Below are 57,671 nucleotides of genomic sequence, written 5' to 3'. Positions count from 1 at the left end.
GGCCCATGGGGTGGGCCCGGTGGGGGGCTCGGTGGTGCTTGGTGGTGCTCGCCGGGGAGGGTCCCTTACGGGCGGTCCCCGAAGATCGTGCGGTGCCAGTCCTTGCGCGCGACCGCGGTGTTGTCGTACATGACGTGCTTGACCTGGGTGTACTCGTCGAAGGAGTACGCCGACATGTCCTTGCCGTAGCCGGATGCCTTGGCGCCGCCGTGCGGCATCTCGCTGAGGATCGGGATGTGGTCGTTGACCCAGACACAGCCCGCGTTGATCTCGCGGGTGGCGCGGCCGGTGCGGTAGACGTCCCGGCTCCAGGCGGAGGCGGCCAGCCCGTAGGGGGTGTCGTTGGCCAGCGCGATGCCCTCGTCGTCGCTGTCGAAGGGCAGCACGACCAGCACCGGACCGAAGATCTCGGACTGCACGACCTCGCTGTCCTGCGCGGCCCCGGCGATCAGCGTCGGTCGGTAGTAGGCGCCCTTGGCCAGCTCGCCGCCGGGCGCCTCACCGCCCGTGACGACGGTGGCGTAGCCGCGCGCCCGGTCGACGAAACCGGCCACCCGGTCGCGCTGGGCGTGCGAGATCAGCGGGCCCAGGTCGGTCGACGGGTCGAAGGGGTCGCCGAGCCGTACGGTCGCCATCAGGTCGGCGACGCCGCTGACGAAGGCGTCGTAGAGCGGGCGCTGGACGTAGGCGCGGGTGGCGGCGGTGCAGTCCTGGCCGGTGTTGATCAGCGCTCCGGCGACCGCTCCATGGACGGCGGCCTCCAGATCCGCGTCGTCGAAGACGACGAAGGGGGCCTTGCCGCCGAGTTCGAGGTGCAGCCGCTTGACCGTGCCGGTGGCGATCTCGGCGACGCGCTTGCCGACGGCGGTCGAGCCGGTGAAGGACGTCATCGCGACGGAGGGGTGGCCGACGAGGCGCTCACCGGCGTCCCGGCCCGCGCCGGAGACGATGTTGAGCACCCCGTCGGGCAGCCCGGCGCGCTGCGCGGCCTGGGCGAACAGCAGCGAGGTGAACGGGGTGATCTCGGCCGGCTTCAGGACGATGGTGTTGCCCGCGGCGATGGCCGGGAGCACCTTCCAGGCGGCCATCTGGAGCGGGTAGTTCCAGGGGGCGATGGAGCCGACCACACCGATCGGTTCGCGGCGGATGACGGAGGTGTGGTCGGCGCTGTATTCGCCGGCCGCCTTGCCTTCCAGATGACGGGCGGCGCCCGCGAAGAAGGCCGCGTTGTCGATCGAGCCCGGTACGTCGAACTCGTTGCTGAGCTTGATCGGCTTTCCGCAGTTCAGCGATTCCGCGTAGGCGAGATCGGCGGCGTCCTCGGTGAGCGCGGCGGCGAACCGGTGCAGGGTGTCGGAGCGCTCCCCCGGGGTGGCACCGCCCCACTCCGGGAACGCCTGCCGGGCGGCGTCCACGGCCGCGTCAACATCCGCCGTCCCCGCGAGCTCGTAGGAGTACACCGTCTCGCCGGTCGCCGGGTCCACGACCTCCTGGGTGCGGCCGGAACTGCCGGCGCGGAGACTGCCCGCGATGAATTGCGCGCCCTCGGCGAACCGCTCGGTGACATCGAATCGGTGATCCATGGTGCTCTCCTCCGCCGGGCGCCGGAGCCGCTCAGCGGCACTGTCTGGCGTAGCTATTTCCGGAATCGATGGCCGATCTTGACAGAGGAGAGCGACCTCAACAAGGGATTCCGTTGTTGCCTTTTGGTTACGCGACGGATTCTGCGATTTCACCCTCGGGGACCCCGACACGTTGTCAGTGCCCGCTGACAGAATCCCGGCATGATGCACGACAGCACGGGGATCACCACGGGGGACGCGGCCGGGCCGGTCGCGGACGGGCCCCGCTCGGTCGAGGAGCTGTGCCGGCAGACCGCCACCGGCAAGCGTCTTAAATACGTCCATTTCTGGGGCCACAGCCCCCGGCGCGACGGCAGCCTGGGCGTGAGCTGCTTCAGCCAGTGGTGGCCCGCCCCCTTCAGCGTTGAGGGCGTCCGCTACGCCACCGCGGAGCACTGGATGATGGCCGGCAAGGCCCGGCTGTTCGGCGATGCGGAGGCGGAGCGCCGCGCGCTCGCGGCCCGCCACCCCAAGCAGGCCAAGGACGCCGGGCGCACGGTCCGCGGCTTCGACGAGGAGACCTGGCAGCCGCACCGCTTCGACCTGGTCGTCGAGGGCAGCGTCCACAAGTTCGGCCAGGACGCCGCCCTGCGGGAGTATCTGCTCGGCACGAACTCCCGGGTGCTGGTCGAGGCCAGCCCCGTGGACCGGATATGGGGCATCGGCCTCGCCGCCGACGACGAGCGGGCCGCGGACCCGGCGCGCTGGCGGGGTCTGAATCTGCTGGGCTTCGCGCTGATGGCGGCCCGCCAACGGCTGCGGGAAACGGCCGGCGCGGGGGCGTAGGACAGCCCGCGCGGCCGGCCGGATGCGGGCGAAGTCCGCACACCCGCGCCCCCGGCCGGTCCCGCCCGCTTAGCATGGCCAGGCCGTTCCCTGCACCCCCGCGCACCCTTTGACCAGGAGGAACCGTTGTCCGATCTCGATGCCTTCATCGCGGGCCTGCCCAAGGCGGAGCTGCACGTCCACCACGTCGGATCGGCCTCCCCGCGCATCGTCTCCGAGCTGGCGGCGCGGCACCCCGACTCCGCCGTCCCCACCGATCCCGAAGCGCTGGTCGACTACTTCACCTTCCGCGACTTCGCGCACTTCATCGAGGTCTACCTCTCCGTCGTGGACCTGATCCGCGACGCCGAGGACGTCCGGCTGCTGACCTACGAGGTCGCCCGGGACATGGCGCGGCAGCAGATCCGCTACGCCGAGCTGACCCTCACCCCGTCCAGCTCGACCCGCCGCGGCATCCCCGACGCCGCCTACGTCGAGGCCATCGAGGACGCCCGGAAGGCGGCGGAGTCGGAGCTGGGCGTGGTGCTGCGCTGGTGCTTCGACATCCCCGGCGAGGCGGGCCTGGAAGCCGCGGAGGAGACCGCCAGGATCGCCTGTGATCTTCAGCCCGAGGGCCTGGTCTCGTTCGGCCTCGGCGGCCCGGAAATCGGGGTGCCGCGCCCGCAGTTCAAGCCGTACTTCGACCGCGCCCGCGCGGCCGGTCTGCACTCCGTACCGCACGCCGGGGAGACCACCGGCCCCGGCACGATCTGGGACGCCCTCAACGATCTCGGTGCCGAGCGCATCGGCCATGGCACCAGCGCCACCCAGGACCCCCGACTGCTGGCCCATCTCGCCGAGCACCGCATCCCGTTGGAGGTCTGCCCCACCTCCAACATCGCCACCCGCGCGGTGCGCACCCTGGAGGAGCACCCGGTCAAGGAGATGGTCGACGCCGGCGTGCTGGTCACCATCAACAGCGACGACCCCCCGATGTTCGGCACGGACCTCAACACCGAATACGCCATCGCCGCCCGGCTGCTGGGCCTGGACACCACCGGCCTGGCCGCCCTCGCCAAGAACGCCGTCGATGCCTCCTTCATGGACGCCCCGGCCAAGGCCCGCCTCTCGGCCGAGATCGACGCATACACGACGTCATGGCGCTGAATGGCACTGCCCCACACGCAGCACCGCATCACGCCCACAAAGCACCGCATCACGCACCCACACATCACGCAGCGCCAGGGAACCAACTACTCTCCGTAATCGTTGCCGGAATATAAGGAGGCGCCCCACGGCAGAGACCACCGCACGGACAGCGGCCAACGCACGGGCAGAGAACGCCCCACGGCAGCGAACACCGCACGGAGAGGCCACCCACCCCGGAGAGACCACCCGCACGGGCACAGACCACCGCACGGAGAGAACACCTCACGGCAGCGAACACCGCACGGCCGACAGCCACCACAGCCACCAGGCTCACAACCCCACGATCCCGTTCCACTCCTTGGCGAACTCGGTCCGCTCCTTCGACGTGATGTCGCGGGCGATGGCCAGCCGCTTGCGCATCGCGTCGTCGGGGAAGATCAGCGGGTCCTCGGCGAGTGCGGCGCGTTCCTTGTCTTTGGAGGAGGCGAGGATGTCGCGCGCGGCCGGTACGGGGCAGACATAGTTGACCCAGGCGGCCAGGTCCGCGGCCACCTCCGGGCGGTAGTAGTAGTCGATCAGCCGCTCGGCGCTGCGCTTGTGCTCCGCGAGGTCGGGGATCAGCAGGCTCTCGGCCCAGAGCTCAGCGCCTTCCTCGGGCACCACGAACTCGATGTCCGGGTTGTCCGCCTGGAGCTGGATCACATCGCCCGAGTAGGCCTGCGCGGCGAGCACATCCCCGGAGTCGAGGTCCTTGATGTAGTCGTTGCCGGTGAACCGCCGGATGTGCCCCTTGCTCACCAGGCGGCGGATCCGATCGGTCATCCGGTGGAAGTCATCGGCCGTCCAGCGGGTGATGTCCACCCCGTCGCCCTGCATGAGCAGGGCGAATGATTCGTCGAGCCCGGAGAGCAGGGTGACCCGGCCGCGCAGATCGTCCTTCCACAGATCGGCGGTGTGCTTGATCTCCCGGCCGAGCTTCTTGCGGTTGTAGGCGATGCCGGTGATCCCGGACTGCCAGGGCACCGAGTGCGTGCGGCCCGGGTCGAAGTGCGGGTTCCGCAGCAGCGGATCGAGATGCCGGGCGACATGCGGCTGGGCGGCGCGGTCCATTTCCTGGACCCAGCCCAGCCGGACGAACCGGGCGCACATCCAGTCGCTCATGACGATCAGATCGCGGCCGGTGCTCTGGTGGTTCATCAGCGCCGGGCTGATCTTGCCGAAGAACTCGTCGTTGTCGTTGATCTCCTCGGTGTACGTGACGGAGATCCCGGTGCGCCGCTCGAAGGCGTCCAGGGTGGGGCGGCGCTGTGTGTGGTGGTCGTCGACGTCGATGTAGAGCGGCCAGTTGGCGAAGACGAGCCTGCGGTCCCGTGCCGACCGGTCCGGGCCTCCGCGGTTCGCCGCCCCGACGTAGGCCGGCGGCACCCCGCAGCCGGCCAGGGCGGCCAGCGCCCCCGTCACACCCAGTCCGCCCGTGCCCCGGAGCAGCGCCCGCCGCGAAAGATCTGCCATGGCGAGCACTCTCACGTGAAGCGGGCGGAGGCGGCAAGCGACAGAGCGTCAGTTGCCGGGCCTCCGCCCGCGACGGTGTGCCGGGCGTTCCGTGGCGCCCGGCGGGAAGGCTTCCCCTGGCTCAGCCGTCCAGCGAGGTCATCACGTGCTTGATGCGGGTGTAGTCGTCGAAGCCGTAGGCCGAAAGGTCCTTGCCGTAGCCGGACTTCTTGAATCCGCCGTGCGGCATCTCGGCGACCAGCGGGATGTGGGTGTTGATCCACACACAGCCGAAGTCAAGGCTCCGGGACATCCGCATGGCGCGGGCGTGGTCCTTGGTCCACACCGAGGACGCCAGGGCGTACTCGACGCCGTTGGCCCACTCCACGGCCTGCTTCTCGTCGCTGAAGGACTGGACGGTGATGACCGGGCCGAAGACCTCATGCTGGACGATCTCGTCGTCCTGCTTGAGGCCCGAGACGACGGTCGGGGCGAAGAAGTAGCCCTTCTCGCCGACCTGCTCACCGCCCGCCTCGATCTTGGCGTGCGCGGGCAGCCGCTCGATGAAGCCCTTGACCTGCTTGAGCTGGTTGGCGTTGTTCAGCGGGCCGTAGAGCACGTCCTCGTCGTCGACCGCGCCGGTCTTGGTCTCCGAGGCGGCCTTGGCCAGCGCGGCGACGAACTCGTCGTGGATGGACTCGTGGACGAGCACCCGGGTGGCGGCCGTACAGTCCTGGCCGGCGTTGAAGTAGCCGGCGACCGAGATGTCCTCGACGGCCTTGGGGATGTCGGTGTCCTCGAAGACGACGACCGGGGCCTTGCCGCCGAGCTCCAGGTGGACGCGCTTGAGGTCCTTGGAGGCGGACTCGGCGACCTGCATACCGGCGCGCACCGAGCCGGTGATCGAGGCCATCGCCGGGACCTTGTGCTCGACCATCAGCCGGCCGGTCTCGCGGTCACCGCAGATGACGTTGAACACGCCGCGGGAGTGGCCCAGTTCGTCCAGCACGCTGCCGATGATGTCGGCGATCAGCACCGTGGAGGCCGGGGTGGTGTCGGAGGGCTTGATGACGACGGTGTTGCCCGCGGCCAGCGCCGGGGCGAACTTCCATACGGCCATCATCATCGGGTAGTTCCACGGCGCGACCTGGGCGCAGACGCCGACCGGCTCGCGGCGGATGATGGAGGTGAAGCCGTCCATGTACTCGCCGGCCGAGCGGCCTTCGAGCATCCGGGCGGCGCCCGCGAAGAAGCGGATCTGGTCCACCATCGGCGGGATTTCCTCGGAGCGTACGAGCGCGACCGGCTTGCCGCAGTTCTCGGACTCGGCGGCGATCAGCTCCTCCGCCCGCTCCTCGAAGCGGTCGGCGATCTTCAGCAGGACCTTCTGGCGCTCGGCCGGGATCAGGTCGCGCCAGGCGGGGAAGGCGGCCTCGGCGGCGGCCATCGCCGCGTCCACGTCGGCGGCGGCCGAGAGCGGGGCGGTGGCGTACGCCTCGCCCGTGGCGGGGTTGACCACCTCCGTGGTCCGCCCGTCGGCGGCGTCCCGGAACTCCCCGTCGATGTAGTTGCGCAGACGACGCAGTGCGGTGGTCACTGTGCGCCCCCTTCAGTCAGAAGTCTGGTGGTTTGGACATCCACCCTAGCCATGGAACCCACGTTTTCAACACACCCGCCACCCAGGGACAACGGAATCAGTTAAATTCTGATCGCTACACGACTAATTTCATCGCTTTGGGGTTGCAAGACAGACGAGGCTCGTGCACAGTGAACGGCGTGGCTCCCCGTAACGGTCATGACAGAACCGGCACCCCGTCGATCGACTCCGTCTCCCTGGCGATCATCGAGCAGCTCCAGGAGGACGGGCGCCGTCCGTATGCCGCGATCGGCAAGGCCGTCGGCCTGTCCGAAGCGGCGGTACGCCAGCGCGTACAGAAACTGCTCGACCAAGGCGTGATGCAGATCGTCGCGGTCACCGACCCCCTCACGGTCGGTTTCCGTCGGCAGGCAATGGTCGGCATCAACGTCGAAGGTGACCTCGACCCCGTGGCCGACGCCCTGACGACCATGGAAGAGGTCGAGTACGTCGTCATGACGGCAGGCTCCTTCGATCTCCTCATCGAGATCGTCTGCGAGGACGACGACCACCTTCTGGAAATGATCAACAAGCGGATCCGCACGCTTCCCGGCGTCCGATCCACCGAGAGCTTCGTGTACCTCAAGCTCCGGAAGCAGACCTACACCTGGGGAACGAGATAGCAATGAGCGGCGACCTCTCCAAGACGGCATACGACCACCTGTGGATGCACTTCACCCGCATGTCGTCGTACGAGAATGCCCCTGTGCCCACGATCGTGCGCGGCGAGGGCACCAACATCTACGACGACAAGGGCAAGCGCTACATCGACGGGCTCGCCGGCCTCTTCGTGGTCAACGCCGGCCACGGCCGGGTGGAGCTCGCCGAGACCGCCTTCAAGCAGGCGCAGGAGCTGGCCTTCTTCCCCGTGTGGTCCTACGCCCACCCCAAGGCGGTGGAGCTGGCCGAGCGGCTGGCGAACGAGGCCCCCGGTGACCTCAACAAGGTCTTCTTCACCACCGGTGGCGGCGAGGCCGTCGAGACCGCCTGGAAGCTGGCCAAGCAGTACTTCAAGCTCACCGGCAAGCCGATGAAGCACAAGGTGATATCCCGCGCGGTGGCCTACCACGGCACCCCGCAGGGCGCCCTGTCCATCACCGGCCTGCCGGGTCTGAAGGCCCCCTTCGAGCCGCTGGTCCCCGGCGCGCACAAGGTCCCCAACACCAACATCTACCGGGCGCCGATCCACGGCGACGACCCCGAGGCCTTCGGCCGCTGGGCCGCCGACCAGATCGAGCAGCAGATCCTCTTCGAGGGCCCGGAGACCGTCGCCGCGGTCTTCCTGGAGCCGGTGCAGAACGCCGGCGGCTGCTTCCCGCCGCCCCCCGGCTACTTCCAGCGGGTCCGTGAGATCTGCGACCAGTACGACGTGCTGCTCGTCTCCGACGAGGTCATCTGCGCCTTCGGCCGCCTCGGTACGACGTTCGCCTGTGACAAGTTCGGCTACGTCCCGGACATGATCACCTGCGCCAAGGGCATGACCTCGGGCTACTCCCCGATCGGCGCCTGCATCATCTCCGACCGCCTGGCCGAGCCGTTCTACAAGGGCGACAACACCTTCCTGCACGGCTACACCTTCGGCGGCCACCCGGTCTCCGCGGCCGTCGGCGTCGCCAACCTCGACATCTTCGAGCGCGAGGGCCTCAACCAGCACGTCCTGGACAACGAGGCCAACTTCCTGAACACCCTGGAGAAGCTGCACGACCTGCCGATCGTCGGCGACGTCCGCGGCAACGGCTTCTTCTACGGCATCGAGCTCGTCAAGGACAAGACCACCAAGGAGTCCTTCAACGAGGAGGAGACCGAGCGCGTCCTGTACGGCTTCCTCTCCAAGGCGCTGTACGACAACGGTCTCTACTGCCGCGCCGACGACCGTGGCGACCCGGTCATCCAGCTCGCCCCGCCGCTGGTCGCCGACCAGTCGGTCTTCGACGAGATCGAGCAGATTCTGCGCACGGTCCTCACGGAGGCCTGGACCAAGCTCTGACCTCCGGGGCACCACCCGCCGCGCGCGGGGACAACTGAACATGCACCGGCCCGGATTCGCTCACTTCAAGCCATACGAGTGAATCTGGGCCGTTGTGCTGCCAAGCGGCGAATACCGGGGGTCACCACTCCTTACCGTGCTTGTGACCGATACCCTCCATGGTCGTTCACCCGGTCGGGGGAACGATTCGACGCCTACGACAAGAGGTGCGCAGATGGTGGCCCCGCCTGACAACGACGTTCTCTGGGCCCGCGGCCTGCACCACGCGTACGGCGGCACCTCCGCCCTTGCCGGAGTCTCCGTCGGCGTCCCCGAAGGCGAGATCCTCGCCGTCACCGGCCCGCGCGGCAGCGGCAAGACCACCCTCCTGAAGTGTCTCTCCGGCCAACTCGTCCCGGCCGAAGGGGAGGTGTGGTTCAACAGCTCCCCCGTGCACACCCTCTCCTCCCCCAGCCGCGAACGGCTGCGGCTGGACCGGTTCGGCTGGATCGACACCCAACCGCACCTCGTCGCCGAACTCACCGCCTGGGAGAACGCCGCCCTCCCCCTCCTGCTCCGCGGCACCGGCACCCGCTCCGCCAAGCACACCGCCCTCGAATGGCTGGACCGCCTCGACGTCGGTATGTGCGCGAGCCGCCGCCCCGCGCAGCTCGACCAGTCCCAGCGCCAGCGGATCGCCATCGCCCGCGCGCTCGCCACCACGCCCCAGGTGCTGTTCGCCGACGAGCCGACCGCCCCGCTGCACCGCGCCGACGGCACGCAGGTGCTGCGCACCCTCACCACCGCGGCCCGCTCGCACCAGATCACCGTGGTCCTGGCGACCCATGACCCCGAGGTCGCCACGCTCGCCGACCGGTCCCTCGCGCTCCTCGACGGCCACCAGTCGAACGGTGCGCCCACCACCGACGGCGCCTCCGATGAGGAAAGCAGGGCAGAGTGCTCGCTCTCCGTCTAGCCCGCGGCTCGCGCCCCCTCGTCCTGGTGCGCCGCCTCTCCGTCACCGCCGCGGCGGCCGGCACCGGCTTCCTGCTGCTCTCCACCCTCGGCCATGCCGCCGGTCATCCGTCCGCGGCCGACGAGTCGCTGGTGCGCCTGCTGTGGTGCGCGGCCCCGCTCGCCGCCACCGCCCAGTTCGCGGTGTCCACGGCACGTACGGACCCGGCCGCCCGCCTCCAGCGCGGGATGACCGCCGCCGGCCTGGGACCGCTCCGGCTCACCCTGCTCGCCACCGCCTCCACCGCGCTGACCTGCTTCCTCGGCGTCGCGCTGGCCCTGCTGGCCTTCCTCCGGCTGCGCGGCGACCTCGGCCCGGGGCAGCTCGGCCGCCCGTCCGCCCTCGGTCTGGACTCCGACCTGCTCGGCACCGGCCATCCGGTGCCGCTCGTCGGCGCCCTGTTGCTGCTGGCGACCGTGCCGCTGACCGCCGCGGCCGCGACCGCCGTCTCCCTGCGCCCCCGCGACGAGGCCGGCGCGCCCGAGACCGACAGCCGCCCCAGGACCGCCCAGCCCTCCGGCCTTCCCTGGGGCATCGCGCTGGCCGCGGCCGGCCTGGCGATCGAGGCGTACACCAGCCGCGGCGCCCACGCCCCCGGCGGACTGCTGCCGCTGCCCGGCCGGCTGCTCGGCAGCCCCCCTGGCGTGCTGGCCGGCTGGGCGCTGTCGACCTTCGGCCTGGTGCTGGCCGGTCCCGGTCTGGTGCATCTGTGCGGCCGGCTGCTCTGCGCCGGCCGCCCCGGCGCGCTGCGTCTGCTGTCCGGTCGGGTGCTCCAGGAGGAGTCGCACCGCCTCGGCCGCCCGCTCGGGGTGCTGTGCGCGGTCGCCTCCGCCGCGTATGCCGCCGTGAAGGTCTACGAGGCCTCGCCCGCCAGCCCGTTCGGCCCGCTCACCGCGGTCGGTGCGGCGGTCGTCCTCGCCTGTGTCACCGCCAGCGCGCTCACCGCCGCAGTGGAGTCCCGCTCGACCCGCGCCCACACCACGGCGGCCCTCCGCCGTCTGGGCGCCTCCGCCTCGGTGCTGCACCGCGCCGCGGCCCTGCGCTTCCTGGCGCTGGTCCTCGTCATGGCCCCGCTGACCTGGACCGTCGCGGAGATGGCCACGCTTCCGCTGGTGCGTTGAGGGTGGGGGTGTGGGGCGGCCCGTTCCGCTGATGGGCGCGCCCGACCCACGACAGTGCGCTGCGCGCCGCGCTTGACGCCGCGGCCGCGGACGGGCACCTCGGCCCGCTGGTGGCCACACCGCGGTCCTAACATGACGGACGTGCAGTCGAATTCACAGCCCTCAGTGTCCCGCCGCCCCCACACCCACGACGACCACGACGACCGTGAGATCGAGTCCCTGGAGGAGTTCGACCGGGTGGTCTCCTCGGGGAGTCTCGCCGGACATCGCGTCCAGTCGGTCGACCTGACGGGCCGTACGTTCGCGCTGCTCGGCGCGGACACCACGGAGTCCGTGTTCCTCGGCTGCGCCATGGAGCCGGACGCCGCCGCCAAGGTGCGTGCCGGTGGGGCCCTGGTCTTTCCGCCCGTGCCGGGCCTGCCGTTCGATCCGTACCGGGGCGGTCTGTACGGCCCGGACGAACTCTTCGAGGGGCTGGCCGACGGCGGCTTCGACGCCACCCCGGACGCCCGGACCTACCGCTGGTACCAGGAGACCAAGTCGGACGGCGACATCTTCGCCTCGATGCTGCGCAGCATCCATGACGACGCCGTGTCCGACGCCCTGGACGAACACCTCGCCGGTGCGCAGGTGGTGGGCGTCATGGGCGGCCATGCGCTGGAGCGCGGTTCCGCGGCGTACGCGGGCGCGGCCCGGCTCGGGCGCCGGCTCACCCGCGACGGGCTGACCGTCGCGACCGGCGGCGGCCCCGGCGCGATGGAGGCGGCGAACCTCGGGGCGTACGCCGCGCCCTTCGAGGACGAGATGCTCGACTCGGCGCTGGAACTCCTCGCCAAGACACCGCACTTCACCCCGTCCGTCACGGACTGGGCGCACGCCGCCTTCGAGATACGCCGGAGCCGGCCGGGCGGCGGCGTCTCGGCCGGCATTCCCACCTGGTTCTACGGCCATGAGCCGCCGAATGCCTTCGCGTCCCACATAGCCAAGTACTTCGTCAACGCGGTGCGCGAGGACGGGCTGCTGGCGCGCTCCAATGCCGGTGTCGTGTTCCTGCCGGGCGCGGCCGGGACCGTGCAGGAGATCTTCGACAACGCGACGCCGAACTACTACGAGTCGCGGGGCGAGCCGACCCCGATGGTGCTGGTGAACCGCGCGCACTGGACGGAGCAGCTCCCCACCTGGCCGCTGCTCCAGGCGCTGGCCGCTGACCGGCCCATGGCGGCCCGGATCGCGCTGGTCGACTCGGTGGACGAGGCCCCGGAGGCGCTGGCCCGCCTCCGTACCCAGGCGCTTTCCTGACGCGTCCGTGCGCTCGCCGGCTTCTGGCGTCGAGGGCTCCGCGCGGCTGTGGCGGGCGGCGCACGGGTGTATTTGCCGGCGGAGGCAACTCCCGTCCCCCATTGCACGTCTGCCAGGAAGGTAATGAACGAGTAATGCGGACAGCGGGCGAACGGAGCTCTTGGTGATCATCGGCCTTCTGACGGCCGTGGCGGCGTCGGCCTGCTACGGCACGGGATCGGTCCTCCAGGCGGTGGGCTCCCGCAAATCCGCTCGCCGGGAGGCGGCCGAGTCCTCCACCACCGGCGTCACCCAGCATGGCGGGCCCAGCCTGTCATCGACCGCGAAGGCGGCCGTGACCTGGGAGTTCATGGTGGGCACGGTGCTGGACTTCGTCGGGTTCGGGCTGGGCGCGCTGGCCGCCCGGCTGCTGCCGCTGTTCCTTTCCCAGACCGTGATCAGCGCCAATCTCGTGATCACGGCGGTACTGAGCATCAAGCTTCTCGGTATCCGGCTCAGCCGGGCGGAGTGGTCCTCCATCGGGGTGGTCTGCGCGGCCCTGGTGCTGCTGGCCACGGCCGCGGGGCCGGAGGGCAGCGGTCACACCCCGATCGCCACCCACTGGTGGCTGCTCGTCGCCTCCGTCGTGCTGATCGGCGGCGGCATCCTGATCGTGCGGCTGCTCGGCGGGCGGGCCGCGATCCTGGCGGGTCTGCTCTCCGGTCTGGGGTTCGGTGCGCTCGGGGTCGGCGTACGGGTGCTGAACGGGGTGGACCCCTTCCATCTGCCGTCGCTGCTCGGCGACCCCGCGCTGTACGCGATTCTCGTGGCCGGTATCGGCGGCATGTATCTGCACACCGTCGCCCTCCAGATCGGTTCGGTGAACGGCGCCACGGCGGCGCTGGTGGTGGGCGAGACGGTGGTCCCCGGCATTCTCGGAGTGTTGTGGCTGGGGGACGCGTCCCGTCCGGGCTTCGCCTGGGTCGCCGTCCTCGGCTTCGTGGTGGCGGTGGCCGGTGCCGTCGCGGTCGCCTGGTTCGGCGAGCCGGAGGGTGAGCCCGGCGCAGCCGGGGCCCGAGCCCCGGAGGCCGGCGAGCGGCCCACGGAGGTCGCGGCCCGCTGAGGCGCGCCTCCGTTCCCGGCCGGCGCGACTGCCGGACGCGGGGCGCCGGTGAGCGGCCCACGCCCCCGGCGTCCCACCGGGCCCCGCCCCGGTGATCAGCCCGCCGGAGCGGAGGCGTCCAGCACCACCACGTCCTGCGCCTGGAAGGCGATCCCCACCCGCTCGCCCACTTCGGGCGCGTCCCGCAGCGCGCAGGCCGCCTCCACCTGCGGTCCGGTGGCCGGCTGGAGCAGCAGCGCGACATGGGTGCCGCGGAAGGTACGGGCCGCGACCGTGCACGGCAGGCCCTCCGCGGCGGCCGTGAGCCGTACCCCGGCCGGGCGGACGAGCAGCCGGCACGGCCCGTCCGGGGTGGCCGGCGGAACGGGCACCTTCCCCCAGGGGGTGGCGGCCGCGTCGCCCTGCACCGTCGCCTCGACCACGTTGTCGAAGCCGAGGAAGCGGGCCACGAATTCGCTGGCGGGCCGCTGCCAGACCTCCAGCGGGGTGCCGGACTGCGCGATCCGGCCGTCCTGCATCACCACGACCCGGTCGGCGAGCGCGAAGGCCTCCCCCTGGTCGTGGGTGACGGCCAGCACGGTCGTCCCCAACTCCTGGAAGAGCCGCCGCAGTTCGACGACCAGCCGTTCCCGCAGCCCACGGTCGAGCTGACCGAGCGGTTCGTCCAGCATCAGCAGGCGGGGGCGGGGGGCCAGGGCGCGGGCCAGGGCGACGCGCTGCTGTTCGCCGCCGGACAGGGAGGCCACGGCGCGCCGCTGGGCGCCCGGCAGCCCGACGAGGTCCAGGAGTTCGGCGACCGTACGCTCCTGGTCGGCGCGCGGGGTGCGCCGCATCCGCAGCCCGAAGGCGACATTTCCGGCGACATCGCGCTGCGGGAAGAGCTGGTGGTCCTGGAACATCAGGCCGACCCCGCGCCGGTGGGCGGGCACCCCCGACTGGTCCCGCCCCTCCAGCAACACCTGTCCCGCGTCGGCCTGTTGGAGCCCGGCGACCACCCTCAGCAGCGTGGACTTGCCGCTGCCGCTCGGCCCCAGGACGCACACGATCTCCCGGGCGGCGACCTCCAGACCGACCGCGTCCAGCGCGGGACGCCCGCCCGTGCCGAAGCGGACGGTCACCCCGCCCAGCCGCAGCAGCTCCCGCGCCGTGCTCCCGGCCCGTGCCGTCATCTAGAACTCCCCGGATCGGTCGAGGGGGCGCAGCCGCTCCAGCACCAGCAGGGCGGCGGCGCACACCACCATCAGGATGGTCGACAGGGCCATCGCCTGCCCGTAGTTGAGCTCCCCGGCCCGCCCCAGCAGCCGGGCCACGGCCACCGGCAGCGTCGGCTGGTCCGGCCGGGCGAGGAAGACCGTCGCGCCGAACTCACCGAGCGACACGGCGAAGGCGAAGCCCGCGGCGATCAGCAGCGCCCGGCGCACCATCGGCAGGTCGACCGCGCGCCACACCTGCCAGGGGGAGGCGCCGAGCACGGCGGCCGCCTCCCGCAGCCGGCTGTCGACCGCCCGCAGCACCGGCAGCATCGTCCGGACCACGAACGGCACCCCCACCAGCGCCTGGGCGAGCGGCACCAGCCACCACGAGGCACGCAGATCGAGCGGGGGCTCGTCGAGGGTGATCAGAAAGCCGAAGCCGACGGTCACCGCGGAGACTCCCAGGGGCAGCATCAGCAGCGCGTCGAAGCCGCGGACGAACCGGCTGACCAGGGGCGTCCGCCCGGACGGGCCGCGGCGCAGCCGGGGGAGGGTCAGTGCGGCGGCCGCCAGTCCGCCCACCACCAGCGCGATCACGGTGGCCGCGGCCGCGTAGGCGAGGGAGTTCCACAGGGCGTCGAGGGGGGCGACGGCGAAGGTGCTGTCGGCGCTCGCGGCGGAGCCGAGCGCGGCGTAGAAGGCCACTCCGTAGCCGTCCGGCCCGGCGAACGAGCGCTCCACGAGCACCACCAGCGGTGTGAGGAGCAGGACGGCGATGACCGCGAACGTCCCCCACAGCAGCGCCCACTGGCCCCGGCCGCGCGGGCGGCGGGCCGTCTGCGACGCGTCCACGAGCCGGAGCGCGGATTCCCGGCGGCGCACGGTCCAGGCGTGCAGCGCCAGGACGCCCAGCACCGCGGCGAACTGGATCATGGTGAGGACGGCGGCCGTCGGCAGATCCAGGAAGTCCGCGGTCTGCCGGTAGATCTCCACCTCCAGCGTGGAGAAGGTGGGCCCGCCCAGGATCTGCACCACCCCGAAGGAGGTGAAGGTGAACAGAAAGACCATCAGGGCGGCGGCCGCGACGGCGGGTCCCAGCGCGGGCAGCGTCACCCGCCGCCAGGCCGCGAACCGCCCGGCTCCCAGCACCCGCGCCGCCTCTTCCTGCCGCGGATCGAGCTGCCCCCAGAGCCCGCCGACGGTCCGTACGACCACGGCGTAGTTGAAGAAGACATGCGCCAGCAGGATCGCCCACACCGAGGTGTCCAGGCGCACGCCCCACAGGTCGTCCAGCAGCCCGCCCCGCCCGACCAGCGCCAGGAACGCCGAGCCGACCACCACGGTCGGCAGCACGAACGGCACCGCCACGACCGCCCGCAGCAGCTGCTTGCCGGGGAAGTCGAAGCGCGCGAAGACATAGGCGCCGGGCAGCGCGATCAGCAGCGTCAGCCCGGTGGAGGCGGCCGCCTGCCAGAGGGTGAACCACAGCACCTGCACGACGTCCGGGTCGCTCAGCACGGCACCGAACCGGCTGAGCTGCCACTGCCCGCCGTCCTTGAGCCCCCGTCCGACGATCGCCACGACGGGGTAGGCGAAGAACAGCGCGAAGAAGGCGAGCGGCACCGCCATCAGGCCGAGCCGCACCGCCGTCCCCCGCGCGGGCCTGCCGCGCCGGGCGCCCGTGCCGTCCGAAGGCGTTACTTCAGAACGAGCGAGGACCACTGCTTGATCCACTGTTCGCGGTTCTTGGTGATCGTCCCGGGCGCCAGGGTGGCCGGCTTGTCGATCGTCGTGCCGTACTTGGTGAACAGCTCCGGCACCGCGGCATCCTTACGGGCCGGGTTGACGAACATCGTCAACGGCATGTCCTCCTGGAACCTCTTGCTCAGCAGGAAGTCCAGCAGCGCCTTGCCGCCCTTCTCGTTCTTCGCGCCCTTCAGCAGACCGCCGAACTCGATCTGCCGGAAGCAGGTGCCGGCCGCGACACCGGTCGGGGCCTCCTTGGGCGCGGGCTTCTTGCCGAGCACCTCGGCGGGCGGGCTGGAGGCGTAGGAGACCACCAGCGGCTTGTCGCCCTTGCCCTTGCCCGCGGCGGAGCCGGAGAACCGGTCGTTGTAGGCCTGTTCCCAGCCGTCGACGACCTCGACGCCGTTGGCCTTGAGCTTCTTCCAGTAGCTCTGCCAGCCCTTCTCCCCGTACTTCGCGATGGTGCCGAGCTGGAAGGCCAGCCCCGGGGAGGAGGTGGCGGAGTTCTCCGTGACGAGCAGCCCCTTGTACCGGGGCCGGAGCAGATCGTCGAAGGTCTCCGGCGGCGCGATCTTGTGCCGGGTGAAGTAGCCGCGGTCGTAGTTGACGCAGATGTCGCCGTAGTCGAGCGGGGTGACCCGGTGCTCGCCCTTGTCGAGCTGAAGCCCCGCCGGGACGCTCTCCAGCCCCTTGGCCCGGTAGGGGCTGAAGAGCCCCTCGTCCAGACCGCGTGAGAGCAGCGTGTTGTCGACCCCGAAGAACACATCGCCCTGGGGGTTGTCCTTGGACAGGATCGCCTGGTTCAGGGCCTTGCCGGCGTCCCCGCCCTTGATCATGGTGACCTTGTAGCCGCTCTCCTTCTCGAAGGCGGCCAGCACCGACTTGGAGACGTTGAACGAGTCATGGCTGACGAGCGTGACGGTCTTGGCGTCCGCGCTGCCGCCGCCGGAGTTACCGCAGGCGGCAAGGGCGGTCATCCCGACCGCTGCGGCCACCGTCGTCGCGGTGATTCTGCTGATGGTGCTCACTGATTTCCTCCTGGCTGGCCAGGAAGAGACGCGGCCCTGCCCGGTGTTCACGACTCCCGGCGTCCGGGGACGCGGGGAGGGAACTCCGGGCAGGGCGCAACAGCATGAGTGACGACCGAACTTCCTACCCGGAATGACCCGGGCGAGGTTCAAGGGTCTGCGGGCACCGTAGGACTACGACGCTTCCGCACTCTCAGCGCTGTGGCGCTCCCCTGTCGGAATGTGCATTTGTTCGACCACACCGTATCAGCGGGGCGGTCAGCGCTCCGAGGCCGCGAGCTGCCCGCAGGCGCCGTCGATCTCCTGACCACGAGTGTCGCGGACGGTCACCGGCACCCCGTGCGCCTCGATGGCCTGGACGAACGCCCGCTCGTCCTCGGGCCGCGAAGCGGTCCACTTCGAGCCCGGCGTCGGGTTCAGCGGAATGAGGTTCACATGGACGCGCTTGCCCTTCAGCAGCCGCCCCAGCAGATCACCGCGCCACGCCTGGTCGTTGATGTCCCGGATCAGCGCGTACTCGATCGAGATCCGCCGCCCGGACTTCTCGGCGTACTCCCACGCCGCGTCCAGCACCTCGCGCACCTTCCAGCGGGTGTTGACGGGCACCAGGGTGTCGCGCAGCTCATCGTCCGGGGCGTGCAGCGACACGGCCAGCCGGCACTTGAAGCCCTCGTCGGCGAACCGCAGCATCGCCGGCACCAGTCCGACCGTGGAGACGGTGATCCCCCGCTGCGACAGCCCCAGCCCGTCGGGCTCGGGGTCCGTCAGCCGCCGGATCGCCCCGACCACCCGCTTGTAGTTGGCGAGCGGCTCCCCCATCCCCATGAAGACGATGTTGGACAGCCGCGCCGGCCCGCCCGGCACCTCCCCGTCGCGCAGCGCACGCATCCCGTCGACGATCTGGTGCACGATCTCGGCGGTCGAGAGATTACGGTCCAGCCCCGCCTGCCCCGTGGCGCAGAACGGGCAGTTCATCCCGCACCCGGCCTGCGACGAGATACACATCGTGACCCGGTCCGGGTACCGCATCAGCACCGACTCGACGAGCGTCCCGTCATGCAGCTTCCACAGCGTCTTCCGCGTGGTGTCGTCATCACACGAGATGTGCCGCATGACCGTCATCAGCTCCGGCAGCAGCTCACTCGCCAGCTTCTCGCGCGCCGCGGCCGGAATGTCGGTCCACTGCGCCGGATCATGCGCATATCGGGCAAAGTAGTGCTGCGACAGTTGCTTGGCGCGAAACGGCTTCTCCCCGATCGCCGCCACCGCTTCACGACGCTCGACGGGACTGAGATCAGCAAGGTGCCGCGGGGGCTTCTTGGCCCCGCGCGGCGCGACAAAAGTAAGTTCTCCGGGTGCAGGCATGGTGGGTCCAGTGTGGCAGATCGTCCGGCGCGGCCCAGGTGAGAGCGGAGTGGAAGCCGTCACCCTCGGACGGCGGCTGCGGTTGGCGGCTCTCGCCGAGGCCGAGCGCGTAGGGATCCGGCGGGGCTGCTGGGGTACGGGTGCGCGACGTCGGCCGAGTGCCCAGCGGGCACCGGTAGGCGGCGTATGGCATACCGAAGAGGGCAGGAAGAGGAACCCCTCTCCCTGCCCTCGCCCGTAAGGACCTTGCGCTCAGCCGGCGCCCACGAAGATCACGAACAGCAGCCAGACGACCGGTGCGGTCGGCAGCAGGGAGTCGAGCCGGTCCATGATGCCGCCGTGGCCGGGGAGCAGGGTGCCCATGTCCTTGATGCCGAGGTCGCGCTTGATCATGGATTCGCCGAGGTCGCCGAGGGTCGCACTGGCCGCGACGGCGAGGCCGAGCAGCAGGCCCTGCCACCAGGCGCCGTCCGCGATCAGGAACTCCATGCACAGCGCGCCGGCCGCCATCGCGAAGAGCACCGCGCCGACGAGCCCCTCACGGGTCTTGCCGGGGCTGATACGCGGGGCGAGCTTGTGCTTGCCGAACCGCCAGCCGACCGCGTACGCACCGGTGTCGCTGACGACCGTGAGCAGCAGGAACGTCAGCACCCGCTGCGGCCCGTCGGCCTCGGCCGCGAGCATCAGCGCCACGAACGTCGCGAGGAAGGGCACATAGAACGCCGCGAAGACGCCGGCGGTGACGTCCCGCAGATAGTTCTCGGGCGCCTCGGTCATCCGCCAGACGAGCACGGCGAGCGCGGTGAGGGCCATCGCCACCCATGCCCCCTCGGCGCCGCGGACATAGCCGGCGACCACCATGGCGGTGCCGCCGACCGCGAGCGGTACCAGCGGCACCCTGATGTCCTTGCGCTCCGCCAGCCGCGAGGTCAGCTCCCACAGGCCCACGACCACGGCGATCGCTATCACGCCGATGAAGACGGGCTTGTAGACGAAGAGCGACGCAACGATGATCACGCCGAGGCCGATGCCGACCCCTATGGCGGCGGGCAGGTTGCGGCCCGCGCTCTTCTTCTTCGGCTTCTCTGAGTCCGGCGAGCTGTCGGACCCGGAAAGAGAGGTGGGCATGGGCTCCTGCGGCTTTTCGTCGCGGAACAGGGGGCCGCTCCGTCGAGCAGCCCCCCGGTCGTCCAGATGATCCCGGTTATCCCGGATATCCCGATGTTCCCGGTTGTCATCCTGGTGTCCGCCTTGCCCGGGGACAAAGGGCATGGGCCGAGTCTGCGCCGCATCGCCCCAGTCGTACACCGGACCCGCCGGAGCGGGGGGCGCCGCCCCTCGAAGCGAGGAGGCCGGTCCGTGGTCGGGCGGTCCCCATTGACCGGCGCCGGGCGGGGCCCCCCAGGAAGACTCGTTCATCAGACCTCGAGGAGCTCGGATTCCTTGTGCTTGAGCAGCTCGTCCACCTGCGCGACGTACTTCGCGGTGGTGTCGTCGAGCTCCTTCTCGGCGCGGCGCACCTCGTCCTCGCCGCTCTCCTTGTCCTTGACCAGCTTGTCGAGGGTCTCCTTGGCCTTGCGCCGGACGCTGCGGATCGAGATCTTCGCGTCCTCGCCCTTGTTCTTGGCGACCTTGATGAACTCCTTGCGGCGCTCCTCGGTCAGCTCCGGGAACGTCACTCGGATGATGTTGCCGTCGTTGCTCGGGTTGACGCCGAGGTCGGAGTCGCGGATGGCCTGCTCGATGTTGCGCAGCGCGCTCTTGTCGAACGGGGTCACCACGGCCATCCGCGGCTCGGGCACCGAGAACGACGCCAGCTGGTTGATCGGCGTCATGGCACCGTAGTAGTCCGCCACGATCTTGTTGAACATCGCCGGGTGCGCACGCCCGGTGCGAATCGCGGCGAAGTCCTCCTTGGCGACCACGACGGCCTTCTCCATCTTCTCCTCGGCCTCGAGGAGGATCTCTTCGATCACCACTTGCTCCTGGTCTTTTCGGTAAGAAGCAGAGCCTCGCCCCTGCCGCGCGTCTTCTCCTGCACGGTGTCCGACCGGCAGGCCGTTGTCCATCCCCGTACCGGGGTCCTGCCCCGGTCGGGAGTTGCCGCCCGTACAGGGCGATGCCCGTACGGAATCACGGCAGTTGAGGCCGTCAGGCCCGGGTGTCCTGATCGCTGACGAGCGTGCCGATCTTCTCACCCTTCACCGCACGCGCGATGTTGCCCTCGGCGAGCAGTTCGAACACGAGGATCGGGAGCTTGTTGTCCCGGCACAGCGTGATCGCGGTGGCGTCGGCGACCTTCAGGTCGCGGGTGATCACCTCGCCGTATTCGAGCGCGTCGAACTTCACCGCGTCGGGGTTCTTCTTGGGGTCGGAGTCGTAGACGCCGTCCACCCCGTTCTTCCCCATCAGCATGGCCTCGGCGTCGATCTCCAGGGCACGCTGGGCGGCGGTGGTGTCGGTGGAGAAGTACGGCATACCCATACCGGCGCCGAAGATGACGACCCGGCCCTTCTCCAGGTGGCGCACCGCGCGCAGCGGAATGTACGGCTCCGCGACCTGTCCCATGGTGATGGCTGTCTGGACGCGGGAGTCGATGCCCTCCTTCTCCAGGAAGTCCTGGAGGGCCAGACAGTTCATGACCGTGCCGAGCATGCCCATGTAGTCGGAGCGGGCCCGGTCCATGCCGCGCTGCTGGAGTTCGGCGCCGCGGAAGAAGTTGCCGCCGCCGATCACGATGGCGATCTCGTAGCCGTCGCGCACCACGGCGGCGATCTCGCGGGCCATCGCGTGCACGACGTCGGGGTCGACGCCCAGTCCCCCGCCGCCGGCGAACGCTTCGCCCGACAGCTTCAGCAGGAAGCGTCGCCTGCCGCCGTGACCGGCATGGTCTGTGTGCGCGCCGTCGGCACCGTGAATCATTGAGCTCTCCTCGTGCACATACGAAGAAGGCCATTGCCGTGGGTCTGGTTCAGATCCCTCTGCGGCAATGGCCTCCTCGTCACATCTGCGGCCGGCCGTTGAGCGGCCGACTGCGTACGACCCTAGCGGGGTCGTAGGTCATTCGCTGCCTTCGCGACAGGCTCAGATGCCGACCTTGATGCGCGAGAAGCGCTTCAGGGTGACACCGGCCTCCTGGAGGACCTTCTCAACGGACTTCTTGTTGTCAAGGGCGTACGGCTGACCGAGCAGCGTCGCGTCCTTGAAGAAGCCGTTGATCCGGCCCTCGACGATCTTCGGAAGAGCGGCCTCGGGCTTGCCCTCCGCGCGGGTGGTCTCCTCGGCGACACGCCGCTCGGCCTCGACGACCTCGGCCGGGACGTCGTCCTTGGCGAGGTACTTCGGGGCGAACGCGGCGATGTGCTGCGCGACGCCCTTGGCGACCTCGGCGTTCTCCTTGTCGAGCTCGACGAGGACACCGATCTGCGGGGGCAGGTCGGGCATGGTGCGGTGCATGTACGCCGACACGTAGCCGTCGGAGAACTGCGCGAAGCGGTCCAGGACGATCTTCTCGCCCAGGTTGGCGTTGGCCTCGTCGACGAACGCCTGGACGGTCTTGCCGGCCGCGATCTCGGAGGCGAGCAGGGCCTCGATGTCGGCCGGGGAGGTCTTCGCGATGTGCGCGGCGATCTCGTTGGCGACGGCCTGGAACTTCTCGCCCTTGGCGACGAAGTCCGTCTCGCACTTCAGCTCGACGATGACACCGGAGGTGTTGTCGCCGGCGATCACGGAGACCACCGCGCCGTTCTCGGCGGACCGGCCCTCGCGCTTGGCGACGCCCTTCTGGCCCTTGATACGCAGCGCCTCGACGGCCTTGTCGACGTTGCCCTCGGCCTCGTCCAGGGCCTTCTTGCAGTCCATCATGCCGGCGCCGGTGAGCTCGCGGAGCTTCTTGACGTCAGCGGCGGTGTAGTTCGCCATGGTCTGTGAATCTCTTCTCGAAATCTCGAAGTCGAAAGATCTACGGGTGGACGGCGGGGGCGGCGCCGGTGGCGCCCTCCCCCGCCGTCATCAGCCGGATGCTGCGGGTCAGGCCTGCTCGGCCGGCTTCTCGGCCTCGGCGGCGGGGGCCTCGGCGGGCTTCTCCTCGGCCTTGGGGGCCTCGTCGTCAGCCTTCTTCTCGCCCTCGAGCAGGTCGCGCTCCCACTCGGCCAGCGGCTCGGCGGCAGCGGCCTTCTCGCCGGGCTTCTGGTCGCCGGTGGCGGCACCGGAGCGGGCGATGAGGCCCTCGGCGACGGCGTCGGCGATCACGCGGGTGAGCAGGGTGACGGAGCGGATCGCGTCGTCGTTGCCCGGGATCTTGTAGTCGACCTCGTCCGGGTCGCAGTTGGTGTCGAGGATCGCGACGACCGGGATGTTGAGCTTGCGCGCCTCACCGACGGCAATGTGCTCCTTCTTGGTGTCCACGATCCAGACGGCGCTGGGCACCTTCTGCATCTCGCGGATACCGCCGAGGGTCTTCTCCAGCTTGGCCTTCTCGCGGGAGAGAACCAGGAGCTCCTTCTTGGTGAGGCCGGACGCGGCCACATCCTCGAAGTCGATCTGCTCGAGTTCCTTCAGGCGCTGGAGGCGCTTGTAGACGGTCGAGAAGTTGGTCAGCATGCCGCCGAGCCAGCGCTGGTTCACGTAGGGCATGCCCACGCGGGTCGCCTGCTCGGCAATGGCCTCCTGGGCCTGCTTCTTCGTGCCGACGAACATGACCGAGCCGCCGTGGGCGACGGTCTCCTTGACGAACTCGTAGGCGCGGTCGATGTACGACAGCGACTGGAGCAGGTCGATGATGTAGATGCCGTTGCGCTCGGTGAAGATGAAGCGCTTCATCTTCGGGTTCCAGCGGCGGGTCTGGTGCCCGAAGTGGACGCCGCTCTCCAGCAGCTCCCGCATCGTGACGACGGCCATGGCCGTACTCCTTGTTGTTCTCGGTTCCACTGCGGCCGGTCGGCCGCGGTGCCTGACGCCCCGACGCGCCTGCCGGGGAAGACACCTTGCGGAGCCGTCCGAGGACCGAGGGGCGCGGCCGTCGTGCTGCCCGAACGGGACTGGTGCACTGACGGCGGGGCGTGCGAAGTCGACCCGGTGACCCGGATCGCCACCAGAAGTGTACGGGACTGCCGATGCACCGGGCGACACGCACCATTTCGAGCCCCACCCGAGTGACACCGTTGTCCACAACCGCCCTGTCATCCACAGCTTCAGACCAAGATCCACACACCGCGACGGACTGCGTCACCGTCAACACATGCGACGAAACACGCGACGAGCAGCCGCGCCCGGCCCGCACGACCGGCCCGGCCCGCGCCAAGATCCGCGGCAAAATCTGCGACAGAATCCGCGACGACATTCGGTCCCGACCAGGGGCTTTCGTGCCTCCTTCACCGGCTTCCGGGGGCGCTTCCGACGGCCGGCGAGCGGCGGGCGGCCCAGGCCCCGCACCCGAGCGGGGCGGGGGACCGGGCCCGTTTCGGCCGCCAGGCGCTGGCCTCCATCCTCTTCCTCGCCCTCGCCGTCGTCCTCGCCCTCGCCCTCGCCCTCATCGTCGTCCTCATTCCCACCTCTGCCTTGGTACCGGTCCCGGTCTCACTGCTCGTCTCCGCCCCCGACCCGCTTCCGGTCGCCCGCGCCTCTGCCACCGGGTCCGCGGCGCGGGGGGCCGAAGGGATACGGGCCGAGCTGCTTCTTCCCCGCCCACGCGGCGGGCGTCCTGCTGGCCCCGACCGCGGCCGCGGTCCTCACGCTCTTCACACCCGCCCTTGCGAGCGCTGCCCCTCCGTCGGTGAGCGAGGTGGTGGGGAGAGGGGTGGAGCGTGGGGTGGATCCGGCGGGGATCGCAGGGCGCGGCGAGGGGGTGCGGTGGCGTGCCGACGGGGTGCGGTGGCGTGCCGAGGGGGCTGCGCCATCGGCACCTGCCACGCCGGACGAGGACAGAGCCTGGCCAGTGGGGGGACCTGCGGGCGCACAGCCGACGGTGGTCAGGGGCTGGAAGCCACCTCCTTCCCCGTGGGCAGCCGGGCACCGCGGGGTGGACCTGGCCGCTTCCGCCGACGCCGTGGTGCGAGCCGCGGCCCCCGGCCGGGTGGCCTACGCCGGAACCGTCGCAGGCCGCGGCGTCCTGACCCTTGAGGTGTCCGGCTCGGGCCGCCCTCCATTACGCACCTCGTACGAGCCCGTACGCTCCATGGTTCGGAAGGGTCAGCGCGTCAAGGCCGGCCAGCCAGTCGCTGTCCTCCAGCACGACGGCCCGTTCCACTGCCGGGAGCCCTGCCTCCACTGGGGCCTACGCCGCGGCAAGACCTACCTGGACCCACTGTCCCTGCTGCCCCGAAGCATGCTCCGCGGCGGCCCGTCCCGACTACTGCCGATCTTCGGAATCCCCGTACCGGCGGGCGGCCCCACCACTCTCCGGCATCCGGAACCCCCGGAGCCAACAGCGCACGAGAGGAACTCGGAATCTACGGCAGCTGCCCTCATAGAAGCGGCCGGACTCGCGGCCGTGGCGATCTGGGCGTTCGGCCGGCTTCCAGCGGCCCGGCCCGCGGTAAGCGAGGAGAGCCCGCGAAGGCGGCGGGGCCGGAGGCGGTCGTGGCACGTGGTCGGGCGAGGGGGTGAGTGAGCGCGAGAACGCAGCGATCGCGGCGAAACGGGATCCCAACGCTGCGGTGATCGCGACGGCACAGGTGAGCCCGAAACGTTGAGAGCAGCCCGATCAGCGAGGCGGCGGTGACGTCGCACGGGCAGTGGCCCACGCCAAGCACAGGCACGGGCGCCGGTGGCAGGAGGGGCGCACAGCGGCTTGCCCCCACCCCAGGGGCGCGCCCGGGCTGCGGGCTGCGGGCTGCGGGCTGCGGGCTGCGGGCTGCGGGCTGCGGGCTGCGGGCTGCGGGCTGCGGGCTGCGGGCTGCGGGCTGCGGGGCCAACGAGTGTGGAGGTGGTGGAGGTGGGTGGGCCGGGGCCCGGGGGGAAGCCCCCGAAGTCAGCCGCGAACCCCGCGTAGGGCCATCGCCACCGCCGCCTCCGTGATCTCGCCCGGGTCCTCCGCGGCACCCAGTTCGATGCGGCGGACCGCCGCGTCGACGACACCCTGGAGGAGCATGGCCGCGAGCCGGGGCTGCTCGTGGCCCAGGGCGGCGAGCGCCTCGACGATCATGGCGATGAGTCCGCCGTGCGCCGCGCGGATCTTCTCGCGCGCGCCCGCGTCCAGCTCGCCGGCCGAAATGGCCACCACGGCACGGTGGCGCCGGTCGCCGACCAGCGCGAGTTGCCGGCGCACATACGCCTCGACCTTGCCCTCGGGCGTGTCGACGCGCTGCATCGCCGCTTCGACCTCGGCGGCCCAGACCGGGAAGTCGACGGCACAGAGCTCTTCGACGACGGCGGCGCGCGAGCGGAAGTACTCGTATACGGAGGAGCGCGCGAGGCCCGTGCGCTCGGCGAGGGCGGGGAAGGTCAGCGCTTCCGTTCCGCCTTCGGACAGCAGGGAGCGGGCGGCGTCCAAGAGGGCGCCGCGCTGCATCGACCGGTGCTCGGCCACGGAGGCCGCTCGAATCCTGGGCACGTCACCACTCTACGGATGGCACGCCCGCCGTGGCACTCCGCATGGCGAGACCGCGTGGGAAGACCCGGCGCCGGCAACGTGTGACTCAGCGCCCGACGTCGGCGAGCTTCGCCCTGAGCTGGAGTACGGATTTGGTGTGGATCTGGCTGACTCTGCTCTCCGTGACGCCGAGGACATTGCCGATCTCGGCGAGCGTGAGGCCTTCGTAGTAGTAGAGCGTGACCACGGTCTTCTCACGTTCGGGAAGGGTGTTGATGGCACGCGCGAGCAGGCGCCGCAGCTCACGGTCCTCGGCGATCTCGACCGGGTTCTCAGCGGCCGTGTCCTCGAGGGTGTCCATCAGGCTCAGCCGTTCGCCCCCCTCGCCGCCGACGTGCAGCAGCTCCTCCAGCGCGACGACGTTCGCCAGGGACAGCTGGCTGAACACGCCGTGGAGTTCCTCCAGTGCGATGCCCATCTCCTCGGCAACTTCCGCCTCGGAGGGGGTACGGCGCAGTTGCGCTTCGAGGGTGGCGTAGGCGCGTTCGACGGCGCGGGCCTTTTGCCGTACGGAGCGCGGAATCCAGTCGAGTGCCCGGAGCTCGTCGATCATTGCGCCGCGGATACGGGTGATGGCGTAGGTCTCGAACTTGATGGAGCGTTCGGGCTCGAACTTCTCGATGGCGTCGATCAGTCCGAAGACCCCGGAGGAGACGAAGTCGGCCTGTTCCACGTTGGGGGGCAGGCCGACGCTGACGCGGCCGGCGACGTACTTGACCAGCGGCGAGTAGTGCAGGATCAGCTGCTCCCGCAGCCTGCCGTCGCCTGACGCCTTGTAGGCGCGCCACAGCTCGTCGAGTGAGCTGGGCGGAGCGGGGCGCACGCTGCCGCGTGCGGCGGGTGGTACAGCCGCACGGTCAGACCCGGAGGTGTGCTGGGGCATTCGTCGCCTTGAGCCGTTCTGCCGAGACGCGGGTGGATGGATGCATGAGGGTTGAATTTTCCTGTGAGCGTAGCGTGACCACAGTGTCGCGGTGCGCGAGGAAGGCAGGTTCGTGGGTGCGCAGATACGTTCCGCTGCCCGCACCCCAGAGTTACCTCGTACGGCGTGGCGACATCCGGACACGGTGCCGGGTGCGGGCTTCCGGAGGGCCGTGCGGGCGGACGCGATGACATGACGGGCGGGGCCTCGTGCGTCCCGTGCGCCACATTGCCGTCTCCCCATGGGTCGGGCCCGTGCCACGAAGCACGGCAAACCTGGATTCTGCGGTCATTCCCCTCACCCTTTCACCCGTTCGCCCCAGGTCAAGTACCGCCTCGCCGGGAAGGCCCGGTCGTCTCGGCGCGTCGCGCCAACTCCCAGCGATCACCGCACTTTTGAACGAATCCGAGGGACAGCAGCTCGAAGAGTTTGGCGCGGGTGACATCGCGGGGCACGCCGGCTTCCTGGGCCAGATGGCCGGTGTCCGCGCTGCCGCGCGCTGGCAGCGCCTCCAGTACGAGGGTTGCGACGGGGTCCAGAAGGTCGCGGATGCGGGTTCGGCCTTCCCGTTCGGGGGCGAGGTCGCCGATGCTGCCGACGAGCTCGATGACCTCGTCGGCGTCGGTGACCACCGCGGCCTCGCCACGCAGGAGTTGATGCACACCGGCGGAGAGGCCGCTGGTGACCGGGCCCGGCATGCCCATCGTGAAGCGTCCGAGGGTCTGTGCCCGCCGGGCGGTGACGAGTGAGCCGCTGCGGAGTTCCGCCTCTACGACAACGGTGCCTCTGGTGAGCGCGGCGATCACGCGGTTGCGCTGGATGAAGCGGCTGCGGGTGGGGTGGTCGCCAGGCGGTAACTCGGCTACCAGCAGGCCCTGTTGAGCGATCCTGCCGATCAACTCGGTGTGGCCGCGCGGGTAGGGGTGGTCGACTCCGGAGGCCATGACAGCGGTGGTCGCGCCGTCCGCGGCGAGTGCGCCGCGGTGGGCCGCGCCGTCCACGCCGTAGGCGGCTCCGGAGACGACGGTCCAGCCGCGGTCGGCGAGTCCGGCGCCGAGGGTGGTGGCGAGGTGGGCGCCGTATTCGGTGCAGGCCCGGGCGCCGACGACGGCGACCGAGCGCAGTGCCCACAGTCGGAGGTTGGCCGTCCCGCGCACCCATAGGCCGATGGGGCGGGCGTCGCCGAGGTCGTCGAGCTGGCCGGGCCATTCGTCGTCCCCGGGGCAGATGAACCGGCCGCCGATTGCGGTGACGGCGTCGAGGTCCGCGATGGGGCGTGCGCGGGCGGCTCGCAGCCGCAGTCCCGCGACCTTGGCCCGGCTGGCGCCAGGGGGCGGGGCCGCGTCGTCGTCGGACAGGGTCTGCCACAGGGCCTCCGGACCCCTCTCACGCAGCCAGCGGCCGGCGGTTTCATCGCCCGGTTCGAGGATGCGGGTGAGGGCTGCGCGGGCCGTGCGCTGCGGGTCGGGTGCCTCGCCGGCTGCACACAATGGGCCGCTGGTCGCGGGGCTCGGCTCGGTCGTCGTGGGTACGGCATGGCGGGGTCCGGCCGTGGGGTCGAGGGCGCGGGCCGGGTGCTTGCCCGCTGACTCCGGCTCGTCGGTGGCGAAGCCCCATGCGTCGATGCCGTTCATGGTTGCCCCTGCTTGTGCAGAGACCGGGCGGTCCCGGTCTCTTGGTGCTTTCCGCCGCCATCGGCCGTCGTCAGCGCGCCGCGGCGTACGCCGGTGCGGAGTTCCAGGGCCCAGTTGACGTCCTCCTTGGTGGGGCGGTCACGGCCGGCCAGGTCGGCGGCCGTCCACGCGACACGGAGGACGCGGTCGAGGCCACGGGCGGTGAGGAGGCCGCATTCGAGGTCGCGTTCCGCCTGGGCCAGCGCGCCGGGGTGGACCTGCCAGCGGGTGCGCAGCTCGTGCCCGGGTACCTCGCTGTTGGTGTGCCACGGTGTTCCGGCGAAGCGGGCCGCGGCGCGTTCCCGGGCGGTCCGGACGCGTTCGGCCACGGCGGCGGTGGTTTCCGTGCCGCGGCCGAGTGCGGTCAGTTCGGCGCGGGCGACCGGCTCGACGGCGATCCGCAGGTCCACGCGGTCCATCAGGGGGCCGGAGAGCCGGGCCCGGTAGCGGCGGATGGACGACGGCCGGCATTCGCAGCCGCCGCTGCTGGTGCCGTGCCGTCCGCAGGGGCATGGGTTGGCAGCGAGAGCGAGAAGGATGCGGGCGGGCATGCGCATCATGCCCGCGGCGCGGGCGACGACGACATGACCGGACTCCAGTGGCTGGCGCAGTGCGTCCAGAACACGTGGGCTGCACTCCGCGGCCTCGTCCACGAACAGCACACCGTGGTGGGCGAGGGAGACGGCGCCGGGGCGGGGCAGTCCGGTGCCGCCGCCGACGAGGGACGCCATGGTCGCGGAGTGGTGCGGGGCGCAGTAGGGCGGACGGTGGACGAGCGGCTGACCCGGCGGGAGGGTGCCGGCTACCGAGTGGACGGCGGTGACCTCCAGGGATTCCTTGGGTGACAGGGGCGGCAGCAGTCCGGGGAGGCGTTCGGCGAGCATGGTCTTGCCGGCGCCGGGCGGGCCCTTGAAGAAGATGTGGTGGCGTCCGGCGGCGGCCACTTCCAGGGCGCGGCGGGCACTGTGCTGGCCTGCGACGTCCGCGAGGTCGGGGGTGTGGTCGCCGGGTGGCAGGCCCGCGCCGACGCTGGTTCCGGGCACGACCAGTCCGGCGAGCGAGGTGTCGGGGCGGCCTTCTTGCCGGGGGTCTTCCTCGTCGGGCACCGGTTCGTCGGCGAGGACGGCGATGAGCTGGCGCAGGCTGCGCACGCCGAGGACCGAAATGCCGGGGACGAGGGATGCTTCGGCCACGGTCTGTTCCGGGACGACGACCTGGCGGTATCCGGCGTCGGCGGCGGCTAATACGGCGGGGAGTACTCCGCGTACGGGGCGGACGCGGCCGTCCAGGCCCAGTTCGCCGATCATCATCAAGTCGGTGAGTTCGCGGGGGTCCAGGCGCTCGGCGGCACCGAGGACCGCGCAGGCCACGGCCAGGTCGAAGCCGCTGCCGCCTTTGGGTACGGAGGCCGGACTGAGGCCGACGGTGAGCTTCTTCTGCGGCCATTCGGCGCCGGAATTCACGACGGCGGCGCGCACCCGTTCCCTGGACTCGATGAGGCTCTTGTCGGGGAGTCCGACGAGGGTGAAGGCGGCGACGCCGGGTTCCAGGTCGGCCTGGACTTCGACGACGACACCTTCGACGCCTACCAGGGCGACGGAGCAGGTGCGGGCGAATCCCATCAGGCCACCCCTCGTGCGTGCTGGACGACCGGGGCGCCGCGGGCCGGCAGCAGTACGCCGATGACGTCGATCCGCACGCCTCCGGGCGGCGGGCCGCCGTGTCGCTCCAGCCAGCGTTCCGCCAGCAGTCGCAGCCGGGCGGTCTTCTCGGGGCGTACGGCCGCCATGGGGTGTTCGTACCAGCCGGCGCGGCGGGTTTTCACTTCGCAGACCACCAGGGCGTCGCCGTCGGCCGCGACGATGTCGATCTCTCCGTCGCGGCAGCGCCAGTTCCGGTCCAGGATCCGCATCCCGGCCTCGATGAGCCGCCGGGCTGCCAGGTCCTCGCCGTAGCGGCCGAGGGCGCGGCGCCGGGTGTCGGGCGGTTTGGCCGCCGTGGGGCCGGTGTCTCTCGGGTCGGCGGCGGATGGCTCGGCGGTGGTCCGCGCGGCCGCCGCGGGGGGCTTACGTCCCGGTGGCGGCGCTCCGCCCTTGCGGCCACTGGCCGGCGTTACCGTCGCCGCCCGCCCCGAACCCGTGCTGTGCGCCTCTTCGCCGACCGGCCCCGCGCCGCTGCTCGCCTCGTCCGGTCCGCTCGCCGCAAGCGACCCGAGCTCTTCGCCCTGCCCGCCCGTCGCAAGCGACCCGAGCTGTTCGCCCTGCCCGCCCGTCGGACACGATCCGAGCTCTTCGCCCTGCCCCCTCGTCGAGCGCCCCCGGAGGACCTCTCCCCCGCGGCTCGCCGAGCTCGCCCCCCGTGCCGCGTTCCGGTCCCTCGCGGAGCGCGTGCTCGACGGCGCCTCCGTGATCGGTGCGTTCTTCCCGGCCTGCCGGCCGGCCTGCATGGCGTTCATGCGGTACCACCTCCGGCACCGACTGTGACGCCCCCGACCCGATCTTTTGGATCTTGGTGGACAGTGAGCCGGTTGTGGATAACCCGCTCACCCGTCCGGATGACGGTGGGCCGCCCCGAGCCCCGGCCTCTCCGGCCGGCTCAGCTCCCCGGAAGATCCAGATCGCTCTTGTTGAGCTCCTCGATATTCACGTCCTTGAACGTGAGCACCCTCACCTGCTTGACGAAGCGGGCCGGGCGGTACATGTCCCAGACCCAGGCGTCAGCCATCGACACCTCGAAAAAGACTTCACCCTGGACCGAGTGCACCTGCATCTCGTAATCATTGGTGAGGTAGAAGCGACGCTCGGTCTCGATCACATATTTGAACAGCCCGACGACGTCGCGGTACTCCCGGTAGAGCTTCAGCTCCATCTCGGTCTCGTACTTCTCGAGGTCCTCGGCGCTCATGGCAGATCCCCTTCAGCCGTGCGTCCCCCCATTGTGCGTCAGACCCGCTCGGTCTCCAGGAGCACCGGCGCATCGGGGGGCCCATCGTCGAGCAGCGTGCGCAGCAGCTCGACGAGTCTGGTCGGATACACCGTCTCACGGGATGCGGACAGTTCCTCCCAAGTCCACCACCTCAGTCCCGAGACGCTGCGTCGCTCCAGGTCCGTCTGTCCGCCGGTGTGCGTGGCAGTCCGGTCGGTTCTTCCCAGGTAGTACCACTCATCCTGCTCCCAGCGGCGCCCGTCGAACGGAAAAGCGCAGTGGCGCTTCCACAGGACGGGGCCGAGGACCACGTCGGTGAGGCCGGTCTCCTCGGCGAGCTCGCGGCGGGCGGCCTCTTCGCGGCTCTCCGTGCCTTCGAGGCCACCGCCGGGGGTGAACCACCAGGTGTCGGAGGGGCGGTCCGGTTCGAAGCCGTGGAGCAGCAGGATCCGGTCGTCGGGATCGAGCAGCACCACGCGGGAGACCTGGCGCACAGCGGTCGCCTCCGGTGCGTCCGGGGCCGCACCGGCACGCCCCTCAGCCGCCGCCCGGCGCCCGGCCGACTCGTCACCGCCGGCCGCAGCATCGTCCGCCGCCGCACGCCCCGTAGGCTCCTCGGCGCCCCGTCCCCGACCCTCAGCCACGCTTACGCGCCCCGCGCCGGGCGAGCGGCCCGTAGGCCGCACCGCCGAGGATGAGGACCGCACCGGCGACCACCGCGAGGGTGATGGGCCGCACCGGGCCGGGCTGCGAGATACCGCCGGGAAGGGCGGCGAAGCCGGCCGGGCGCTGCATCACGCCGACACTGCCGAGGGGCCAGGCGCGCGCGTCGACCCGGGCGTTGACGGCGCTGCGCGGCACCGAGCCGTGGTCCCCGTCGGTGAGGTGGACACGGGAGTCGAGGGAGTCGTTGCGATGGTCGCCGAGCAGGAAGAGCTGGCCGGCGGGGACCTTGGCCTTGAAGCCCACGGGAGAGGCGGGCCCGCTGCCCTGGAGATACGGTTCCTCGACGGGCTTTCCGTTGACGGTCAGCCGGCCCTGCTTGGTACAGCAGGCGACCTTGTCTCCGCCGGTGCCGACGACGCGCTTGACCATCGGAAGGTCGCCCCAGACGTCGTCCTTGAAGACGACGATGTCGCCGCGCCGTATCTCGGAGCCGTCCACCCGCTCGGCCAGGACCCGGGCGCCGGCCGCGATCGTGGGCGACATCGAATCGGTCGGCACCGTATAGGGGCGGTAGGTCAGCGCCCCCCAGACGAAGCCGCCCAGGAACAGCACACAGCCGACGGCCACGGCCAGACCGGACAGCACGCTGCCCGTCGTCCGGCCGCGGCCGTCGGTCCTGTGTTCGGTACTGCTGCTCATCCCAGCGCTCCCACCCCGCGGAACCGGCCCGCGTCGAAGATCCGGGACGGCACCTTACCTGGGGTTACGCGCTCCGGTCAGCCTCCGGCGGCGCCACATCACGATCGGCACCGCGCCGGCCAGACCCAGGGCGGCCGGCGCCGCCCCCATTGCCTTGTTGATCCCGGGCTGGTCGAAGGTGTCCGGTACCGGCAGGGTCGACCAGCGGTTGATCGGCCATGCGATGGTGAACGCCCGGCCGACGACCTCCTCCTCCGAGACCGTGCCGTTGCCCTTGAGGTTCTGGTGGTAGCGGGAGTCGAGGGAGTCGTCACGGTGGTCGCCCATCACCCAGATCCGGCCCTTGGGGACGTGGATCGGGCCGAACGCGCGGTCACCGCAGGGGGTGACGCCGGGGAAGATGTACGAGTCTTCCTTGAGGGCCTTGCCGTTGACCTTGACCGGCCCGGTGCCGTGGCACTCGACGGTGTCGCCGCCGACCGCGATGACCCGCTTGATCAGGTCCTTCTCCTCGGCCGAAGGCATCAGCCCGATGAAGCTGAGGACCTTCTGGACGGGGTTCGGCTCGGGGGTCGGCGTCTCGTTCAGCCAGCCGCCCGGATCGTGGAAGACCACGACCTCACCGCGCTGCGGCTTGGAGCCGAACCACGGCGTCAGCTTGTCGACCAGGACCCGGTCCCCCCGCTGGAGGGTGTCCTGCATCGAGTCGGACGGGATCGAGAACGCCTGCACCAGGAAGGTCTTGATCAGCAGTGCCAGGAGCAGAGCGATGCCGATGAGGATCGGCAGCTCCTTCCAGAAGGCGCGCGGCTTCTTGGCCTTCGTCATGCCGCCGCTCACCTCCTCGCCCGACGACCTGTCCAACGTATCGGATGTGTCCGATTCGTCGGCCGGGGCCGAACGCTGCGGCTGCGCCCCTGACTGTGCTGGTGACTGATGCACGGAACTCATCGCCGGTCCCGCGGCCTCACCACGCCCTGCCGGCTCTTCGGGCTCTTCGGTTCCGGACCGCGCGCCGACCGCCAAGTCCCCCACATCTGCTCCTCACTCCACGCACTCGCCCGCCCGTCAACCGGTGCAGGCCCACCACTCCCATAACGAGCGGGAGTTCCGCAGGGGTCGGGAGTACGGACAAACTCTCGGATGACACCTTATGCGGCGTACCTGCCGAGGACGCCTTGGCGCCCGGCGCGTCGCGCACCGTCGCAAAGGTGTCGGGCTCTTCGAGGCGCCGCCAGTGGCTGAACGGCCAGGCGATCACCACGGCCCGGCCCACGACGTTGTCCTCCGAGACCGTGCCACGGTAAGGCTCGTCCAGGTGGAAGCGCGAATCCGCGGAGTCCGAGCGGTGGTCGCCCATCACGAAGATCCGTCCGGTGGGGACGGCCACCGTGAACTTCAGCGTGGAGGGCGGGTTGCCCGGATGGACATACGGTTCGGTCAGCGGTGCGCCGTTGACGGTGACCCGGCCCTGCTTGTCGCAGCATTTGACGGTGTCGCCGCCGACCGCCACGACCCGCTTGATCAGGTCCTGTTCATCAGCCGACGGCAGCAGCCCGATGAAGGTCATGGCGTCTTTCACCGGCTGGAAGGCGCCCCCGTCACTATCGGGTTTGATCTGCTCGCCCTTGAGCCAGCCCCCGGGGTCCTTGAAGACGACGACGTCACCGCGCTCCGGCTTGGAACCGAACCACGGCGTCAGCTTGTCGACCAGCACCCGGTCGCCGATCTTGATCGTCTGCTCCATGGAGCCGGACGGGATGACGAACGCCTGGACCAGGAAGGTCTTCAGGACGAGGGCGATGGCCAGCGCCACGCCGACCAGGATCGGGATTTCCTTCAGGTAGGAGCGCTGTCTGCGGCGCTTGATGCGCTTCGCCTGGCGCCGCCGCGCGGCACGCCCACCGGTCGCGACCCGGGCCGACCGCCGTCCGCCGTGCCCGGCCGTCTCCTGCGGGCCGCCGCCCGCGCCGGGGTCGCCGTACGCCTCCTCGCCCTGCCCCGTTGGGTCGGCCCCCCGCGCCCGGCTCCGCTTCGGTGGGCCGTCGCCCTGGCTCCCGTGGCGGGGGCGTCCGCGCTTACCCATGGGGACCTGCCGCGGCGGGTATCCGGTCGAAGGTCCCTGGGGTCTCGAAGGTGCGCCAGCGGCTCATCGGCCAGGTGATCAGGTCCGCACGGCCGATGACCTTGTCGAGGGGGACCGTGCCGCCGCCCGGCTGACCGAGGTGGTCGCGGGAATCACTGGATCTGGCGCGGTGGTCCCCCATGACCCACAGCCGGCCCTCCGGCACCACGATGTCGAAATCCACCGAGGACGGCGCGTCCCCGGGGTGGAGATACGCCTCGCTCACGGGCTCACCGTTCACTTCGATCCGTCCCCGTTTGTCGCAGCAGGTCACATGGTCGCCGCCGATGCCGATCACACGCTTGACGTAGTCGGTCTCGGCGGGACGGGCCAGGCCCAGCGCCGCGCCGGCTCCGCGCAGCAGCCCCGTGACGGGATTCTCCCCCTGTTCCCTGTGAACGAAGGACCCGGTGCCGTCGAAGACCACCACGTCACCCCGCGCCGGTGCGCTGCCGAAACGGTACGCCAGCTTGTTGACCAGCACGCGGTCCCCGATCCGCAGGGTGTTCTCCATGGAGGAGCTGGGGATCAGAAAGGGCTGCGCGATGAACGTGCTGAGCAGCAGCACGAAGGCCAGACAGAGCGCGAACAGGGTGACCGGCCGGTGGCGCAGACCGGCCGCACGGGCGCGGAAACGCGCGAAGCGCGACCCCTGCTCCGGCCCCTGGTCGGGGGTGGGAGAGGGGTCGCGCTCCGTGAGCTGTGCGTCGGTGTCCATCGGGCCCTGAGCCTATCCGGCCGGATCCGGACACCGTACGCGAGCGCCGGTTTGCGTTGCCCCGGCGCAAAAAATCGTGCTCCGGGGCCAGCCCGGCTCAGTTGTCGCGCTTCTCCTTGATCTTCGCGGCCTTGCCGCGGAGCTCACGCAGGAAGTACAGCTTGGCGCGACGGACGTCACCGCGGGTCACGACCTCGATCTTCTCGACGATCGGGGTGTGCACCGGGAAGGTGCGCTCGACGCCGACGGAGAAGCTGACCTTGCGGACCGTGAAGGTCTCGCGGACGCCGGCGCCCTGACGGCGGATGACAACGCCCTTGAACTGCTGCACACGGGAGCGGTTGCCCTCGATGACGCGGACGTGGACGTTGACGGTGTCACCCGGACGGAAGGCCGGGATGTCGCTGCGCTTCGACGCGGCGTCGACGGAGTCGAGAAGGTGCATGACCTACTGCTTTCTTCGCTGATGCCACAGGTCATCAACGGGATATGGGAAGGATGTTTCGGATGCCGTTCCGTCGGGCGGGCGTCGTTCCCCCTGTGGCAGGGGCGCGCGCCGGACGCACACAGCAGCGGCCTATTCTTCCACGGCCCCGCTCGTCCGCCCAAATCGGCCGTCGTCGCCCTCCGACCAGCCGAGGGCGGCGAGTATCGCGCGGTCGTGTTTGTCGAACGCGGCGGGGTCGGCGCGCTCGATCAGATCGGGGCGGTTGCGGTCGGTCCGGCGGAACGCCTCGTCCCGGCGCCAGCGGGCGATCTTGCCGTGGTGGCCGCTGACCAGGACGTCGGGGATACCGCGGCCGCGCCACTCGGGGGGCTTGGTGTAGACGGGCCCTTCCAGGAGGTCGGCCATCGCGCCGGGGGCGAAGGAGTCGTCCTGGTGGGAGGCGGCGTTGCCGAGGACACCGGGCAGCAGCCGGGCCACCGCCTCGACCATGACCAGCACCGGGGCCTCACCGCCGGCCAGGACGTAGTCGCCGATGGAGACCTCGCGGACGTCGACGCGGTCGCCGTACTCCTCGATGACGCGGCGGTCGATGCCTTCGTAGCGGGCCGGGGTGAACACCAGCCAGGGCTTGGCGGAGAGTTCGACGGCGAGCTGCTGGGTGAAGGGGGCGCCACTGGGGGTGGGGACGACGATCACCGGTTCCCCGTCACCGGACGCGAGGATCTCGTCGAGCGCCTCGCCCCACGGCTCGGGCTTCATGACCATGCCGGGGCCGCCGCCGTAGGGCGTGTCATCGACGGTGTTGTGCTTGTCGTGCGCCCATTCACGCAGGTCGTGGATGCGCACATCGAGCTGTCCGCGGGCCCGGGCCTTGCCGACGAGGGAGACGTTCAGCGGCTCCAGGTACTCGGGGAAGATCGTGACGACGTCGAGCCGCATCAGCTGTCCTCGCGGCTGCTGGCGATCTCGGCCTGGCTGTCGTCGAGGAGGCCGGGCGGCGGGTCGATGACCGCGCGCTGCTCCTCCAGGTCGATCTCCGGGACGATTTCGGCGACGAACGGGATCATGACCTCACTGCCGTCCGGCCGCTGGACGATCAGCAGGTCCTGATAGGGCAGGTGGGAGACCTCGGAGATCCGGCCGACGGCGGTGCCGTCGCGGGTGACGACATCGAGGTCGATCAGCTGGTGGTCGTAGAACTCCTCGGGGTCCTCGGGGACTTCCTCGGGGTCGACCTCCGCGATCAGCAGGGTGTTGCGCAGCGCCTCGGCGGCCGTGCGGTCCGCGACGCCCTCGAAGCGCAGCAGCAGCCGCCCGCTGTGCACCCGGCCGGTCGCGATGGTCAGCGGTCCGACGGAGGAGGGGTCGGTGGCGAGGACGGCGCCCGGGCCGAGCCGCAGCTCGGGCTCGTCGGTACGCACCTCTACCGTGACCTCGCCCTTGATGCCGTGGGCGCGGCCGATCCGCGCCACTACCAACTGCACGCTGTTCTCTCCCGTTGTTGCGGCGGAACCGCCGCCGCTTCCGCGGAGGCGGCGAGGGCCGTCGTGGTTTCTCGATGGGGGGTGACGAGGGTGGATCCACGCTCACCAACGAACTCAGGCCGGGGACGGCCCGAGGGCCCTCCCCGGCCCGAGCCGGTGTTCAACTTGTCAGCGGACCTGGTCCACGTCGACGAGGTCGACGCGGATGCCACGGCCGCCGATGGCGCCCACGACGGTCCGCAGCGCGCGGGCGGTACGGCCATTACGGCCGATCACCTTGCCGAGGTCGTCGGGGTGGACCCGGACCTCGAGCACGCGCCCGCGGCGCAGGGTGCGCGAGGCTACCTGCACATCATCGGGGTTGTCGACGATGCCCTTGACGAGGTGCTCGAGGGCTTCCTCGAGCATGCTCAGGCCTCGGTCGACTCGGAGGTGGACTCGGCCGCAGCCTCGTCCGCCTTCTTGTCAGCCTTCTTCGCCTTCGGGGTGATGGCCTCACCCTTCGGCTCGTCGCCGGAAGCCTTGGCGGCGGCCTCGAAGAGGGCGCGCTTGTCGGCCTTCGGCTCGGCAACCTTCATCGGCGCCGGGGCGGGCAGGCCCTTGAACTTCTGCCAGTCGCCGGTGACCTTGAGGATGGCCATGACGGGCTCGGTCGGCTGCGCGCCGACACCCAGCCAGTACTGGACACGCTCGGAGTCGACCTCGATGCGCGAGGGGTTCTGCACCGGGTGGTACAGGCCGATCTCCTCGATGGCCCGGCCGTCACGGCGGGTACGGGAGTCGGCAACGACGATGCGGTAGTGAGGCGAACGGATCTTGCCCAGACGCTTCAGCTTGATCTTGACTGCCACGGGAGTGGTGTCTCCTGGTCTTGACGTGGTGGGGCACAACGGGATGCCACGTGGGGTTGCGGTACTCGGGGTGCCCGATGGACGCGTCAGCCGGAGGAGAGAGGGGTCCTGTGCGACTGTCGAGTACAGCTAGCCATTGTGCCACATGCCCTCGGGTCAGCCGACCGCGGCCACCTCGGGGATCCGGAAGGGCTTCCCGCAGCCGCCGCAGACGATCGGCGCCTGGGCGAGCACGGACGGCACGACGCGGACATTGCGCCCGCAGTCGCAGACGGCCTTGACGCGGACGCCGCCTCCGGAGGAGCCGTGCCGGGCGGCCGGGCCCCGGAAGCTGCGGGTGGTGTCGGTGGCGGTGGCGGCGGTGTGTGCCTTGAGGGCTCTGCCGAGCCGTTCGATGGTGGAGCGGTAGCGCCTTCTGGCTTCGGGGTTGAGCGTGACCAGGGAGAAGCCGCTGCTGGGGTGCGGCTCGTCGATGTGGTCCAGGCCCAACTCCTCGGCGATCGCCAGGAATCGGCGGTTGTGGTAGCGGCCTGCGCGGGAGGTGTCGCGGACGCCGCGGGCGGCGGCGATGCCATGGACTGCCTCATGGAGCAGCCGTTCGAAGGAGAGTTCCGCGCCACAGGCGGACGAGGACTCCCCGATCAGGGACTCGGGCGCGGCCAGATCCGGCAGCTCGGGGTGGTGCCGTTGAATATCGGCCCAGGCGAGCGCCAGTTCGGCGGCGAGGACAGGCGGTGTCGTGCTCACGTCGTGACAACGAGCCGGGGTCGCCGAGTGTTCCGATTCCGGGGCATCTCAAATAATTTGCACGTACCAGTCAGTTTCCGGTCATGAGTCGTGCCGAGGGCGGGGTGCGCAGATCTGCGCAGAAGGCGCCCAGCAGCCCGCAAGCCGGTACGTATCCCCGCGTACGCCGCATGGCGTAGCCGATCGTATCGGTCGTATGCCGAGGCAACGATCATGGCGGCGATGGTACGGGGCGTACCTGTGCACGGCCGCACCGGCTCGAACCCCACCGTAGGCCCGTCGGGCGCGGGCGTCCGGAGAACCGGGCGGCGGGCGCTGCCGTGGCGGAACGGCGCCGGCCGGGGCACGCTGGAACGGCGCTCCAGGGAGCGGGCCCGGCGCACACGGGGGCGCGCGGGAGACAACCCCGGCGCATCCCCTGGACGCTTGGGCGAATGCGCAGTTGTCTGGATCGCGGGGGCGCACCACGCGCGAACACGGGGGCGATCGGTACGGAACAGCTTCGGGTTCTCGGCGAATAGGGGCGCTATCGATGTCACCGACGCTCGTGCGGCACCAGCTTCCGCACTCCGGATCCACGCGCTGCGACGACCCGCCCGCTCCGGCCCGGTCGCGGGCGCGCACCCGCGACTGGGCCGAGATCCAGGAGCGGATGCTGGTGCCGCTGTACGAAGCCGCGTACGACCGTCTGGGGGTCGGCCCCGGCACCCGCCTGCTCGGACTGGGCTGCGGGTCCGGGCTGGCGCTGCTGCTCGCGGCGGCGCGCGGCGCGCAGGTCAGCGGGGTGGACGCGGACGAGTCCCGGCTGGAGCTGGCGCGTGAGCGGCTCACACCGGACGGCATGCCGGAGCACACCCGCGTGGTCAGCGGCGGTCTGGAGGCCGCGGCGCCCGGGGACGCCGCGTTCAACGTGGTCACGGCGTTCCACCCGGTGGGCTGTGTGAGCACGGTGGAGGGGCTGACGGCGTCGCTCACCGCGGCGGCCGGGCTGGCGGAGCGTGGCAGCGCGGTGGTGCTCGGCGGCTGGGGCCCGGTGGAGCGGTGTGCCACGGCCGGAGTGCTGCGGGTGGCGCAGCGGCTGGCCGATCCCCCCGGCGACCACGTCATCGGCTCCCGTGGGTGGCGCCCCAGCGGGCGGGACGACCTGGAGGACCTGGCGGACCGGGCCGGGCTGCGGCCGGACGGTTCGGGGCGGGTGGCCTGCCCGTTCGGGTACGCGGATCCGGCGAGCGCGGTACGGGGGCTGTTGTCGACGGGGCTGTTCGACGCGGCGCTGGAGGTGACCGAGCAGCGCCAGGTGGAGAAGGAACTCGCGGAGGCGCTGCATCCGTATCAGCGGGCGGACGGGACGGTGTGGATGCCGAATGTCTTCCGCTATCTGATCGCGCGGACGCGGTAGTGGGGCGGTTGGTGGGGCGGGGTTCCGGCTTCCCCTGCGGCCCGGGGGGGAGCCTGGATTTCTCCTGCGCCCCTAAGGCCCTGGACTTTCCCCGCCGCCCGGGGCCCTGGATTTTCCCCGCCGCCCACCCCCCTTCGGGGGGTGGGCGGGTGTAGAGGCTCGGTCTTGGAAGCTGGCGGGTACAGCGGCCCCGTTTCCACAAGCACGAGCCCCCGGCGGCCTCCGTGAGGGCCAGGGGCTCGTGCTGTGGAGAGCTGAGGGGCAGCCCGTGAACCGGGTCAGCCCATGAACTTCTTGAATTCCTCGGGGAGTTCGAAGTTCTGCGGGTCCTGGCCGCCCTGCGGCAGGCCCAGCGGGTTGCCGGCCTGGGCGGCCTCGCGGCGGGCGGCCGCGGCCTCTTCCTCGGCCTTGCGCTTCATCGGGTTGCCGCTCTTGCGCTTGCCCTTGGCCTGCTTGACCTGCTTCTTCTTGCGCGCGCCGCCGCCCATGCCAGGCATCCCCGGCATGCCGGGCATCCCGGGCATGCCGCCGCCCTGGGCCATCTTCGACATCATCTTGCGGGCGTCGAAGAACCGCTCCACCAGGCCCTTGACCGCGCTGACGTCGACACCGGAACCCTTGGCGATACGGGCCCGGCGCGAGCCGTTGATGATCGTCGGCTCCTGGCGCTCGGCCGGGGTCATGGACTTGATGATGGCGGCGGTGCGGTCGACCTCGCGCTCGTCGAGGTTGTTGATCTGGTCCTTCATCTGCCCCATGCCGGGCAGCATGCCGAGCAGCTTGGAGATGGAGCCCATCTTGCGGACCTGCTCCATCTGGGCCAGGAAGTCGTCGAGGGTGAACTCCTTGGGGCCCTTCGCCAGCTTGGCCGCCATCTTCTCGGCCTCGGCCTGGCTGAAGGTCTGCTCGGCCTTCTCGATGAGCGAGAGCATGTCGCCCATGCCGAGGATGCGGGACGCCATGCGGTCCGGGTGGAACGCGTCGAAGTCGTCCAGCTTCTCGCCGTTGGAGGCGAACATGATCTGCTTGCCGGTGACGTGCGCGATGGACAGCGCGGCACCACCACGGGCGTCACCGTCGAGCTTGGAGAGCACCACGCCGTCGAAGCCGACGCCGTCGCGGAACGCCTCGGCGGTGTTGACCGCGTCCTGACCGATCATCGCGTCGACGACGAAGAGGACCTCGTCGGGGCTGACGGCGTCACGGATGTCCGCGGCCTGCTGCATCAGCTCCTGGTCGATGCCCAGCCGGCCGGCGGTGTCGACGATGACGATGTCGTGCTGCTTGCCGCGGGCGTACTCGATCGAGTCCTTCGCGACCTGGACGGGGTCGCCGACGCCGTTGCCCGGCTCGGGCGCGAAGATCGCCACGCCGGCGCGCTCGGCGACGACGGAGAGCTGGTTGACGGCGTTGGGGCGCTGGAGGTCACAGGCGACCAGCATCGGGGCGTGGCCCTGGCCCTTGAGCCAGCGGCCGAGCTTTCCGGCGAGGGTGGTCTTACCGGCACCCTGGAGACCGGCCAGCATGATCACGGTCGGCGCGGTCTTGGCGAGCCGCAGCCGGCGGGTCTCGCCGCCGAGGATGCCGATGAGCTCCTCGTTGACGATCTTGATGACCTGCTGGGCGGGGTTCAGCGCCTGGGAGACCTCGGAGCCGGTGGCCCGCTCCTTGACCTGCTTGATGAAGGCGCGGACGACGGGCAGGGCGACATCGGCCTCGAGCAGCGCGATCCGGATCTCGCGCGCCGTGGCGTCGATGTCCGCCTCGCTCAGGCGGCCCTTGCCCCGGAGGTTTTTGAAAGTACTCGCCAAGCGGTCGGAAAGCGTATCGAACACGGCGGTCGTCGATCCTCGGGGTCGGGGGCGGGGTCCAGTCGGCTTCTAGGGTATCGGCCTCCGCAAGCAAACCGTTCCGGCCCTGTATTCCCGGCCGCTACTGAAGGGCGCGCTCCACGGCCGCCGCCACCTCGTGCGCCGCGGCGTCCGCAAGGGGTGCCCCGTCCGCCCCGGTGACGTAGAACGCATCCACGGCGTTGGCTCCCAGGGTGCTGATGTGGGCGCTGCGGACGGCGACGCCCGCCGCCTCCAGGGCGCGCCCGATGCGGTGCAGCAGGCCGTGGGCGTCCTGGGCCCGGACCTCGATGACGGTCGCGGTGTCGGAACTGCCGGGGGCGACGGTGACCCGGGGTGGCGGGGCGAGCACGGCCCGGGAGCGGCGGGCATAGGCGCGCTCCCGTTCGGCGAGGCGGGCGGGGATGTCGAGGGTGCCGTCCAGGGCGCGAATCAGGTCGGCGCGCAGCCGGTCGGCCTGCGGCAGCGAGCCGTATTCGGCGGCCACCCGCCAGCTCAGTACCAGGACGGGGCCTTCGTCGATGGGGTCGAGGAGGAGCAGGTCGGCGGCGCGGACGGTCAGCCGGTGCAGGGCCAGCACTCCGGCCGCGGCGGACAGCACGCCCATCGGAGGGGCGCCCGCGGGGCTCGTGGAGGGGCGGCGGCCGGGCGAGGGGCGGGCGGGGACGGCGATGAGCAGTTCCACCCCGACCGGTTCCTGGTCGGGTGCCGGGGTTTCCGGGCCGGTGTCGGCCTCGGCGGGGGCCTCGGCGCGCGTGTGCAGGGCCAGGACCGGGCCGCCGGTGCGCCGGGCCTCGATCGCCAGCCGCTCCTGTTCCGCGGTCGGCTCGCCGATGCCGCGCAGTTCGGTGTCGGGCTGCCCGGCGAGCCGTGCGGCGACCCGTTTGACCAGGTCGGCGACGAGTCCGCCGCGCCAGGTACTCCAGGCGGCGGGCCCGGTGGCCAGGGCGTCGGCCTCGGTCAGGGCGTGCAGCAGCTCCAGGGTGCGGGTGCTGCCGACCGCCTCGGCGACCGCGCCGACGGTTGCCGGGTCGTCGAGATCGCGTCGGGTGGCGGTCTCGATGAGCAGCAGATGGTGCCGTACGAGGGTGGCGATCACCGTGGTGTCCCGGGCGTTGAAGCCGAGCCGGGCCGCCACGTCGCGGGCGATGGTCTCGCCGGCCACCGAGTGGTCGCCGGGCCAGCCCTTGCCGATGTCGTGCAGCAGGGCGGCGACCAGCAGCAGGTCGGGACGGTGCACCCGGCGGGTCAGGGCGGCGGCCCGTACGGCGGTCTCGACCAGGTGGCGGTCGACGGTCCAGGTGTGGACGGGGTTGCGCTGGGGGCGGCAGCGGACCCGCTCCCAGTCGGGCAGCAGCCGCGTGATGATGCCTTCGGCTTCCAGGGCCTCCCATACGGGCACGGTGTGCGTACCGGCGCCCAGGAGCGTCACCAGTTGTTCGCGGGCCTCGGCGGGCCAGGGCTCGGGCAGCGGCTTGGCGGCGGTGGCCGTGGCGCAGCGGCGGATCGCGTGGGTGGCCAGCGGCAGTCCGGCCTGGGCGGCGGCGGCCGCGGCGCGCAGCACCAGCACCGGGTCCCGCTCGGGGCGTGCGGTGCGGGCCAGGACCGCCTCGCCGTCGAGTTCGACGACGCCCTCGGCGAGCGGGGAGCGCTCGCCCTTGCCCGCGGTGCGGCCGTGCAGCAGCCCGCGCAGGGTGGGCTTGAGGGAGCGGGCGCGCAGGACCCGGCCGACTTCGCGCCAGGTGACATCGGCCGCGTAGGAGATGGTGCGGGCGGATTCGTAGGTCTGCCGCAGCAGGGCGTCCGCGTCCAGCATGCCGAGGGCGGTGGCGACCTGGTCCTGGTCCTGGAGGGAGAGCCGGTCGGTGGCGCGGCCGGTGGTCAGGTGGAGCGCGTCGCGGGCGTCGAGGAGATGGGTGCGGGCGGCTTCCAGGCCGCCGCGCGGGGCGTCGGCGAGCCAGGAGGCGGCGACGGCCCGGAGCGCGGTGGCGTCCCGCAGCCCGCCCCGGGCCTCCTTGAGGTCGGGTTCGAGGAGGTATTGGAGTTCGCCCTGGCGCTCCGCGCGCTCCTGGCACAGGTCCTGGAGTTCCGGGAGCCGCTTGGGGGCGCTCTCGCGCCAGTCGGCGTAGGCGGCGGTGCGCACCGTGGCGGTCAGGTCGGGGTCGCCGGCCAGGTGGCGGGCGTCGAGCAGGCCCAGCTGCACCTTGAGGTCCTCGCGGGCCGCTTTACGGGCCTGGGCGGGGGTGCGTACGGAGTGGTCGAGGGCGAGGCCGAGGTCCCAGACGGGGTACCAGAGCCGGTCGGCGAGCGCGGCGAGGGCGCCCGCGTCGGCGCGGCCGTCGTGCAGCAGGAGCAGGTCGAGATCGCTGCGCGGGGAGAGCTCGCCGCGGCCGTAGCCGCCGACGGCGACCAGGGCGGTGCCGGACAGGCCGGCGGCGGTGGCGTGCCGGCCCAGCAGGCCGGCCAGCCAGTCGTCGGTGATCCGGGCGAGGGCGGCGCGGCGGTCGGGTCCGGTGGAGGTCTCGTCCTGGAGGAGGCGCAGCCGGGCCGCGGGGTAACCCCCTTCCGGGGCGGTCGCGGGCTGGTGCTCCTGGCTCTGCGCTCCGGCCGGTCCTGCCGTGTCCTCGACGCTGTCGGTCAACGCGCGCGCTCCTTGGTCGTGGTGGTGGTCCCCCGCCGTCCCCGTCGCCCGTGCGGCCGCTCCCGTACCGGGCGGGCCCGCACGATCAGTCTGTGCTGCCGCGGTCCGGTCGGCCACCGGCCGCCCGGGCGGCCGGGCCCGGCCGCGGCCCCCGGCGGCGGAGAGCCGCCCGGGGCCGGAGCCGGAGCCCGGCCGTGGCCTCACAGTGCGTCCGGCCCCCGCTCCCCGGTCCGCACCCGTACCGCGTCGTCGACCGGGACGCTCCACACCTTCCCGTCGCCGATCTTGCCGGTGCGGGCCGCCTTGACGATGACGTCGGTCAGTTCCTCGGCGTCGGCGTCCTCGACCAGCACCTCGATACGGATCTTCGGCACCAGGTCGACGGTGTACTCGGCGCCGCGGTACACCTCCGTGTGCCCGCGCTGCCTGCCGTATCCGCTGGCCTCGGTGATCGTCAGGCCGTGCACACCGAATGCCTGGAGGGCGTCCTTCACCTCGTCCAGCCGGTGCGGCTTGATTACTGCCGTGATGAGCTTCACGCGTTCACCTTCTTCGTCAGGGCCTCGCCGAGTCGGCCGACCGTGCCACCGCCCGCACCGGTGAAGTCGTATGCGGTCTCCGCGTGTGCGGCCTGGTCGATGCCGGCGACCTCCTCGTCCTCACCGATCCGGAAGCCCATCACCAGGTCGATCGCCTTGGCAAGGACGTACGAGACGACCAGGGAGTAGAGCAGCACGCTGAACACACCGACGGCCTGCCGGCCGAGCTGTTCGAAGCCGCCGCCGTAGAACAGGCCCTTGGCCTCGCTCTGCACCCCGCCGGTGGCGAACAGGCCGACCAGCAGCGAGCCGGCGACACCGCCGACGAGGTGGACGCCGATGACGTCGAGGGAGTCGTCGTAGCCGAACTTGTACTTCAGGTTGACGGCCATGGCGCACAGCACACCGGCGATGACACCGACCGCGATGGCGCCCAGCGGGCTGACCGCGCCGCAGGCCGGGGTGATCGCGACGAGTCCGGCGACCGCGCCGGAGGCCGCGCCGAGCGTGGTGAACGAGCCGTGCCGGAGCTTTTCGTACGCCAGCCAGCCGAGCATCGCGGCGGCGGTGGCGACCTGGGTGTTGACGAAGGCGACCGCGCCGATGCCGTCGTCGTTGCCGAGCCAGGAGCCGGCGTTGAAGCCGAACCAGCCGAACCACAGCAGACCGGCGCCGAGCATCACCAGGGGGAGGCTGTGCGGCCGCATCGGGTCCTTCTTGAAGCCGATGCGCTTGCCGACGACGAGGAGCACGCCGAGCGCCGCGGCTCCGGCGTTGATGTGGACGGCCGTACCGCCCGCGAAGTCGATGACCTGCAGCTCGAACAGCCAGCCGCCCTCGCCCCAGACCCAGTGGGCGACGGGGAAGTAGACGACGGTGACCCACAGCGCGATGAACAGCGCCCAGGCGGTGAATTTCACCCGGTCGGCGAGTGCACCGCTGATCAGCGCCGGCGTGATGATCGCGAACATCAGCTGGAAGACCGCGAAGACATAGACCGGGATGGTGGTGGCGCCCCACAGCTCCGTCAGGCCGATGCCGCTGAGCCCGGCGAAGTTCCCGTCCCAGCCGATGAAGCCGCCCTGGTCGGTGCCGAAGGCGAGCCCGAAGCCGTACAGGACCCACAGGATCGTCACGATGCCCAGGCTGATGAAGCTCATCATCAGCATGTTGAGCACGCTTTTGACCCGGACCATGCCGCCGTAGAAGAAGGCGAGACCGGGGGTCATGACCATCACCAATGCGGAGCAGATCAGCATGAACCCGGTGTTGGCCGGGCTGAGTGTCACTTTGTCTGCTGCGAGCGTCAGGATGCCTGGGGGCATCGGCGTCTCCTCGTCGTCGATGCGGCCCGTGCGGGCGTGTTTCTGGTGGGCCGACTTCGCGATGAGGTTGTCGCAGCGCGGTTTCGGCCAAACCTTGCGGGTGTTTCACCCCCGTGACGAAGACGCCCACCGTGTTACGCCCCGGTGAACTCCCAGATCAGCCCAACATCACCCGTTCAACCCACAGAAACCATCAATTGAGCAACCCCCACGGCGCCCAACCACCTCCGCGAAAGCGGCGCCGGCTTAGGCGCAAAAGGGGGCGCAAAAGCGAGCCCGGCCGCGGCTGCCGCCCGCGTGACCTGGCATGGGGGAGCCGAGTCGGGCTGTACGGGGCGGCGGCCGCGGCCGGAGTTCAGGGGTGGGTTGCCGTCAGCCGGCCTCCGCGGTTTCGGGCAGCTGGCGGGTGAGCTCGTCGCTGAGCCGGACCACCTCGGCGACGCCGCCGAATTCCCGCGCCGCGTTGTCGACGGTCTTGCGCAGCCGGGTGTTGACCCGCTCGGAGCGGACCTGCCGGGCGAACGGGATCGCCTGCTGCGCCATCGCCGCGCAGGCCTCGGGCTCCTTCTGGAGCAGATGCACGGTGGCCATCCCGATCAGGTTGAGCGCATACGAACGCTGGTGCTCGGGGTCCTTGCCGAAGAGCTCCACGGCGCGCTGCATGACGGGCTCGGCGAGCGAGGCGTAGGTGGGGCTGCGGCCGGCGACATAGGCGAGGTCGCGGTAGGAGTGGGCGTTCTCGGCGTTCAGCTCGGCCTCGGAGAAGAAGCGGATCCAGTCCGGCTCGGGCTCGCCGGGCAGGACGTCGGAGAAGGTGTCCTCGGCCATCCGGACGGCCCGCTTGACCTTGCTGGGCTGGCCCATCCCGGCGTAGGCGCGGGCCTCCATCGCATACAACATGGCCTGGGTGCGCGGGGTGGCGGTTTCCCGGCTGCCGTACTGGGCGAGGTGGATCAGCTCCAGGGCGTCGTCGGGCCGGCCGAGGTGGATCATCTGCCGGCTCATGCCGGAGAGGATGTACGAGCCCAGCGGCCGGTCGCCGGCCTCCTTGGAGGCGTGCAGCGCGAGCACGAAGTACTTCTGCGCGGTGGGCTGGAGTCCGATGTCGTAGCTCATCCAGCCGGCGAGTTCGGCGAGTTCGGCGGCGACCTTGAACAGCCGCTTGGCCACCGGCTCCGGCTGCGGCTCCTGGAGGAGGTCGGTGACCTCGTGAAGCTGGCCGACCACCGCCTTGCGCCGCAGCCCGCCGCCGCACTGCGCGTCCCACTGGCGGAACATCGCGGTCGTCGACTCCAGCAGATCCAGCTCCGGCCCGGACAGCCGCGCGGGCCGGCGGGCACGGTCGGCTTCCTCCGGGCCGTCCTGGCCCGCGGGCACCGGGACCAGCCAGCGCTGCATCGGCTCGATGAGGCTGGGGCCGGCGGCGAGCGCGAGGGACGTGCCGAGGAAGCCGCGGCGCGCCAGCATCAGGTCACTGCGGGAGAACTCGCTGATGAGGCCGACCGTCTGGGCCCCGGCCCAGGGCAGGTCCACGCCGGAGACGGACGGGGACTGGTGCGCGGAGCGCAGGCCCAGCTCCTCGATGCCGACCACACAGCCGAAGCGTTCGGAGAACAGCTCGGACAGGATCCGCGGGATGGGCTCGCGTGGCTGCTCACCGTCGAGCCAGCGGCGCACCCGCGAGGTGTCGGTGCTGATGTGGTGGGCGCCCATCTGGCGGGCCCGGCGGTTGACCTGCCGGGCCAGTTCGCCCTTGGACCAGCCGCTGCGCATGAACCACGATCCCAACTGTGCGTTGGGTTGCTTGACGGCGTCGGTGCCGCCCGTGCCGCCGTTGCCGCCCACTGGAAGCCCCCATCCCGATAGCTGCGTTGGTGCCTGGTGCCTGGTGCGTGCCGCGAACTGCCCACAGAACGCCGCCCGTTACGACGCCTGTCCGGGGTACATCTACCCGATCACGGTTTCCGGCCACACCTTTTGGCCTGTGCTCGACCTGTGCGTTGCCACCGGCATACCCGTGCGAAGGGTGCCTCTCCGGGGTTCGCGCACCGAAAGTAATCCTACGATCACGCCCGCCGCGAGGGCGATCGCGGAAACGCCACCATTCGCCACCCCTTCGAATGAACTCCCCGCCCAGCTCTCGCGATTGACTTGACACAGGCCGAAGAACGCCGGGCGGAGCGAAGCACACAAGGGCTCACACGGCGCACCACACCACCCGGCACACCACCGCACCACGGGCGCCGCCGGGACCCCGGCGGCGCCGGACCGTCAACCCGCCGACTCGTAACCACTGGCACGCACCACCCGTTGGAGGGGGCATGGGCTTCACGATCGGCGGCATCCGAGAGATGCGTTCCAGCTCCCGGCGCCGCGCCCGCTCGACCGAGATCTCGGCGGTGGCGGAGTACACCGGGCTGTGGGGCTGGGACGTCGTCCCCGGCGCCCGGGCGGTCCGCGCGGGCAGCGGCCGTACGGAATGCTCCTGCGGGGCCACCGACTGCCCCTCCCCCGGTGCTCATCCGCTGGACTTCGGCGAGGAGGTGACGGCCGGTGCCGGCTGGGAGAAGGCCGCCGCGGCGTGGGCCGAGACACCGGGCGCCGCCATCCTCCTCCCGGTGGGCCGGTCCTTCGATCTCCTCGACGTGCCGGAGGCCGCGGGCCGCAACGCGCTGGCGCGGCTGGAGCGGATGGGGCTGCCGCTGGGCCCGGTCGTGGTGGCCCCGACGGGCCGGGCGCTGTTCTTCGTCGCCCCCGGGGCGGCCGGGCACCTCCCCGATCTGCTGTACCGGATGGGCTGGGACGACGCCTCGCTGGACCTGCGCTCCCTGGGTCCCGGCGACCATCTCACCGCGCCCCCCTCCGACCTCGGCGGCCACGGTCCGGTGCGCTGGCTGCGCCCGCCATCCCTGGACACCGCCGGCCGGCCGCCGCAGGCGCGGCTGATGCTGGGCACCCTGGCGTACGCCTGTAACCGCTCGGCGGTCTGAGGTCTCCGGCCGGCCGGTCCGAGCACGCCGGCCACCCGGCACGGCCGTCGTCCGCCGGAGCCGCCCGGACCGACGGGGACCGGCGCCGCGGGCCCGGCCGTCACACGGCGGGGCGAGCGCGCTGCGGACAAGCGTCAGCCCCCGGTACCCGCGGTCTGCGGGTCCGGGGGCCGGTGACGGTCCGGGCGGGTGCCCTGGCGGCGGCGTCAGTCGATCAGGGCGTCGACGAAGGCCTCCGGCTCGAAGGGCGCCAGGTCGTCCGCTCCCTCGCCCAGGCCGACGAGCTTGACCGGGACACCCAGTTCGCGCTGGACGGCGACGATGATGCCGCCCTTGGCGGTGCCGTCGAGCTTGGTGAGCACCACGCCGGTGATGTCCACGACCTCGGCGAAGACCCGGGCCTGGACCAGGCCGTTCTGGCCGGTGGTGGCGTCCAGGACGAGCAGCACCTCGCCGACCGGGCCGTGCTTCTCGACGACCCGCTTGACCTTGCCGAGCTCGTCCATCAGACCGGTCTTGGTGTGCAGCCGGCCCGCGGTGTCGATCAGGACGACATCGGCGGCCTCGGCGATGCCTTCCTTCACCGCGTCGAAGGCGATGGAGGCGGGGTCGCCGCCCTCGGGTCCGCGGACCGTACGGGCACCGACCCGCTCGCCCCAGGTCTGGAGCTGGTCGGCGGCCGCGGCGCGGAAGGTGTCGGCGGCGCCGAGGACCACGGACTTGCCGTCGGCGACCAGGACCCGGGCGAGCTTGCCGGTGGTGGTGGTCTTGCCGGTGCCGTTGACGCCGACGACCAGGACGACGCCGGGGATCTCGTCGCCGCCGTTGCCGATGCCGTTGGCGGTGTGCACGGTGCGGTCGGCGTCCGTGCCGATGAGGGTGAGCAGCTCCTCGCGCAGCAGCGCGCGCAGGTCCTCGGGGGTGCGGGTGCCGAGGACCTTGACCCGCTCCCGCAGCCGTTCGACCAGCTCCTGGGTGGGGGCGACGCCGACGTCGGCGGTCAGCAGGGTGTCCTCGATCTCCTCCCAGGTCTCCTCGTCGAGGTGTTCACGGGAGAGCAGGGTCAGCAGGCCCTTGCCCAGGGTGTTCTGGGAGCGGGAGAGCCGGGCGCGCAGCCGGACCAGCCGGCCGGCGGTGGGCTCGGGGACCTCGATGGCGGGCGCCGCGGGCGCCTCGGGCTCGGCGGCCGGTGCCTCGGCCGCGGGGGCCTCGGCGGTGGGCAGCGTGACTTCTTCGATGGTGCGACGCTCTTCGTCGCGGGGGGTCTCGGCCTCCTCGCCGACATGCGGTTCGGCAGGGGGCGCGGTAACGGAGGGCTTCGGGGCGGCCGGCGGGGACGGCGGCAGCTGCTTCTTCTTCTTGCGGCCGCTGACGACGAGCCCGCTGATCGCGCCGAGCACGACCACGGCGATGACTACAGCAAGGATGACGATGTCCATAACCCCTCCAGTATCAGCCACGCTCCGCCCGTGGGGACTGCACGCGCCGAACCTGGAGGGGCGGTGTCCGGAAAGCGGTGCCCCGGCCCCGCGGCGCCCGGCCGGGGCGCGCGCCGGGCGCCGCTCCGGGACGGCGGCACGAGGCCGGGCCGTACGGCCGGGTGGTCCCCGGGAAGGCGGGCGAACGCCCTGACCCGCCCCTCCGGACGAGCTCCGGAGCAGCCCGACTGGACCCTTCGACGAGCTTCGGCGACACTCGTCCTCGTCGTGGGGTCCAACAGTGCGTACCGGCACAAGTTGGATCAAAGTACGATGGTCGACGGCCGCGCAACGCGCGTAGAGTCCTGGCAATCAATTCTGGCCAGGCATCACAGCTGCTGCCTGCACCCCCTCCCCCGTGGGGGTGCGTCCAGATCCCCGCACGGAGATACCTGCACCAATGGGCACCACGTCCGCTTCCGCTCCCGCAACCGAAGGCGCCGTCGAGACCCGAGGCATCGAGCCCGTCCCCGACAACGAACGCCAGGGCCGCGTCCGCGAGCTCTTCCCGACCTGGGTGGCCGCCAACATCAGCGTGTTGTTGCTCACCATGGGCGCCTCGCTCGTGGTCAGCAACGGGCTGAACTTCTGGCAGGTCCTGCTGGTGGCCGCGACCGCCGCGGCCGTCGCGTTCGGCATGGTGGGCGTGCTGTCGGTCTCGGGTAAGTGGGGCGGCGCCCCCGGCGCGATGCTCTCCCGGGCCGCCTTCGGCGTCCGCGGCAACTACTTCCCCGGCGCGATCCTGTGGGTCGCCCGCTTCGGCTGGGAGACGATCAACGCGGTCACCGGCGCCTACGCGGTGCTGACCGTGCTGCATCTGCTGCTCGGCATCGAGAGCAACAACGTCCTGGTCGTCGTCACCCTGCTCGCCTTCGTGGCCGTCACGTACCTGGTGAGCGGTCTGGGCCGCAAGGCGCTCAACGTCTGCAACAAGTACTCGACGTATCTGTTCGGCCTGTTCAGCATCATGGTGCTGGTCTACCTGGTCGCCACGATGGACTGGGACGCCGTCTTCGCCAAGAAGGCCGGCACCACCGCCATGGTGATCGCGGGCATCGGCACCATCGCGGCCGGCGGGATCAGCTGGGTGCCCACCGGCCCCGACTTCGCCCGGTACCTGCCGCACTCCGCTTCCGGCAAGAAGATCGTCGGCGCCACCGTCTCCGGCGCGGCCCTGGTGCTGCTGCCGATGGTGCTGATGGGCGGCGTGATGGCCGTCTCCAGCCCGAAGCTGGCCGGCCAGAACACCGACCCGATGTCGTTCCTCGGCAGCATCCTGCCGTCCTGGCTCGCGGTGCCGTACCTGATCACCGCGCTGGTCGGGATGGTGCTGATCAACAGCCTGTCGATGTACTCCGCGGGCTTCACCGCCCAGACCATGGGCGTCAAGCTGCCCCGTGCCCTCGCGGTCAGCATCAACGCCGTCATCAGCCTGGTCGGCGGTCTGTTCATGATGCTGGTGGCCAAGGACTTCATCGGCCAGTTCATCGCGTTCCTGACGCTGCTCGCGGTCTCCTTCTCCGCCTGGATCGGCGTCTACGGCATCGACATGGCCCGGCGGCGCAAGCTGGCGGTGCGCTATGACGCCGACAGCCTGATGGACACCGGCCGCACCAGCCGCTACTGGTACGTCGGCGGCTTCTGCTGGCAGGCCATGACCGCCTGGGGCGTGGCGCTCGTGGCGGGCCTGTGCTTCACCAAGGTCCAGTGGTTCACCGGCCCGCTGGCCACCACCTGGATCGGCGAGAACGGCCTGGGCTGGGCGGCCACCATCGCGATCGCCGCGCTGGTCTTCGCCGTACTGCCGGCGCCGAAGGAATCCGCCCCGGCGGCCGGCGCGGACGAGGCGACCGAGACCCGGCAGTCGGTCGAGGTGGGCTGACCCGGACCCCGTGGACCGGACTTCCCCTCTAGTGATCTGACGCATCGTCAGCTAACGTCCCCTTCGCCAACCACCCTGGCGAAGGGGACGTTTGCGATGCCCGCTCTGCCTGTCACGGTCCTGCGGATCAACCTCGTCGACCCCGCACCCACGCCCGACACCCTGTCCGCGCGCTACCGGGCCGCCGTCGAGATGGCCGCCTTCGCCGACGACCGCGGCTTCACCATGGTCCAGACCGAGGAGCACCACGCCACCACCAACGGCTGGATGCCCTCCCCGCTCACCTTCGCGGGCGCCGTCTTCGGCGCCACCCGCCGGATCGGTGTCACCGTCTCCGCGCTGATCACCCCGCTGCACGATCCGCTGCGGCTGGCCGAGGACCTCGCCTCGCTCGATCTGCTCAGCGGCGGCCGGCTGATCACCGTCGCCGGCCTCGGCTACCGCCCCGAGGAGTACGCGGCGCACGGCAAGGACTGGCCGGGCCGGGGCCCGCTCCAGGACGAGGTGCTCCAGGCCCTGCTGTCCGCCTGGACCGGGGAACCGTTCACCTACCAGGGGCGCACGGTCCGCGTCACCCCGCGCCCGTACACCCGGCCGCATCCGCTGCTGCTGATCGGCGGCAGCTCACGGGCCGCGGCCCGGCGCGCGGCCCGCCTGGGCCTCCCCTTCTTCCCCAGCGCCCACCTCCCCGAGCTGGAGACCTACTACCACCAGCAGCGCGCCGCCTACGGCACCGACGGGTGGGTGATGCAGCCACCCGAGCGGACCGCACTCCTCCACCTCTCCGAGGACCCGGACCGCACCTGGGCCGAGTACGGCAGCCATCTGCTGCACGAGGCCCGGATGTACGCGTCCTGGCAGTCCGCCGGCAGCCGCTCCGCGGTGCGCTCGTCCGCCCGGGACGTCGCGGCGCTGCGCGAGGAGGGCGTCTACCGCGTCCTCACCCCCGACGACTGCCTCGGGCTCGCCCGTCAGGCGGGCGCCGGGGGCTCGTTGATCCTCCATCCGCTGTGCGGCGGAATGCCCATCGACGAGGGCTGGCGCTCGCTCCATCTGTTCACCGAGCGGGTGCTGCCGCGCCTCAAGGACTGACCGGTGGCGGTGAGTTCAGCCTTCCGGCTGGATGACGAACAGGGTGTCACCCGCCGCCGAGAGAAAACCCGGGCACAAAAAGGGGTACTGCCCGGGGTCCCTGATGACCCGGGGCAGTACCCAGTGCTGAGGAGACGGACTGGCGGGGGGTTAGCCCATCTCCTCCAACGCCTTGCCCTTCGTCTCCTTCACGAACTTGAGCACGAAGGGGATCGAGAGCAGGGCGAAGATCGCGTAGATGATGTACGTACCCGAGAGGTTCCAGTCGGACAGGCTCGGGAAGCTGGCCGTGATGGCCCAGTTGGCGATCCACTGCGCGGAGGCGGCGACGCCCAGCGCGGCGGCGCGGATCTTGTTCGGGAACATCTCGCCGAGGAAGACCCAGACCACGACGCCCCAGGAGAGGGCGAAGAAGAGCACGAAGACATGGGCGGCGATCAGTGCCACGGTGCCTTCGACGTGCGGCAGGGTGCCGGCCGCGGTCTTGGCGGAGAAGGCCCATGCCTCCAGGGCGAGCGAGATGGCCATACCGGCCGAGCCGATCAGCGCCAGCGGACGGCGGCCGATCTTGTCGACGAAGACCATCGCGATCACGGTGCCGATGATGTTGATGATCGACGTCGTGAAGCTGTAGAAGAACGAGGCGCTCGGGTCGATGCCGACGGACTGCCACAGCGCCGAGGAGTAGTAGAACGCGACGTTGATGCCGACCAGCTGCTGGAAGACCGAGAGACCGATACCGACCCAGACGATCGGCAGGAAGCCCATCTTGCTGCCGAGCAGGTCCTTGAACGAGGACTTGTGCTCGCGGCGCATCGCGTCCTGGATCTCGACGACCCGGGTGTCGAGGTTGACGGTGTGGCCCTCGACCTCGGAGAGCACCTCCTTGGCGCGGGAGACCTTGCCGACGGAGATCAGGTAGCGCGGCGACTCGGGGATCGCGAAGGAGAGCAGACCGTAGAGGACGGCCGGGACGACCATCACGCCGAGCATCCACTGCCAGGCCTCCAGGCCGGCGAGGGTGCCGCGCTGGTTGCCGTCGGCGAGGTTGAGGATGCCCCAGTTGACGAGCTGGGAGACGGCGATACCGATGACGATCGCGGCCTGCTGGAACGAGCCGAGGCGGCCGCGGTAGGCGGACGGCGAGACCTCGGCGATGTAGGCCGGGCCGATGACCGAGGCCATACCGATGGCGAAGCCGCCGATGATCCGCCAGAAGGCGAGGTCCCAGAGCGAGAACGGCAGGGCGGAGCCGACGGCGCTGATGGTGAACAGCACCGAGGCGATCTGCATCACCCGGATACGGCCTATGCGGTCCGCGATCCGGCCGGCGGTGGCGGCGCCGATGGCACAGCCGATCAGGGCGACGGCGATCACCTGGGCGAGGACCGCGGATCCGACGTCGTAACGGCTGCGGATCGCCTCGACGGCACCATTGATGACGGAACTGTCATAGCCGAAGAGAAAGCCGCCCATCGCGGCAGCCGCGGTGATGAAGATGACATGGCCGAGGTGGTCGGGATGGGCCTTGCGGCCTTCCGGGACCGTCGGCTGCGCGGTGCTGGTCAACGTGAACTCCAGTGGCCCGGCTGCGCTGCCGGGCGTAGGGGGCTGGCCCTTCTAGTGGTGCATAGGTTGGGGGTACCCACCACTTGAAGGTAAAAGCAACGTTGCAGAGACTATGCCTTCAAGTTTCGAAGTCAATAGGGCGTGATGAATTTGTTTCTCGGGCGTCCTAGTGGTCATTCGTTCAAGTTCTGAACTGATGGGGTGTCGGATACTCCGGGCGATCATCAGCGGGGCCTCAAGGCGGCCGTCCCGCCCGCCGGCACCGGCCGGCGGCCGCCGCACGAGCCGCCCGCGCGACCCCGGTCAGTGCAGCCGCTGGCTGATGACCTTCGATACGCCGTCACCTTGCATCGATACCCCGTAGAGCGCGTCCGCGACCTCCATCGTGCGCTTCTGATGCGTGATCACAATCAGCTGGGAGCTCTCCTGGAGTTCCTCCATGATCCGGATCAGCCGCTGGAGATTGGTGTCGTCCAGCGCCGCCTCCACCTCGTCCATCACATAGAACGGACTGGGCCGCGCCTTGAAGATCGACACCAGCAGCGCCACCGCGGTCAGCGACCGCTCACCGCCCGACAGCAGCGACAGCCGCTTGACCTTCTTCCCGGGCGGCCGGGCCTCCACATCCACCCCCGTCGACAGCATGTCGTCCGGATCGGTGAGCACCAGCCGCCCCTCCCCGCCGGGGAAGAGCCGTGCGAAGACGCCCTCGAACTCCCGCGCGGTGTCGTGGTACGCCTCGGTGAAGACCTGCTCCACCCGCTCGTCGACCTCCTTGACCACCTGCATCAGGTCGGCCCGGGTCTTCTTCAAGTCTTCAAGCTGTTCGCTCAGGAACTTGTGCCGCTCCTCCAGCGCCGCGAACTCCTCCAGCGCCAGCGGGTTCACCTTCCCGAGCTGCTGATACGCCCGCTCGGCGGCCTTGAGGCGCTTCTCCTGCTCGGCCCGTACATAGGGCACCGGCTGGTGACGGGGGTGTTCCGGATCGTCCGGGAGCACCTCGCCCTCGGCGGGCGGCGACGGCGGTACCGGCTGCTCGGGGCCGTACTCGGAGATCAGCCCGGCCGGCTCCACCCCCAGCTCCTCCAGCGCCTTGGTCTCCAGCTGCTCGATCCGCAGCCGCTTCTCCGCGCCCAGCACCTCACCGCGGTGCATCGAGTCCGTCAGCTTGTCCAGCTCGGACTTCAGCTCCCGGCCCTGGTTGCGCTCGGCCACCAGCGCCTGCTCCCGCTCGGCCTTGGCCCGGTCCGCGGCACCCCGCTCCTCCTCGGCCCGTACGGCCGACACCTCGACATGCGCCAGCAGCTGCCGGGCACCGGCGGCGACCGCCCCCGCCACCGCCGCCTCGTGCCGCAGCCGGGCGCGCCGCCGCTCGGCCCGCGCCCGTGCCTCGCGCTCGGCCCGCGCCCCCCTGTCCAGCGCGTCCGCCCGCCCGGCGAGCGCCTTCACCCGCTCCTCGTGCGTCCGCGCCTGGAGCCGGGCCTCCATCTCGGTCTGCCGCGCATTGGCTCCGTCGGCGGCCAGCCGGTCCCGTACGGAGGTGTCCGGCTCCTCGTCGC

Annotated in this window: 49 protein-coding genes and 1 pseudogene (1 of these 50 cut by a window edge); 13 read left to right on the top strand and 37 right to left on the bottom strand. The window is 71.0% G+C overall.

The features are described from left to right. Positions 1–65: 65 nt before the first annotated feature. On the bottom strand, positions 66–1,583 hold the full coding sequence (locus tag ACZ4XD_RS16300; protein WP_468042553.1) for a gamma-aminobutyraldehyde dehydrogenase: 1,518 nt from the start codon (positions 1,581–1,583) through the stop codon (positions 66–68). Positions 1,584–1,784: 201 nt separating this feature from the next. Between ACZ4XD_RS16300 and ACZ4XD_RS16295 the strand changes: the two genes are divergently transcribed. After that, complete coding sequence (locus tag ACZ4XD_RS16295; RefSeq protein ID WP_468042551.1) at positions 1,785–2,408, top strand: NADAR family protein; 624 nt, start codon at positions 1,785–1,787, stop codon at positions 2,406–2,408. 126 nt (positions 2,409–2,534) lie between these two features. Then, on the top strand, positions 2,535–3,554 hold the full coding sequence (locus ACZ4XD_RS16290; protein WP_468042549.1) for an adenosine deaminase: 1,020 nt from the start codon (positions 2,535–2,537) through the stop codon (positions 3,552–3,554). A 312-nt stretch (positions 3,555–3,866) separates the two neighbouring features. On the opposite strand, the gene ACZ4XD_RS16285 is transcribed toward ACZ4XD_RS16290, so the two are convergent. Both ACZ4XD_RS16285 and ACZ4XD_RS16280 read right to left on the bottom strand, forming a co-directional pair. Beyond that, on the bottom strand, positions 3,867–5,048 hold the full coding sequence (locus tag ACZ4XD_RS16285; RefSeq protein WP_468042547.1) for an ABC transporter substrate-binding protein: 1,182 nt from the start codon (positions 5,046–5,048) through the stop codon (positions 3,867–3,869). 121 nt (positions 5,049–5,169) lie between these two features. Continuing rightward, positions 5,170–6,624, bottom strand: coding sequence for a gamma-aminobutyraldehyde dehydrogenase (locus ACZ4XD_RS16280; protein ID WP_432145862.1), 1,455 nt, complete (start codon positions 6,622–6,624; stop codon positions 5,170–5,172). Between the two features lie 170 nt (positions 6,625–6,794). On the opposite strand from ACZ4XD_RS16280, the gene ACZ4XD_RS16275 reads away from it, so the two are divergent. The 6 genes from ACZ4XD_RS16275 (at position 6,795) to ACZ4XD_RS16250 (ending at position 13,166) form a co-directional block, all read left to right on the top strand. Further along, a complete protein-coding gene (locus ACZ4XD_RS16275) occupies positions 6,795–7,286 on the top strand; it encodes an Lrp/AsnC family transcriptional regulator (RefSeq protein WP_190146272.1) in 492 nt (163 codons plus the stop codon). Between the two features lie 2 nt (positions 7,287–7,288). Further along, positions 7,289–8,650: an aspartate aminotransferase family protein gene (locus ACZ4XD_RS16270; RefSeq protein ID WP_468042546.1), complete on the top strand. Its 1,362-nt coding sequence runs from the start codon at positions 7,289–7,291 to the stop codon at positions 8,648–8,650. Between the two features lie 214 nt (positions 8,651–8,864). Beyond that, on the top strand, positions 8,865–9,605 hold the full coding sequence (locus ACZ4XD_RS16265) for an ABC transporter ATP-binding protein (RefSeq protein WP_468042545.1): 741 nt from the start codon (positions 8,865–8,867) through the stop codon (positions 9,603–9,605). Next, the gene (locus tag ACZ4XD_RS16260; protein ID WP_468042544.1) at positions 9,587–10,765 is read left to right on the top strand and encodes a hypothetical protein; all 1,179 of its coding nucleotides are present in this window, start codon (positions 9,587–9,589) and stop codon (positions 10,763–10,765) included. Before ACZ4XD_RS16265 ends, ACZ4XD_RS16260 begins: the two co-directional genes overlap by 19 nt. Before the next feature lie 132 nt (positions 10,766–10,897). Continuing rightward, complete coding sequence (locus ACZ4XD_RS16255) at positions 10,898–12,064, top strand: LOG family protein (protein WP_468042543.1); 1,167 nt, start codon at positions 10,898–10,900, stop codon at positions 12,062–12,064. Between the two features lie 163 nt (positions 12,065–12,227). Then, the gene (locus ACZ4XD_RS16250) at positions 12,228–13,166 is read left to right on the top strand and encodes a DMT family protein (protein ID WP_468042542.1); all 939 of its coding nucleotides are present in this window, start codon (positions 12,228–12,230) and stop codon (positions 13,164–13,166) included. A gap of 95 nt (positions 13,167–13,261) precedes the next feature. Here the strand turns inward: ACZ4XD_RS16250 and ACZ4XD_RS16245 are convergent, their stop codons facing one another. From ACZ4XD_RS16245 to rpsB, 9 genes are all read right to left on the bottom strand, one after another. Beyond that, positions 13,262–14,335 (bottom strand): ABC transporter ATP-binding protein, encoded by a 1,074-nt coding sequence (locus ACZ4XD_RS16245; protein WP_468042541.1) that lies wholly within the window; start codon positions 14,333–14,335, stop codon positions 13,262–13,264. Beyond that, on the bottom strand, positions 14,336–16,081 hold the full coding sequence (locus ACZ4XD_RS16240; protein ID WP_468042540.1) for an ABC transporter permease: 1,746 nt from the start codon (positions 16,079–16,081) through the stop codon (positions 14,336–14,338). Further along, positions 16,057–17,133, bottom strand: a complete 1,077-nt coding sequence (locus ACZ4XD_RS16235) for a thiamine ABC transporter substrate-binding protein (RefSeq protein ID WP_468042538.1) — start codon at positions 17,131–17,133, stop codon at positions 16,057–16,059. Before ACZ4XD_RS16235 ends, ACZ4XD_RS16240 begins: the two co-directional genes overlap by 25 nt. 258 nt (positions 17,134–17,391) lie before the next feature. Next, positions 17,392–18,498 carry a dual-specificity RNA methyltransferase RlmN gene (gene rlmN / locus ACZ4XD_RS16230; protein WP_026169186.1) on the bottom strand — a complete coding sequence of 369 codons (1,107 nt, stop codon included), beginning with the start codon at positions 18,496–18,498 and terminating at the stop codon, positions 17,392–17,394. Between the two features lie 252 nt (positions 18,499–18,750). Beyond that, positions 18,751–19,917, bottom strand: a complete 1,167-nt coding sequence (locus tag ACZ4XD_RS16225) for a phosphatidate cytidylyltransferase (protein ID WP_181018530.1) — start codon at positions 19,915–19,917, stop codon at positions 18,751–18,753. Further along, on the bottom strand, positions 19,917–20,474 hold the full coding sequence (gene frr / locus ACZ4XD_RS16220) for a ribosome recycling factor (protein ID WP_006602824.1): 558 nt from the start codon (positions 20,472–20,474) through the stop codon (positions 19,917–19,919). The genes ACZ4XD_RS16225 and frr overlap by 1 nt, the downstream gene beginning before the upstream one ends. Before the next feature lie 175 nt (positions 20,475–20,649). Continuing rightward, entirely contained in the window at positions 20,650–21,420 is a 771-nt protein-coding gene (gene pyrH, locus ACZ4XD_RS16215; protein WP_018087130.1) for a UMP kinase, read from the bottom strand. 162 nt (positions 21,421–21,582) lie between these two features. Further along, positions 21,583–22,419 (bottom strand): translation elongation factor Ts, encoded by an 837-nt coding sequence (tsf, locus tag ACZ4XD_RS16210; protein ID WP_468042535.1) that lies wholly within the window; start codon positions 22,417–22,419, stop codon positions 21,583–21,585. A gap of 108 nt (positions 22,420–22,527) precedes the next feature. Further along, entirely contained in the window at positions 22,528–23,397 is an 870-nt protein-coding gene (gene rpsB, locus ACZ4XD_RS16205) for a 30S ribosomal protein S2 (protein ID WP_042149408.1), read from the bottom strand. Between the two features lie 340 nt (positions 23,398–23,737). On the opposite strand from rpsB, the gene ACZ4XD_RS16200 reads away from it, so the two are divergent. Next, positions 23,738–25,108 (top strand): murein hydrolase activator EnvC family protein, encoded by a 1,371-nt coding sequence (locus ACZ4XD_RS16200; protein WP_468042533.1) that lies wholly within the window; start codon positions 23,738–23,740, stop codon positions 25,106–25,108. A 360-nt stretch (positions 25,109–25,468) separates the two neighbouring features. On the opposite strand, the gene ACZ4XD_RS16195 is transcribed toward ACZ4XD_RS16200, so the two are convergent. The 17 genes and pseudogenes from ACZ4XD_RS16195 to ACZ4XD_RS16115 form a co-directional block, all read right to left on the bottom strand. Beyond that, a complete protein-coding gene (locus ACZ4XD_RS16195; protein WP_468042593.1) occupies positions 25,469–26,008 on the bottom strand; it encodes a TetR/AcrR family transcriptional regulator in 540 nt (179 codons plus the stop codon). 127 nt (positions 26,009–26,135) lie between these two features. Then, a complete protein-coding gene (gene whiG, locus ACZ4XD_RS16190; protein WP_042149406.1) occupies positions 26,136–26,972 on the bottom strand; it encodes an RNA polymerase sigma factor WhiG in 837 nt (278 codons plus the stop codon). A gap of 362 nt (positions 26,973–27,334) precedes the next feature. Further along, positions 27,335–28,645 (bottom strand): DNA-processing protein DprA, encoded by a 1,311-nt coding sequence (gene dprA / locus ACZ4XD_RS16185; protein ID WP_468042531.1) that lies wholly within the window; start codon positions 28,643–28,645, stop codon positions 27,335–27,337. After that, positions 28,642–30,306, bottom strand: a complete 1,665-nt coding sequence (locus ACZ4XD_RS16180) for a YifB family Mg chelatase-like AAA ATPase (protein ID WP_468042529.1) — start codon at positions 30,304–30,306, stop codon at positions 28,642–28,644. Before ACZ4XD_RS16180 ends, dprA begins: the two co-directional genes overlap by 4 nt. Next, positions 30,306–30,656, bottom strand: a pseudogene (locus tag ACZ4XD_RS16175) (YraN family protein); the annotation flags it as partial. The pseudogene ACZ4XD_RS16175 and the gene ACZ4XD_RS16180, both read right to left, overlap by 1 nt. A gap of 623 nt (positions 30,657–31,279) precedes the next feature. Continuing rightward, positions 31,280–31,588 carry a DUF2469 domain-containing protein gene (locus tag ACZ4XD_RS16170; RefSeq protein WP_003980220.1) on the bottom strand — a complete coding sequence of 103 codons (309 nt, stop codon included), beginning with the start codon at positions 31,586–31,588 and terminating at the stop codon, positions 31,280–31,282. Positions 31,589–31,626: 38 nt separating this feature from the next. Next, on the bottom strand, positions 31,627–32,103 hold the full coding sequence (locus ACZ4XD_RS16165; RefSeq protein ID WP_468042590.1) for an NUDIX hydrolase: 477 nt from the start codon (positions 32,101–32,103) through the stop codon (positions 31,627–31,629). 142 nt (positions 32,104–32,245) lie between these two features. Continuing rightward, positions 32,246–32,974 carry a signal peptidase I gene (lepB, locus tag ACZ4XD_RS16160; RefSeq protein WP_468042526.1) on the bottom strand — a complete coding sequence of 243 codons (729 nt, stop codon included), beginning with the start codon at positions 32,972–32,974 and terminating at the stop codon, positions 32,246–32,248. A 54-nt stretch (positions 32,975–33,028) separates the two neighbouring features. Then, the gene (gene lepB / locus ACZ4XD_RS16155; protein WP_468042588.1) at positions 33,029–34,000 is read right to left on the bottom strand and encodes a signal peptidase I; all 972 of its coding nucleotides are present in this window, start codon (positions 33,998–34,000) and stop codon (positions 33,029–33,031) included. Then, positions 33,942–35,060, bottom strand: coding sequence for a signal peptidase I (gene lepB, locus ACZ4XD_RS16150; RefSeq protein WP_468042524.1), 1,119 nt, complete (start codon positions 35,058–35,060; stop codon positions 33,942–33,944). The genes lepB (ACZ4XD_RS16155) and lepB (ACZ4XD_RS16150) overlap by 59 nt, the downstream gene beginning before the upstream one ends. Further along, positions 35,053–35,817 (bottom strand): signal peptidase I, encoded by a 765-nt coding sequence (gene lepB / locus ACZ4XD_RS16145; RefSeq protein WP_468042522.1) that lies wholly within the window; start codon positions 35,815–35,817, stop codon positions 35,053–35,055. The genes lepB (ACZ4XD_RS16150) and lepB (ACZ4XD_RS16145) overlap by 8 nt, the downstream gene beginning before the upstream one ends. A 97-nt stretch (positions 35,818–35,914) precedes the next feature. Further along, positions 35,915–36,262 carry a 50S ribosomal protein L19 gene (rplS, locus tag ACZ4XD_RS16140; RefSeq protein WP_018087148.1) on the bottom strand — a complete coding sequence of 116 codons (348 nt, stop codon included), beginning with the start codon at positions 36,260–36,262 and terminating at the stop codon, positions 35,915–35,917. Between the two features lie 132 nt (positions 36,263–36,394). Then, a complete protein-coding gene (trmD, locus tag ACZ4XD_RS16135) occupies positions 36,395–37,204 on the bottom strand; it encodes a tRNA (guanosine(37)-N1)-methyltransferase TrmD (RefSeq protein WP_468042520.1) in 810 nt (269 codons plus the stop codon). Then, positions 37,204–37,749 (bottom strand): ribosome maturation factor RimM, encoded by a 546-nt coding sequence (gene rimM, locus ACZ4XD_RS16130; RefSeq protein WP_398827098.1) that lies wholly within the window; start codon positions 37,747–37,749, stop codon positions 37,204–37,206. The genes trmD and rimM overlap by 1 nt, the downstream gene beginning before the upstream one ends. Positions 37,750–37,917: 168 nt before the next feature. Continuing rightward, positions 37,918–38,157 carry an RNA-binding protein gene (locus tag ACZ4XD_RS16125; protein ID WP_003980229.1) on the bottom strand — a complete coding sequence of 80 codons (240 nt, stop codon included), beginning with the start codon at positions 38,155–38,157 and terminating at the stop codon, positions 37,918–37,920. Between the two features lie 2 nt (positions 38,158–38,159). After that, a complete protein-coding gene (rpsP, locus tag ACZ4XD_RS16120; RefSeq protein WP_042149363.1) occupies positions 38,160–38,600 on the bottom strand; it encodes a 30S ribosomal protein S16 in 441 nt (146 codons plus the stop codon). 156 nt (positions 38,601–38,756) lie between these two features. Further along, complete coding sequence (locus ACZ4XD_RS16115; protein ID WP_085928598.1) at positions 38,757–39,347, bottom strand: hypothetical protein; 591 nt, start codon at positions 39,345–39,347, stop codon at positions 38,757–38,759. A gap of 532 nt (positions 39,348–39,879) precedes the next feature. Between ACZ4XD_RS16115 and ACZ4XD_RS16110 the strand changes: the two genes are divergently transcribed. After that, positions 39,880–40,746: a methyltransferase domain-containing protein gene (locus ACZ4XD_RS16110; protein WP_468042516.1), complete on the top strand. Its 867-nt coding sequence runs from the start codon at positions 39,880–39,882 to the stop codon at positions 40,744–40,746. A 278-nt stretch (positions 40,747–41,024) separates the two neighbouring features. On the opposite strand, the gene ffh is transcribed toward ACZ4XD_RS16110, so the two are convergent. From ffh to nsdA, 5 genes are all read right to left on the bottom strand, one after another. Then, positions 41,025–42,581, bottom strand: coding sequence for a signal recognition particle protein (gene ffh, locus ACZ4XD_RS16105; RefSeq protein ID WP_042149353.1), 1,557 nt, complete (start codon positions 42,579–42,581; stop codon positions 41,025–41,027). A 97-nt stretch (positions 42,582–42,678) separates the two neighbouring features. Next, entirely contained in the window at positions 42,679–45,237 is a 2,559-nt protein-coding gene (locus ACZ4XD_RS16100) for a [protein-PII] uridylyltransferase (RefSeq protein WP_468042514.1), read from the bottom strand. A gap of 200 nt (positions 45,238–45,437) precedes the next feature. Continuing rightward, positions 45,438–45,776 carry a P-II family nitrogen regulator gene (locus tag ACZ4XD_RS16095; protein WP_042149346.1) on the bottom strand — a complete coding sequence of 113 codons (339 nt, stop codon included), beginning with the start codon at positions 45,774–45,776 and terminating at the stop codon, positions 45,438–45,440. Beyond that, a complete protein-coding gene (locus tag ACZ4XD_RS16090; RefSeq protein WP_468042511.1) occupies positions 45,773–47,101 on the bottom strand; it encodes an ammonium transporter in 1,329 nt (442 codons plus the stop codon). The genes ACZ4XD_RS16095 and ACZ4XD_RS16090 overlap by 4 nt, the downstream gene beginning before the upstream one ends. Positions 47,102–47,473: 372 nt before the next feature. Next, positions 47,474–48,946 (bottom strand): transcriptional repressor NsdA, encoded by a 1,473-nt coding sequence (gene nsdA / locus ACZ4XD_RS16085; RefSeq protein ID WP_468042509.1) that lies wholly within the window; start codon positions 48,944–48,946, stop codon positions 47,474–47,476. Between the two features lie 476 nt (positions 48,947–49,422). Here nsdA and ACZ4XD_RS16080 point away from each other — a divergent pair, with 476 nt between their 5' ends. Then, positions 49,423–50,091, top strand: coding sequence for a bifunctional DNA primase/polymerase (locus tag ACZ4XD_RS16080; RefSeq protein ID WP_468042507.1), 669 nt, complete (start codon positions 49,423–49,425; stop codon positions 50,089–50,091). Between the two features lie 206 nt (positions 50,092–50,297). Here the strand turns inward: ACZ4XD_RS16080 and ftsY are convergent, their stop codons facing one another. Beyond that, positions 50,298–51,530, bottom strand: a complete 1,233-nt coding sequence (gene ftsY, locus ACZ4XD_RS16075; protein ID WP_468042505.1) for a signal recognition particle-docking protein FtsY — start codon at positions 51,528–51,530, stop codon at positions 50,298–50,300. Between the two features lie 439 nt (positions 51,531–51,969). On the opposite strand from ftsY, the gene ACZ4XD_RS16070 reads away from it, so the two are divergent. Both ACZ4XD_RS16070 and ACZ4XD_RS16065 read left to right on the top strand, forming a co-directional pair. Next, a complete protein-coding gene (locus tag ACZ4XD_RS16070) occupies positions 51,970–53,451 on the top strand; it encodes a purine-cytosine permease family protein (RefSeq protein WP_468042503.1) in 1,482 nt (493 codons plus the stop codon). 96 nt (positions 53,452–53,547) lie between these two features. After that, positions 53,548–54,543, top strand: coding sequence for an LLM class flavin-dependent oxidoreductase (locus ACZ4XD_RS16065; RefSeq protein ID WP_468042501.1), 996 nt, complete (start codon positions 53,548–53,550; stop codon positions 54,541–54,543). A 150-nt stretch (positions 54,544–54,693) separates the two neighbouring features. On the opposite strand, the gene ACZ4XD_RS16060 is transcribed toward ACZ4XD_RS16065, so the two are convergent. Together ACZ4XD_RS16060 and ACZ4XD_RS16055 are read right to left on the bottom strand one after the other, a co-directional pair. Beyond that, a complete protein-coding gene (locus ACZ4XD_RS16060) occupies positions 54,694–56,112 on the bottom strand; it encodes a sugar porter family MFS transporter (protein WP_468042499.1) in 1,419 nt (472 codons plus the stop codon). A 303-nt stretch (positions 56,113–56,415) separates the two neighbouring features. Next, positions 56,416–57,671: the final stretch of an AAA family ATPase gene (locus tag ACZ4XD_RS16055; RefSeq protein ID WP_468042497.1), read on the bottom strand. Its footprint extends 2,590 nt past the window's final position; the window shows 1,256 of its 3,846 coding nt (coding positions 2,591–3,846); its start codon lies off the right edge, out of view — the gene reads right to left on this strand; it ends in the stop codon at positions 56,416–56,418.

This window comes from Streptomyces sp. NPDC029466 (assembly GCF_055574515.1).
The sequence above is the reverse complement of the archived record's forward strand: the minus strand, read 5'-3'. Positions and strand labels throughout refer to the sequence as shown.

What these genes read in the sequence shown, in the direction of transcription:
- tsf (WP_468042535.1), bottom strand. Translation starts at nt 22,419, where the DNA reads ATGGCGAACTACACCGCCGCTGACGTCAAGAAGCTCCGCGAGCTCACC.
- lepB (WP_468042524.1), bottom strand. Translation starts at nt 35,060, where the DNA reads ATGGGTAAGCGCGGACGCCCCCGCCACGGGAGCCAGGGCGACGGCCCA.
- trmD (WP_468042520.1), bottom strand. Translation starts at nt 37,204, where the DNA reads ATGCGGCTCGACGTCGTCACGATCTTCCCCGAGTACCTGGAGCCGCTG.
- ACZ4XD_RS16170 (WP_003980220.1), bottom strand. Translation starts at nt 31,588, where the DNA reads ATGAGCGCCGAGGACCTCGAGAAGTACGAGACCGAGATGGAGCTGAAG.
- ACZ4XD_RS16090 (WP_468042511.1), bottom strand. Translation starts at nt 47,101, where the DNA reads ATGCCCCCAGGCATCCTGACGCTCGCAGCAGACAAAGTGACACTCAGC.
- ACZ4XD_RS16065 (WP_468042501.1), top strand. Translation starts at nt 53,548, where the DNA reads ATGCCCGCTCTGCCTGTCACGGTCCTGCGGATCAACCTCGTCGACCCC.
- ACZ4XD_RS16285 (WP_468042547.1), bottom strand. Translation starts at nt 5,048, where the DNA reads ATGGCAGATCTTTCGCGGCGGGCGCTGCTCCGGGGCACGGGCGGACTG.
- ftsY (WP_468042505.1), bottom strand. Translation starts at nt 51,530, where the DNA reads ATGGACATCGTCATCCTTGCTGTAGTCATCGCCGTGGTCGTGCTCGGC.
- ACZ4XD_RS16270 (WP_468042546.1), top strand. Translation starts at nt 7,289, where the DNA reads ATGAGCGGCGACCTCTCCAAGACGGCATACGACCACCTGTGGATGCAC.
- ACZ4XD_RS16080 (WP_468042507.1), top strand. Translation starts at nt 49,423, where the DNA reads ATGGGCTTCACGATCGGCGGCATCCGAGAGATGCGTTCCAGCTCCCGG.
- ACZ4XD_RS16125 (WP_003980229.1), bottom strand. Translation starts at nt 38,157, where the DNA reads ATGCTCGAGGAAGCCCTCGAGCACCTCGTCAAGGGCATCGTCGACAAC.
- ACZ4XD_RS16180 (WP_468042529.1), bottom strand. Translation starts at nt 30,306, where the DNA reads ATGGGATTCGCCCGCACCTGCTCCGTCGCCCTGGTAGGCGTCGAAGGT.
- ACZ4XD_RS16225 (WP_181018530.1), bottom strand. Translation starts at nt 19,917, where the DNA reads ATGAACGAGTCTTCCTGGGGGGCCCCGCCCGGCGCCGGTCAATGGGGA.
- rpsB (WP_042149408.1), bottom strand. Translation starts at nt 23,397, where the DNA reads ATGGCCGTCGTCACGATGCGGGAGCTGCTGGAGAGCGGCGTCCACTTC.
- lepB (WP_468042522.1), bottom strand. Translation starts at nt 35,817, where the DNA reads ATGGACACCGACGCACAGCTCACGGAGCGCGACCCCTCTCCCACCCCC.
- ACZ4XD_RS16200 (WP_468042533.1), top strand. Translation starts at nt 23,738, where the DNA reads ATGCGACGAAACACGCGACGAGCAGCCGCGCCCGGCCCGCACGACCGG.
- ACZ4XD_RS16255 (WP_468042543.1), top strand. Translation starts at nt 10,898, where the DNA reads ATGACGGACGTGCAGTCGAATTCACAGCCCTCAGTGTCCCGCCGCCCC.
- dprA (WP_468042531.1), bottom strand. Translation starts at nt 28,645, where the DNA reads ATGAACGGCATCGACGCATGGGGCTTCGCCACCGACGAGCCGGAGTCA.
- ACZ4XD_RS16245 (WP_468042541.1), bottom strand. Translation starts at nt 14,335, where the DNA reads ATGACGGCACGGGCCGGGAGCACGGCGCGGGAGCTGCTGCGGCTGGGC.
- ACZ4XD_RS16070 (WP_468042503.1), top strand. Translation starts at nt 51,970, where the DNA reads ATGGGCACCACGTCCGCTTCCGCTCCCGCAACCGAAGGCGCCGTCGAG.
- ACZ4XD_RS16265 (WP_468042545.1), top strand. Translation starts at nt 8,865, where the DNA reads ATGGTGGCCCCGCCTGACAACGACGTTCTCTGGGCCCGCGGCCTGCAC.
- rlmN (WP_026169186.1), bottom strand. Translation starts at nt 18,498, where the DNA reads ATGCCTGCACCCGGAGAACTTACTTTTGTCGCGCCGCGCGGGGCCAAG.
- ACZ4XD_RS16295 (WP_468042551.1), top strand. Translation starts at nt 1,785, where the DNA reads ATGATGCACGACAGCACGGGGATCACCACGGGGGACGCGGCCGGGCCG.
- ACZ4XD_RS16195 (WP_468042593.1), bottom strand. Translation starts at nt 26,008, where the DNA reads ATGCAGCGCGGCGCCCTCTTGGACGCCGCCCGCTCCCTGCTGTCCGAA.
- pyrH (WP_018087130.1), bottom strand. Translation starts at nt 21,420, where the DNA reads ATGATTCACGGTGCCGACGGCGCGCACACAGACCATGCCGGTCACGGC.
- whiG (WP_042149406.1), bottom strand. Translation starts at nt 26,972, where the DNA reads ATGCCCCAGCACACCTCCGGGTCTGACCGTGCGGCTGTACCACCCGCC.
- rplS (WP_018087148.1), bottom strand. Translation starts at nt 36,262, where the DNA reads ATGCACCTTCTCGACTCCGTCGACGCCGCGTCGAAGCGCAGCGACATC.
- ACZ4XD_RS16300 (WP_468042553.1), bottom strand. Translation starts at nt 1,583, where the DNA reads ATGGATCACCGATTCGATGTCACCGAGCGGTTCGCCGAGGGCGCGCAA.
- ACZ4XD_RS16110 (WP_468042516.1), top strand. Translation starts at nt 39,880, where the DNA reads ATGTCACCGACGCTCGTGCGGCACCAGCTTCCGCACTCCGGATCCACG.
- lepB (WP_468042526.1), bottom strand. Translation starts at nt 32,974, where the DNA reads ATGAGCAGCAGTACCGAACACAGGACCGACGGCCGCGGCCGGACGACG.